The organism is Ruegeria sp. CDSB113, assembly GCF_059611045.1.
The window spans coordinates 1-57,671 of sequence record NZ_JBXWOU010000016.1 but is presented as its reverse complement, the minus strand read 5'-3'; the positions used below and the strand labels follow the sequence as shown (position 1 = coordinate 57,671).

Here is a 57,671-nt window from a genome sequence, read left to right as displayed (position 1 = left end):
GCCATGTTTACCAAGCAAAAGGTAGTTATGCACGTGGCCCTGCGTAATACGCCGGGACATGAGACCTTCGCCCGCTTTGACATGATGTACGTCGGCCGAAACTTCGGTGTCGGCAAACAAGGCCATCAGAGGAACATCCATTGCGTCCGCCAAAGCCTGCAGCGTGCCAAGAGACGGAGAGACGCTACCGTTCTCAATACGGCTGATCATCGAGGCCGAGACCTGCGATGTTGTAGCCAGCTCAGAGAGGATCAGATTGCGTTCCTGCCGCAGCCTTTGCAAGGTTTGCCCGACGTCACGCTCGATATCTCTTTGTTTGATCACGATTTTCAGTGCCGATACTGCTGTTGTTGCTTAGAAGATTGTTTGTTTTAGTTGTGTCCATTTTTAGCATTCGGTCAATTGGTCTTTGTCAGGTTATTGAAGGCCGCCCAGCAGGATGGCGATACACCATTCTGAAATTACCCAACTTGTCCCGCAGAGTGTTAACATCGCGTGTCCCGTCACCGAAGATAATCGACCGGAAACAAGATCAAGGTATGTACGGGGAAGGGTATTGTCGCAAATATCTGGGGCTCTCTGTTTGAATTGAAACCTTTGCGATTTCAGCTACCCGAGTTTCCCCTTGGGAGTGAGTGTGATGGCTTTATTCAAAGGTGCGCACATTCCAAAGGATGTTACTTTACACACGGTCTTCTTCTATCTCGGTTACGGCGTGTCATACCGGGATCTTGATGAAATCATAGCCGAGCGATGCGTGGACCTGAGTAACGCTACGCTGAACCGCTGGGTCAGCCGATGTAACGGTCTTGTGGCAGCGGCTGTCCGATACCGGATATGTGCAACAAAACCCATTCGGCGTCTGGAAGGCTGCCACCCGGACGGCTTGAAACCCGAATACCAAGATTACTCTTTCGACACGCCGTTAATGTGACAACGCTTGGAGTTCTCATGAATTGTTACAGCCTGGGATTTTGTTCAGTTGCACATACTTTTGGCGAGCATCGGATTTCCAATCATTGAGCCTGCCTATCCGGTTACCTTCTGACACCGTTTACACAAAAAATCGGTTCGGACCTGCGTGAAATCCAAGCGTTTATCTAATTTCTGGATCTCAGGGAGAACCCCTTTTAGGGGTGTGATTGGGGGCTGCAACACTTGGGGCGGCATTTTATTCTGTCAATCACGACAGGTGCACAAACCCGTCAGGTCGCGGACCTGTGGGTTGAGGCTGGAATTGGCGTTTTCTACTCATGGCCATACCGACACATGATGCGAAAGAGCGAAACAAAAAATGGAACTGATCCAGGTCAAACACCTCTTTGCGGTTTGGGACATGCGTAAGTTTGCCCACGGGGTTGAGAAGTGCCCCACACTGCCGTCTGGATCAGACAGCTGGTGGGTTGGCCAGGCGGTGAATTGTTCCAGTGTGAACGCGAACCATGTGTTGAACAGGTAATGAGTGGGAATAGGAGTGGAACATGCAATGTGTACAGATCGACTTGCAAACATTGGGTGCAGGCAATCGACGTCTTTGACTGACGTCAAAAACCAGCCAGGCACCTTTTGATGTAAGCCTCAAAGGTTTTACGGCGTATCCGAACACGCCGTCAGAGACTCATTCCCGACATACATAATCGAATACAGATTGAGACCGCGCTGATGCGTGCCCAATCTGTATTGCTTCGCAACCGTAGTGAACGCGGCACAACTCGCGCCGACGTCCTGATAAGAGCAGACATACAAACATGACTTCAAACCGCAAAGCCCGCCGCCGCTCGAATGCGCTTCTTCGACAGTCCAAAAAGCAGCGCAACAGACAGATTGCATTGGCCCTGTTGGGGTCCGCTGCTGGCGTGATGACGATGCCCCTGACTGCGGTCGCGCAGGCACAAATGGTTCCCAGCGCGCCACAATGTACGGTCGCAGGTACCACGGCCAATTGCAGTGGCGACTTGCAGGAGGGCATTGTCGTCAACGCACCTATCGACAGGTTGATTGTCAACAACGTCGATGCCCCTGGCATAGCGCCTGCAGCAGGGACCGATGGCATCTTTTTTGACGTCAATGACGGACGGGATATCACGATCATCGCAAATACCGCGGGAACGGCCGGAATTTCGACAAACGGGACGGGTGCGCGAGCGATTTCCGCGCAACGGTCCGGCGCAAGCGGCAGCGTCACAATCACGACGCTGGGCAACCTGAGGACCCAGGGCGGCAACGCCGAAGGGATCAATGTTGATGCACAGGATACTGACGGTACCGACACTGTTCGGGTCCTGTCGAACGGGCAGATCACGACGCAAGGGGACGGGTCCGACGCCATTGCGGTGACCAAATCGGGGGACGGCGCAGTCACTGTCGTTTCCACTGGGGCCATCACAACAGCAGGTGAGACCGCGCGTGGGATCAATGCCGAAGTTTCGGATGCGGGAAATGTCACGATCACCTCTGCGGCACCCATCACGACCAGTGGCGAGGAATCAAACGGTATCCGTGTCCGGGATGATGACGGCAGCGGCAATATCCTTGTAAACTCAAGCGGGGCAATCACCACTACAGGAAGGCGTGCCGAAGCGATTGAGGTCGAAAAGGGGGCCGGCGCGGGAAACATCACCGTGATCGCATCAGGCGACATTAGCACTCAGGGGCTCTCCGGAGGTATCCGAGTTCGCGCGGACGACCAAGGTACAGCGAATGATATTCTGGTCGTCTCAGAAAGCAACATTACAAACCAGGGCGATTTTTCCTCGGGAATAGAAGGTGAAAACTTTGGGGATGGAAACCTGACGGTTACGTCGTCGGGGGATATTTCCACCGAAGGTAACAGTTCTGACGGTATTGATGTCTATAACTCTTACGCTGGCAGTTCGGTTGTTAGATCCAGCGGCAACATCACTACTGAGGGGTCGTTTTCTGATGGAATTAGTGTCGATCAGTATAATAGCGATGACGATATACTGATTGTTTCCACCGGAGATATCGAGACGGATGGCAGCGCCTCAGAGGGTATCTATGCTGTGCGATACTCCGGTTCGGGCAATACCTCGATCACAGTTGAAGGCGACATCATAACCCGAGGACGCGCATCTGAAGGGATCCTCGCGACAGTAGACGAAGAAAGCACCGCAGGGAACGTGACCATCTCGGGCGATGGCTCGATCTCAACAATGGGCGAGTTTTCAGACGCAATTGGTGTCAGCCACGAAGCGGACGGCAACGTTTCGATCACAGCCGATGGCGATATTTTGACCCAAGGACGCAGTTCTGACGGTGTGTTTGTCGAAAACCTCAATGGCGGTGACGTCGAGGTTTCGGTCAGTGGCGCAATCGGAACCACGCAGGTCAATTCAAGAGGGATCAACGTCCTGAAGGATTACGGCGACGGTGATCTGAGGATTACCTCGACCGGTGATATTTCGACCCAGGGCAGCAACTCTGAAGGAATTCGGGCAGACCATAACGATGGCAATGGTGAGGTTTCGGTTAGGTCGTCCGGCAACATCAGCACTGCGGCTCAATTGTCCAACGCCATTGAAGTCGCGGCGTCGGGCGATGAATACACCACCAATGTAGAGATCGTCTCGGAAGGGGCGTTGTCGACCATCGGCAATTCTTCGGCTGGTATTGATGCAGAAAACGATACCAAAGGTTCGATCTCGGTCACATCGGAGGGAGACATCTCGACCGTGAGGGCCAACTCGCACGGTATATTCGGTGAAAACGTTGGCGGCGGTGCGACGACCATCAACGCGACCGGCGATATTGAGACCCAAGGGCAGAATTCCAATGGGATTGCCGCGCGGCAGGAAGATGGGACAGGCAGCCTTTCTATTGTGTCTGAGGGCCGAATTCAGACGGCCGGATTCCTGTCGGCGGGAATCGGAATCCGTCAAGTTGACACGACAAGCGACGTGTCTGTCACCAACGCCGGTGACATAACCACCGAAGGTTTAGGTGCCGGCGGTATTTTCGTGAACTCGCAGAATTCGGACACCGTCAATAACATTTTGATCACTTCGGAAGGGCGTATCTCGACAGCGGGCGACAGTTCCGCTGGTATTGATGTGATTGAATCTGGCGACGGTTCCATCACCGTGAACGTGACGGAAAACATCTCGACCGAAGGTCAAAATTCGCAAGGAGTTGTCGTTCGGAACCGTGACGGAGGGGATGCGACGATCAACCTGAATGCTGATATCACGACGCGTGGCATCGGATCTGACGGTATCATCGGGGCACGAACGAACGGTACCGGAGACACTCGGATCACCTCGACCGGCAATATCTCGACCTCTGGGAATGGGGCTGTGGGGATTAATACTCGGCACCTCTATAGCGGTGGTGACATCCAGATCGAGGCTTCGGGTAACATTTCGACTTTGGGCGAGGATGCACATGGGATCTCGGCCGTTGTGGACAGCGAAGGCAGTGCCGTAACAATCACCTCGAATGTGCGTATCAGCACAGAGGGCGAAGACGCGCACGGTATTGATGCATCTGCCGCACTGGACCGGACGGCCAACACCATCAACGTCACCTCGAACGAGGCGATCACAACACTTGGCCTGGGGGCCAGCGGTATCTTCGTCAACGAAGCCGGGTCTGGGGATATCAACATTACATCGACCTCTGAGGTCTCGACTGCCGGGGACATTGCGCACGGACTTTTTGCGCTGAACCGCGATGGCGGGAACACGACGCTGCGCGTCAGTGGTGATGTCACTGCACGAGGCACAAACGCGGACGGCGTTCGTGTTATCGCCCAGGACCTCAGTGGTTCGACGGTCGAAATCGCTGACGCGTCGGTTCAGGGTGGTTTGGGCGAGGGTGCCGGGATCAGCTTTGAGGCCGCAGGCGAAGGGGGCAACGTATTGAACACCGCGGGCGCGGTGACGATCTCTTCGCTTGGCGGAACTGCCATTCTTGGCACCGGTGGCACCACGATCAACAACATCGGCACGCTGAACACCGCAGAGAACGGAGCCATCCGATTGAGTGGCGGCACGAATGCATTCAACAACCGCGCTGGTGCAACGTTCAACGCCGGAGAAACGGTTGATCTGGGCGCAGGCGGTGTGCTGAGCAACGAGGGTGTGCTGTCACCCGGCGGGGAGGGCACGATTGCGACAACCTCGGTCACCGGGGGACTGGTACAGGGTGAAAACGGACGTTTTGTTGTCGACCTCGATCTTGATGCCGGGGCTGCGGATCGCCTAAATGTGTCCGAAATCGCCGATCTGGGCGGGCAGGTTCAGGTCAATGTCGTGAGCGGCACCGGGGCAACGCAACAGGTCACCATCCTTTCCGCGCAGGGCGGTGCCACAAACAGTGGCGTAACGCTTGATAATTTCACGATCAGTCCGATCCTGCAGGCAGAGCTTCTGTTCCCCAACGCAAATGACGTCGTTTTGTCTACCAATGTAGATTTTACACCCGCAGGTGCCGATCTGAACGCCAACCAATCCAACACAGCCAACGCAATCGGAACCGCGTTCCAGAACAATGACGCGACCCTGGCCCCTGTCACCGACGCGTTGCTAAATGGTGTTTCGAATGCGCAACAGCTGCAGCAGGCTTATGATCAACTCAGCGCGCAAGGCTATCTGGCCAGCAACGAGGCCACACTATTAACCGCACAGAACTTTACGGATCAGTTGTTCTCATGCCAGGTCAGCGGCGTTGAATATGCTGCAATCTCGGAAGGTAGTTGCCTGTGGCTGCGTCCGAAAACCCGACAGATCAATCGCGATGGAAACTCGGATACAGTTGGGTTTGACAGCCGGACCAGCGGGATCAGCCTTGGCGGCCAGATCGAGTTTCAGCCTGACTGGTTTGCGGGTTTTGCCCTTGGCTATCAGATGGGTGATATCACCACCGACTCTGGCGTGCGCAGCGATGTCGACAACTATTCGGTCGGGCTGAGCCTGAAGCGTACATTCGGTCGCTTCAGCCTGTCCGGTGCGATCTCGGGCGGGGTGGGGCAGTTCGACACGACCCGAGCGGTGACCATTGGCGGGTTCAACGGAACGAACCAATCCAGCTATGACCTGCGTCATCTCTCGGCCCAGATACGTGGGGCTTACCTGATCGAATACGATGCCGGCTACCTAAAGCCGCTGGTCGATGTGAATGTGACGCGCATCAAACGTGACGGTGTTACAGAAAGCGGCAGCGCGGCGACCGCTCTGACGGTTCAGGACGGCAGCGAGACCTATGTCTCGATCGCGCCTGCGCTGGAATTTGGTCGTGATCGGCAACTCAGCGACACAAGGTCACTGCGCCTTTATGGTAAAATTGGAGCGACCTTCTTTGCCAACACCGACACCACTGTGATGGCCCGGATCGGCGATGGCCCGAATTTCGACAACACCAGTGATATTGACCGGGTGTTTGGAGATATCGAGGTCGGTCTATCATTATTCGAAAAGGACAAAACGACCCTCCAACTGGGTTATCAAGGTCGCTTTTCAGGCGATACAAAGGTCAATGGTGCCTTTATCAAAGGCAGTATTCGGTTTTAATACCGCTTTCAGGCAAATCGTACCGGGGCGCGGCAGGCAGATTTTGCATCCACCTGCCGCGTCGTTGATAAGAAAAAAATGACAATGCAGGAAACCGTTGTGCAGGAAAATATACCTATCGGTCAGGGCGCTGCGTCCCAGCCTGCCGAAAGCCCCGAGGCGCGGCATGCCGCACAGTTCTCGGTTTCGGGCGGGTTTGTGCGGTTGCTGGACGCCCTCAATATTTCGGTCGGTGTGACGTCCTACCAGTCTGGGCGGCTTTATCTGCTGGGCCGCAACCCCAACGGCGGGTTGATGGTGAACGAGCAGATGTTCCAGCACGCTATGGGGCTGCATTATCGCGACGAAACACTTTATCTCGCTACTCAGGCCAATATCTATCGGATGCCTAATATTTTACGCTCCGATCAAGTCATGGACGGGCAATTTACCGAGTGTTTTGTCCCCCGCACGACGCATCTGACAGGATATCTGGATGCCCACGACATCGGTGTTCAGGCGGATGGAAACGTGGTGTTCGTCAACACGCGCTGTAACTGCATCGCCGAACTATCCGACACGCACGCATTCAAACCGGTCTGGAAACCGGGGTTCATATCCGCGATTGTGGCCGAGGATCGCTGTCATCTGAACGGTATGGCGATGCAGGACGGCAAACCACGCTATGTCACCGCTGTCAGCAAATCCGATACGATTGACGGTTGGCGTGATCGCCGGGCAGATGGCGGCGTCGTCATCGATGTTGAGCGGGACGAGATCGTGTGCGAGGGATTGTCAATGCCGCACTCTCCGCGGCTGTATCAGGGAAAACTGTGGGTTCTGAACTCGGGAACGGGCGAGCTGGGCTGGATTGACATGACCCAGCAGGACCCGCGCCAACGGTTTCAACCCTTGGCCTTCTGCCCGGGCTTTTTGCGTGGCCTGGCTTTTTATGAAAATTTCGCATTTGTGGGCCTGTCCAAGCCTCGGTACGAGCGGTTCGAAGGGCTTGCGCTGGACCAGAGGTTGAAGGACGCAGACAGCGCGCCGTGGTGTGGTGTGCAGGTGATTGATCTGAACACCGGAACCTGTGTGCAATGGTTTCGTATCGACAGCGATATCGCTGAACTCTATGACGTCGAAATCCTGCCCCAGACCTCTTGTCCCCGGTCTTATGGGTTCCTGACGAACGATGTTTTTGAGATTATTACTGGGATGTCTGTTTAGCCGTCCTTAAGCCCTCGTGTGGTTAACGGAACCGCTGAGCTCTGTTGCGCATTTAGCGATGGCACAGCGGCTTCTGACAGGGTCGACTGGCCGGGTGAGGAGCGGAGGTTGCGGCAATCGTCCAAACCCCAACCTGTTTCTGGGAGGAGATCAATTCACAAACGCGCATTGCGTCCTGTTCGTTTAAGCGGCGTCCTCCTCCGGAGGTTCTTTGGCACCGGTCATGAAAGCCACGGCGTCGGACATTGTGTAGTCCTTGGGGTCAATCGTGCAGAGCCTTTTGCCCAGTCGGTGCACATGGATGCGATCGGCGACTTCGAAGACATGCGGCATGTTGTGGCTGATTAGTATGATCGGAATGCCACGTGCCCGCACATCCTGAATAAGTTCGAGAACTTTCCGGCTCTCTTTCACCCCCAACGCAGCCGTCGGTTCATCCATGATAATGAACTTGGTAGCAAAGGCTGCGGCGCGGGCGACGGCCACGCCCTGGCGCTGTCCGCCAGACAGAGTCTCGACCGTTTGATTGATGGATTGAACGGTCATCAGGCCAAGCTCGGTCAGTTTTTCACGGGCGAATTTTTCCATCGCGGGGCGGTCAAGCTGACGTAGATACTTGCCCATGAACCCCGATTTCCGGATCTCACGCCCCATGAACATGTTGTCCGCAATCGACAGGGCAGGAGACATGGCAAGTTGCTGATAGACGATCTCGATCCCCATGTTCCGGGCGTCGATCGGTGAGGTGAAGTTCACCTTCTTCCCTTCGATCAGAATATCGCCCTCATCCGGGATCGTGGCGCCGCAGATTGCTTTGACGATGGATGATTTGCCTGCACCGTTGTCCCCGATGACCGCGAGGATTTCACCCTGACGCAATTCAAAATCGGAATGGTCTATGGCGGTCACATGCCCATAGCGTTTGACGATCCCACGGCCCTGGACGACTGGCGTAGTGTCTGACATTAGCCCGATACCTTTCTGATCCACTGGTCGACCGCGACCGCTGCGATGATGAGAAGTCCGATAAGGAGGAAGGTCCACTGCGCATCCGCGCCCAACAGCCTCAGACCTAAGGTGAACACGCCGACGATCAGTGCGCCAAACAGCGACCCCAGAATGGATCCGCGCCCGCCGAAAAGCGAGATGCCGCCGATCACGACCGCTGTGATGCTTTCGATGTTGGCCAATTGGCCAGATGTTGGTGAGACTGACCCGATGCGGCCGATCAAAGCCCAGCCGGCAAAGGCACAGATAAGACCGGATAGCATGTAAACAGACATGAGTGTTCTGTGGACGTTAACACCGGATAGCTCGGCTGCTTCCGGGTCGTCGCCGACGGCATAGACGTGTCGCCCCCAAGCTGTGTGTTTAAGCGCGTAGGCCAATACAAAGATCAGGACGAGCATGAATAGGACGCCAACAGTGAATGTTGCACCGCCGATGCTGAATTTGGTGCCGAAAAATTGCAGAAACGGGGCGTTTGCTTCGATATCCTGGCTGCGTATCGTCTCGTTTGCGGAATACAGGAAATTTGTTGCGAGAATGATCTGCCACATTCCAAGCGTGACGATGAATGGAGGAAGTTTGACGCGGCTGACAAGCCAGCCGTTGAGTGCACCGATTAGGGTTCCGACGCCAAGTCCGCACATGACTGCGATAGGTACTGGTATGCCGTATCGGAACGAGAATTGTCCCATGATAACGGAAGAAAAAACCATGATCGCGCCCACACTTAAATCAATGCCTGCAGTCAGAATGACAAGGCTCTGTGCGGCGGCCACAATACCAACGATCTGAACCTGTTGCAGGATCAGGGTCATTGCGAAGGGTGAAAAGAATTTTGACCCCAAAAGCAGGCCAAAAATCAAAATCGCTCCGACCAGAACGATCAGAGGTACGAGGGACGGGTTGACGTGAAGCAGATGCTGAAGCTTGCCCAGCACACCACGACGAGGGTCGTCAAACTCGGCAACAGTGTCGGCTCGACTGGTGGCAGTTTCAAATTCTTGGGCTCTTTGGTTCGCTTCGGACATATCTCCCCCTTTTCGTGGCTGGCTCCGTGACCACGAAATCAGCTTACAGGAAGTTTCAGTTTGCTGGTGAAAGGAATGGTAAGGCGCCCTTGCGCGCCTCACCTGATAGGTCTGCGTTTAACCCCAGCAGAGCTCCAAACCTTCTGCAACAGAAATTGACTCCACGCCGTCAACGGGTTGATCGGTGATTAGAGCAACACCGGTGTCGTAGAAGTCTTTTCCGGGTGTATTTTCCGGCTTCGTCCCTTCGTCGGCCCATTTTTTGACGGCCTCAACCCCCAATGACGCCATCAAAAGCGGGTATTGCTGGCTTGTGGCCCCGATGACTCCGGCCTGTACGTTCTGTACGCCGGGGCAGCCGCCGTCGACCGAAACGATCAGCACGTCATTTTCACGTCCGATGGATTTCAAAGCCTCGTACGCGCCCGCCGCTGCGGGTTCATTGATCGTGTGAACTACGTTGATCGCCGAATCCTTGGCCAGAAGGTTCTCCATGGCACGGCGCCCACCTTCTTCGTTGCCGTCGGTCACGTCACTGCCGACCAGACGTGCATCCGTTTCGTCGCCAATAACATTGGGATCCGCCAGTTCAACGCCAAAGCCCTCAAGGAATCCTTGATTGCGCAAAACGTCCACGGTTGGCTGGCTGACATTCAAGTCCAGCGTCGCGATCTTTGCGTCTGCGGCAGCATCGCCCATTTTAGCCTTTGCCCATTGTCCGATCAGCAACCCGGCCTTGTAGTTGTCCGTCGCAAATGTGGCATCGGCTGAATCAATCGGGCTAAGGGGCGTGTCCAGCGCGATTACCAACACACCGGCGTCTCGCGCTTGTTTAACGGCAGGCACGATTGAGCTTGTGTCGGATGCTGTAAGCAGAATTCCTTTTGCACCGTCGAGGATGCAGGTTTCAATGGCCTGAACCTGAGTTTCGTGGTCACCATCAATTTTACCGGCAAAGGCTTTCAGCGTCATGCCAAGTTCTTCGGCCTTGGCTGTCGCACCTTCTTTCATTTTTACAAAGAAGGGGTTGGTGTCGGTCTTAGTGATCAGGCAGACGGTTTCCCCGGCAGCGTGAGCAGATGCAGCACCAAACGTGAGAACGGTCGCAGATGCGGCTAGCTTGAGTAGACTTCTCATATTCTCCTCCCAGAAAATTGTTGTGGCCCCGCGCGGCGCGCCGGCAAGACTCGCCTCCATCCCTAAATGAAGGTCCTGTTCAAGAAACTGTGATTCTGGCCTGCCTGTCAATAAATAAATAAAGTTTATTTATTAATTTGCCCGAGCGTCTTTTCATAAGAAAACAAGGTGGTTATGTTCAGGGTTATGGAGAAAGAGGCGCTAAAAATACTGACCGGCGGGGTAAGCCAAAGCGGTGTTCGCGATCACAATGAACGTCTGATTTTGACGGTTTTACAACGACATGGACCGACAGCAGGTGCCGACGTCGCGCGGCTGACCGGCCTGTCCCCACAGACCGTATCAATCATTTTGCGCAAGCTCGAAAAGGATGAGATTCTCAAGCGTGGAACTCCTCTGCGTGGAAGGGTTGGTAAGCCGTCGGTTCCCATGGAGCTGAACCCGGAAGGCATCCTGTCAGTCGGAATGAAAATCGGTCGGCGCAGCGCCGATCTGCTTTTGATCGACTTCACCGGCAAGCCCCGCCATCAGATTTCAACGACCTACGATTATCCGTTGCCTGAGGCCGTGTTCGGGTTTCTGGAAACAGGTTTGGAAACGCTTCTGGCCCATGAACCCCAAAAACTTCGCGATCGCGTGTGCGGGATTGGAATTGGAACTCCATTCGAGCTTTGGAAATGGCATGATTTGTCGGGGCTGGCGGCCAAGAAATTCAGCTCTTGGAAAAATGTGAACTTCTTCTCCGAGGTAGCCAAATTCAGCGACCTACCGGTATTTGTCGTCAATGACGCAACAGCCGCTTGTCACGCCGAGCACCTCTATGGCCGCGGGGCTGAATATCGCGATTATTTCTACTTCTTCATCGGTTCGATGATCGGCGGCGGGGTTGCATTGAATGGCACTGTGTTCGAAGGCAATCAGGGCAATGCCGGGGCGTTGGGCGCGATGCGCACCACAGGGCCATTGGGCGAAAGCCAGCAATTGATCGATAGCGCTTCGCTGTTTTTGCTTGAGGGCAGGCTGATCGAAGCGGGTGTTGATCCGGGTGTTCTTTGGAAATCGCCACAGGATTGGAGCAGCATTTCCAGGTATGTCGAACCATGGATTGGAACGACTGCACAGGAATTGGCCAAGGCCGCGCTTTCAATTTGTGCTGTCATCGACTTTGAGGCCATTTTCATAGACGGTGCGTTTCCGACGAATGTGCGGGAAGAACTGGTCTCACGCGTGCGCCGCTATCTGGTTAATCAAGACAAACGCGGATTGATCCCACCGGTTGTCGAAGCCGCTGCGGTTGGAAAAAACGCCCGCGGTATTGGGGCGGCCAGCAGCCCGATTTTCCGCCAGTTTTTATTGAACACGAATGCAGGGCTTTCTGGGATGTAGCCGAAGTCCACGTGCTTATTTCGCGCACGGTCAAGGACTTGGGCGCCAAGTCTGGGATACAGTATTGGTCAGGAATCGCGGCCGCAAAACAGGACCAAAACTAAGCGAAGACTTTGGCCACGTCATCGCTAGTTTCTTTTTCACGCGTCAGCTTAAGAGCGATGCTTGTCAGTCCGAAAACAATAAATGGCAGCATCAGCAAATTTTCAAGCCTGGGGTAAACGGCGTCAATTTCTGACAAACGTTCGAACAGATGTGTGTGAAAAACCAATGCCCGAGTGGTGAGCTTTATGATGAAGATCGCTGTTACAACGACAAAAAACTGCAGAACAATATTCCAAGTTCTGACGGGTTTCCCAAAATCTGCCACGCTAAGCCGCGATGAACCAAGTACAACTGCAAAAAACCACATGACGATGGAACATTTTACCGTAATCGGTGTTGTCGGGCTATTTAGAACAAAGATTGACCCCAAGATTATTCCACTGGTGGTAAATGCAAAAACAGCAGCGAGTGCACGGGCAGAAAAATGAACTTTGCGCAGTGCGATTATATCGTCGGATACATCTTCATCAGGTATCGGCCAGAGCGCATGAAGGCTGCCGATAGTGCCCAGACAAATGTACAAGACTCCACATCCCAACGCGAGAAGCGGTGCGATGTTGGCTGGAGCCAGCCAAGCCACCAAGGGCGCGTCAAATGCTATCACCCCTGTCAAAGTGATCATGACACCGCCGAACAGGCATACTGCAACCTGAATTAAGATGTGTCGTACCTTATAGGGCGCGACGATCTTTTCGTTCAGCCCAGGTACGCTAAATAGCGCGAGGATGGCGACAAGGCCGGCAACGGTGAAATATGGAATAATGCCCAGATCGGATCTGATATTCCAATCAAGCTGTTGCACCAGATACGACACTGACAATGCGACTGTCAAAGTGGTGATCGCGATGACAATTCTCAGCAATAAATGATGAGCTATTAGTAAAAACCAATTCATAGGTGGGGCTTATTCGGGAAACTTGGCTAAACTGCGACGTGTTTGTTTCTTTGCGGCGCGACCTGAGTAACCAATCAGGTTCCTCAAGACCATTCCCAAAACCATGTTTGATGAACGTTTCTTCCTAGGTTGGCATTGAGGCCTCTGCCGTGGATGGAACACTGCGATCTTCGGTTTTCCCGGTTCCAGATTGGTGCGTAAGCGGTACTTAGTTTGATCCAGAAGGTCCTATAGGCAAATACTGAACTACGTCGCGGATTTCGATGTGTACCACTAAGGCAAATGCCTAACCTTATCACTGCATTGAATCGCTGCGCGCTGACACGTAGATCTTGTGCCAGAACCAAGCGAGATCAGTTAACAACTTAAGATTGCGTGCCGGCTGGCATTCTACTATCGATATGCACATGAGCCGTTATTTGCGATTGATTTACTTAACCAGCATTTTCTTTGTGCCGCATTTGACAGCCGCCCTAGAGGCTACCGAAAACCCCGTTGAGATCGGCGAAAGTGGCGAAGCCTATCTGAAGGCGATAAGATTAAGCCGTGTCGATGCAGATGTGGCCTACTTCGACCCGGCAAGCCCTCCGCCCCCGATGCAGACAACGCAAGAGCCGCGACCACCCTCTAGTTCAAACCAATGGTCGGTGGGCGGCGATGTGAATTTCGCGACACTGCTTATTTCCGCCGCGATCCTGATGATGATCGCTTTTGTCTTTGTCCGCTACGGCAGCGGCTTTGCCGTCACATTCGGGCGTGAGGGTGAGAATACGGAAAGCGGGCGTAACGGACAGACACCACGTGCGGGGTTAGGAACGCCGCCCACTCCCGGCAGCTTGAATGCGATCCTGCGCATGGGCGACCGGCGCGAAGCTTTGATCCGGTTGGCGCAGGCCGCCCTGGGCGCGGCGATCAAGGCCAATGGGGTGCTGCTGCAGCGCAGCTGGACCGCACGCGACGCGTTGCGCCACTTGCCAGAGGACCAACATTGTCTTGGCGCACTGCGCAATTTGGTTTTGGCAAGCGAACGGGTACATTTTGGGGGACGGGACGTAAGCGAGGAAGACTTTCAGGCCCATGTCGCGGATATCCGCCCGCTGTTGACTGAGGCACCCGAATGAACCCCACAGCCACCGAAGAAACAAGGCGCGGCCCCAGAAGTGAAACCCTGATTATTCTGGCTTTCGTGGCGTTGCTGCTGTTCACGATCTTTTACGTTATATCGCAACGCCAGCAGGTTCTGAGAAGTTCTCCGTCGGGGTTTGACGGCCTGCGGATCTGGCTAAACACGAATGAGGTAAGTGCGCAGAGCTTTCTTGGGGGCTGGCAGGTCGATCAGGAAACCGTTGGCCTGTTGGTGCTGCCGCTATTTGACACTGTGCTGGATGAGGATAGGGTTCATCCGCGCACAAAAGAAGAACTGCTGTTACAGCAGGATGAATACGATCTGCGGCTTGATGCGGTGCTGGAAAAGGCCAGTCGGGTACAGACCCTGGTGATCTTGCCCAAATGGCGCAGCGGGGTGCGGCTAACCGGTCGGGCGCATCCGGTCTTGATAAGTCGGCAGCAACAGATCGAAACACTGCTGCAACAGCTGATCGGTCAAAGGGGCGCTCGGATCGAATATGCGCGCACGCCCTTTAGGGATTTCGACTTTTTTGACGGCGCAGACGTCCGGCAATCGGCTCAGATCTATGCGGCACAACTGTTCACCGGCGCTGATTGCTCTCCGCTGATTGGAAACTCGGATGCGATGCTTCTGGCGGAATGCCCGCTGGCGGGCGGTGCGGCCGGCGCGCGGGTGTTGGTGCTGTCGGACCCCGATTTGTTGAACAATCATGGGCTGCGCTTGGGCGATAATGCCACAATCGCCGGCAATCTTCTGAGCGCACTCGCTGACGAGCGCAACGTGATGATCGACTATAGCCGCGAGGTCTGGCTCTCGGAGCCTGAAGAGACTGTGCGCTATGAACGCAGTTGGGCCGATCTGAAGCGATTTTTTGGCCCGCCATTTCTGACGCTCTGGCTGAGCGGGGTATTGGTGTTAGCTCTGTTTATCTGGCGCTCATGGCAGCGTTATGGCCCGGTGCAGGCTGAGGACGGTGTCGACACAAGCGCAAAATCGCTGGCGGTGCGAGCGCGGGCACGTCTGATGCGGCTGTCGGATCAAGACGGGGCTCTGGCTGGCGAATACGCAAAGGCCCGGATTGCGGTATCGGCGTCGGCTTTGTTTGGCCCGGCGCTTGCCCATCACTATGCCGAACCCAAGGTCTTTTTGGGCTATGTGGCGCGGCACAATCCGGATCTCTCTCGCGACCTGGAAACAGTGTTAAGGGATATCCGGAACCTTCCACATCGGATCCCACCGGCAGAAGCAATGCGTCATGTGGACGAACTTGAAGCGCTATTGGAGCAGATAACGAATGACACTTGAAACATTGCGCGCGCGCTCGGACGCGCTGCGTGCCGAGATCGGGAAGACGGTGCTGGGGCAGGAGGATGTGGTTGAGCTGCTTTTGGTCTCGCTTTTTGCGCGTGGCCATGTCTTGCTTGAGGGGCCGCCGGGCACCGCCAAGACCCTGTTGGCGCGCAGTTTTGCCGCCGCACTGGATCTGGAATTCGGGCGTATCCAGTTCACCCCCGATCTGATGCCAGGAGACGTACTGGGCACCTCGATCTTCAATTTTCAGACCAATGATTTTGTCCTGACGCGCGGCCCGGTCTTTACCCAGGTGCTTCTGGCGGATGAGATTAACCGCGCGCCTCCCAAAACGCAGGCTGCGCTCTTGCAGGCGATGAACGAACGGATGGTCAGCATTGATGGCAATGATCACTCCCTGGGCCGTGAATTCATTGTAGTCGCCACCCAAAACCCGATCGAGCAACAAGGTACGTACCCCTTACCAGAGGCGCAGTTGGACCGGTTTCTCTTTAAGCTTGAAATCGACTTCCCGCCCGAGGCAATCGAAATGGCGATCCTGCGCCAGCATGCCAATGCCCCGATCGAAAGCGGTATGGAAACGGATGTACTGTCGAAGACCCTGGATGCGGCCGCCCTGGCGGAATGCCGGGCAATGATCGACGGGATTATCCTCGATGACGATATTCTTGCCTACATCCTGCGGCTGGTCCGGGCGACACGGGAAAGCGCCGAGATTGCTTTTGGCGCGTCTACCCGCGCGGCTGATGCACTGGCAGCGGCGACGCGGGCACAGGCAGGGTTAAACGGACGGGATTTCGCAATCCCGGACGACGTAAAACGGCTTTTCGTACCTGCGTTACGCCATCGAGTAGTTCTGGGTGCCTCGGCCGAGATCGAGGGCCGAAGCTCTGCTATGGTTCTCGAAAATATCCTCAACCAGATCGAGGCTCCCCGCTGATACGTCCATCTACCAGATTGCTGAGCGCTGCCTGCGTCGCCCTTGTGTTGTCGATTCTGGGACTTGCATTTTTCGGCGGGTTGCGTGAATTGGCGCTGGCGCCGTGGGTCCTGTTGGCGCTTTTGTCAGCGGCGGATCTGCTGATGTCCTTCAACCGTCGAAAGCAATTGGTTTTCGACATGCGGCCCGAGCTTTTTGTGGGCGAAATACAGGCGCTAAAATTGCAGGTTCCGGACGCTCCGAAAGACTTGCAGGCGCGGCTAGAATGGCCAAAAGGGTTGAGCGGCGCGGCGGAGTTCGAGTTCAGGATCGGACCGGATGGGACCGGATCAGCCGAGATTGACTGTCGCGGCGTGCGGCGCGGTATCTGGGCTTTCGAACATCTCTGGCTTCACTGGTCGTCACGCCTGAAGCTTTTTGATTTCGTGCCTCGATTGAATTTCGCGCTGGAGGTTCGGGTGGTGCCCAATATCCGGATGATTCAGTCGGGTGAGATTGCCACGACGGTGCAGTCCACGCTTTATGGCGTGAAGGAAAACCGTGCCATCGGCGAAGGGTCCGAATTTCACCAGCTTCGTGATTTCGTACAGGGTATGGACGTTAAATCGATCGACTGGAAACGCTCGGCCAAACGGCGGGGGCTTGTAGCCAAAGAGTTAAGGGCCGAGCGCAATCACCACGTTATCGTAGCGCTGGATAACGGTTATCTGATGCGCGAAGATATCGCCGGTTTGCCCAAGATTGACCATGCCGTTACTGCCGCGCTGGCCGTGGCCTGGGCGGCGGCAATTGGCGGTGATCTGGTGGGGTATTACGCCTATGACGTGCGTCCGCGATCTTTTGTGGCACCACGGGCGGGGCGACAGACCTTCGCGCGCCTGCGCAGCTGGACCAGCGAGCTGGCCTATGTAGGCCACGAGACCAACCATACCCTGGCCCTGACTGAATTGAATGCCCGCACCCCAAAACGCAGTCTGATCATCATATTCACGGATTTCATCGACACGACTTCGGCCGAGCTTCTGATCGAGAACATCGCCATTCTGTCAAAGCGTCATCTGCTGATCTTCGTCACCATCCGCGACCCAGAGGTCGAGGCGCTGGTGGAATCCGCACCCAAGGATCTGGACGGGGTCGCCACGCTGGTGGCCGCGAACCAGACGATCAGCGAACGTCGTCTGGTGCTGGAAAGGTTGGCGCGTTTGGGGGTCACGGTGCTGGATGCGCGTCCCGATACGGTGACTGCCAAGCTGATCTCGACCTATCTGGAAATCAAGGCGCGGGAGTTGATCTGATGGCGGAAAGCGACCTCATCCGCTCGGCCCGGTTCCGGAAAGAGCGCGAAGCCGACTGGCGTCGTCTGGAAACTTTGGTCACCCAGGCCGAGCGTGTCGGCCTACAGCGAATGGATTTCGCGGCCGCTCGCGATCTGGCCGCGCTTTACCGAAATGCGACCACATCCCTGGCCATTGCCCGCGAAATTTCGTTGGACAAGGCGCTGTTGGACTATCTCGAAGCGCTGACCGCACGCGCCTATCTGTCAGTCTATGCCCCTCAGGAGCGTCTGGGCGGGCTTGTGCGCAAGTTTTTTGTAAGCGGCGCGCCGATTGCGATACGTCGATCCTGGTTGTTTATCCTGATTGGTTTCCTGTGTATGGGGCTGGGGGTTTTGGCGGGATATCAGCTGTTTCTGGAAAACCCAGCCTGGTATCATGTATTTATGCCGCCGGAACTGGCCGGAGGGCGCGGGCCAACATCGACGACCGAAGAGCTGCGGCAAGTGATTTATGATCAGGATCCCAGCACCTCGGGACTTGGGGCCTTTGCCACTTTCCTGTTCTCGCACAACACGCGCATCGCGATCTTTGTGTTTGGCCTTGGGGTATTCTTATGTGCGCCGGCGGTCTTGCTGACCTTCTATAACGGCCTGTCGCTGGGCGCATTTTATGCGCTGCACGTGGAACGCGGTCTGGGCAGTGATCTTGGGGGGTGGTTGTCTATCCACGGGGTGACCGAGCTGTCGGCGATCTGCATTGCATGCGGCGGTGGGGTGCAACTGGGGGCAGCGATCCTTTTTCCGGGGAAAAGAAGCCGCCGCGCTGCTTTGCGCCACGCGGGCCGGGATGCCGTGAAGCTTGCGCTAGTTGCGGCTTTTATGCTGGTGGTCGCCGCCCTTGTGGAAGGGTTCGGGCGCCAGCTTATCCAGGACAAATCTACAAGATACGTAATTGGCTGGGGGCTAGGACTATGCTGGCTGGCCTGGTTTGCCTTGGGCGGTAGGGTGCGGCAATGAAGCTGTGGCGACGCACAGACAAGGCGGCAATCCCGTCGCCGAGTGAGTTGGTCCCACCAGAAGGCGTACCCATTTACCTTGAGGTGGCCGGGCTGGGGGTTCGCCTTGCCGCGCAAATCACGGATGTTGGCATCACGCTGATCGCCGCCATCGCGGTACTGGTCCTGATCTTATCTTTGGGGGTTGGCAATCCGAGTACGCTGCTCGCTATCGGCAGTTTGCTCTTCTTTGTGATCCGGGTGCCCTATTACGTCATAGCCGAGCTGGCCTGGAACGGGCAGACTTTGGGCAAGCGGCTGATGAAGATCAAGGTTGTTTCACATGACGGCAGGTCGCTTAGTACCCATGCGCTGGTGCTAAGGAACCTGATGAAAGAGGCCGAAATATTTCTGCCCGCAACCCTGCTGTTGACCCTTGATGCCGGATCGCCAGTGGCAACTGGGTTGGCGTTGGCGTGGATCCTGGGGGGCCTGCTTGTGCCATTTTTCAATCGCCATAGACAAAGGCTGGGCGACATTATGGCGGGCACCCACGTGATCCACTTGCCGGTACCGGTGCTGTTGAAGGATCTGGCTCAGGACCCGGTCAAATCGACGGCAGCAACCAAAAGCTATGCCTTTCTAACCCATCAGCTTGATCACTACGGGGCGTTCGAGTTGCAGGCCTTGGAAAAGCTTTTGAGGGCGCAGGAGAAAGGCGGTGTGTTGGTTAGGTCAAAAAACAACAAGGCTACTATAGAAAGCGTTGTCGAAAAGATCCGTCAGAAGATCGGTTACGCAAATAAGGTGCCCGAGGCCGAGCGGCTGAAATTCCTCAGGGCGTTCTACAATGCGCAGCGTGAACATCTTGAAAAGCGCCAATTGTTCGGCGAGCGCCGCAAAGACAAAAATTACGCGGCCGAAGATAGCCCCTCGTGATCAAAACCGATGGCTGCCCTTTTTCTGACCAAAAATCGACTTGCAGAGGCCGTTTTCAAGCTCAATTACAGGTGTCATAAGGATACTGCGAACAACCTTCGGGTGATTGTTATGCAGCAGCAAAGACACAAAGGTATAGTGAGGTTAAACTATGACCAGTACGACAGAATATGGTGACAGAGAGTCTCTTGGCGTCGGAAGTATCGTGGGTGAGAGTTTTTCGATCCTCTTCAAAAATTTTATTTCCGTCATCCTGCTGGCGCTCGCACCGATGTTGCTGAGTTCAATAATTGCAGGCGCGATGGTCGGAGCGGATGTTGCTTTGGGTGCAGCAGATCCAGATTTTAGCACGTCTTCAAGCGTCACAACATGGGTGCTGACGATCGTTCTGCAGATTGTGTTCTACGCCCTTACAACAGCCCTTCTGGTGCAACTGGCCTATGATTCCAAGCTCGGACGCCCGCTGCAGTTGGGCCGTTATTTTTCGCCAGCTCTGCGAGCGGCCCTCCCGATCGCGATCCTAACGACGATCAGTAGTATTCTGGCCGGATTTGCATCACTTGCTTTGATTATTCCCGGTATTTGGGTTTACGCGGTTTTTTCGATGGTGGCGCCCGCCGTAGTGATCGAGGGGGCCGGGTTTGGCGGACTTGGACGCAGCGCGGCTCTGACCAAAGGATATCGCTGGCCGATCTTCGGCGCTTTGCTTCTGGTCGGGATCTGCGCCGGGATCGTCAATTTCCTCGCCGGTGTGTTTGCCGGTGTTTTGGCTGATGTTGGAAGCTGGGCAATGATTGTCGGGTTCTCGATTATTGCAGCACTTTCTGCGGGGTTGACCGGCATCTCGATCGCCCTGATTTACGCCCGTCTGCGCGAGATCAAGGAAGGCGTGACCGTCGATCAGATCGCATCCGTGTTTGATTGATCGCTTAAAGAAAATATGATTCATCAAAGGGTGCGATCACCCCTTGATGACCGAAGGCGCAGGCCTGCGCCTTCGGTCAGTCCCCCAAGAAAGATTTGACCAACTTGTTGGGATGTAGCGTTTCTTTGTCCTTCCGATACGCTTGGCGGATCGGCGAATTGGCGAAGATGATTAACAGCTTTTTTCAAGGTTTACAAAAGCGGCCGTTCGATTTGCTTTGGGAATTGGCTGCATTGAATGGGTGGCGTGAAAACGCGCAATTCGTGCCTGCGTTATTGGTCGAGGTTTTTGGGCTGGACAGTTTTTGACAATCTTGTTTGGGTGCGCTGCGCCACACTCATTCGTCAGGAGATTTCAATGCCCCAAGCATCCGACACCAACCGTCGCATAGTTCTTGCAGAGCGCCCCACTGGTCACCCGGACAAAAACACGCTGCGGCTTGAAATCACGGACATTCCAACACCCGACGACGGAGAGATGCTGGTGCGCACGGTGTACCTGTCTCTAGACCCTTATATGCGGGGTCGTATGAATGACGCGAAATCCTACGCTGAACCGGTTCCGATCGGTGGCGTCATGACGGCTCAGGTTGTGGGGCAGGTAGTGGAATCGAACCTCGAAGGGTACGAAGCCGGAGACTACGTTCTAAACACGAGTGGCTGGCAGGATTATGCGATCTCAACTGGTGAGCAGGTCGTCAATCTTGGCAAGACGCCGGACAATCCGTCCTGGGCGTTGGGTATCCTGGGAATGCCCGGCTACACGGCTTATGCGGGGTTGCTGAAGATCGGCGAACCAAAACCCGGTGAAACCGTTGTCGTGGCGGCTGCGGCTGGACCGGTGGGCGCAACCGTGGGCCAGATCGCCAAGCTAAAAGGGTGCCGCGTTGTAGGTATCGCGGGTGGCCCGGAAAAATGCGAACACGTGGTAAAGAACCTTGGGTTCGACGCTTGTGTAGATCACCGCGCGGCGGATCTTTCGGCGCAATTGCACGACGCGTGCCCTGATGGCATTGATGTCTACTTCGAGAACGTTGGTGGCAAGGTGCTGTATTCGGTCTTGCCGCTTTTGAATCCGTTTGCGCGCGTTCCGGTCTGCGGCGTCGTGGCCTGGTACAACTTGCCGGGTTTGCCGGACGGACCGGATATGGGCCCGGTGATCATGGGTACCTTGTTGCGGATGAAGGTCAAAATGCAGGGCTTTATCATTTTCGACAATTTCGGTCCCGAGGTTTACAGCGAGTTTGTTCGGGACATGACAGGATGGCTGAAGGACGGTTCAATTACGTATAAAGAGCATGTGGTTGAAGGTCTTGAAAATGCTCCGGCAGCATTTAACCAACTGCTGGCCGGAGAAAACTTTGGGAAAATGGTTGTAAAGGTGGATTGAGCCAGGGCAATGAAAGTTGTTCCTTCCAATCCAGGCCCCAATTCGTTCGCGAAACGCATGAGCGCCAAGTTTCACAACTTTTTAATGACCTGTCTCGGGACTCATTGTTTTTCGTTTGGTGCATGATTCATGATTGAATAAATCGAGCAGTGAACAAGCCTGACCTTTTTCGGCGGAGCGACAAGTGAATGGCTCCGTCTGGAACCTGTCTGTCCCAAGTTCCATGGCAAAGCTCGCGCCGATGCCTGCCAGGTCCTGAGCCCAGATACCATCTATACTAGAACGCAAGATCATCGGCATTTCTGTTTCAGAAAGTTGGCGGCCATAAGGCCGTCTAGGCGCTCAGTGTTTGTGATTGGGCGTGGAAATTACAATGTAGAAAGACCGCGTGGCGCTGATCGGCGACAGCGCCTCACATAGCGCACGGCGAGCCAATCCACAAATTCATCCGCGCTGAGCGCGGTCCGGTGATATGCTCAAAACGCGTATGGTGTGATTTCGCGAGGAAAACGGAAGCCTGCCGTGCATGGTATGGCCGCCAGCCTCTGTATCCGCATCCGCTTACCCCGGCGATAACGGGGTGCAATTTGGCAATGCTAACTGGGGAAGTCGCCTTTGTTTGGAACATCAAACAAAAAGATACGTTCTGAATCCTGATAAAGTTACAGAAAGTAAAAAATTCTGTCGATCTAAGGGCAAACCGGGTGTTGGGAATGGAGAATTAGCGAAAACTTCCAAAAAACGTTTGAAACCGCCGCCATTAGGTACGCTGCTGTGCAAGAAAGTAGCTGTTTGAAAAAATTATTGATTCCCCAGCGAATATTAATATACAACGGTAATCAATAACGAGCTGCGGTGATTCCAGTTTGGACGCAAGTGCATTTCTTCGCTCACCGGGACATGTGCAGCGAGAATGGTGCGCCTATTGGCGCCGTGCCGCAAACTTGGGCGAGGTTTCAGTTTATGTCGTATGACTTCATCGTTGTCGGGGCGGGTTCCGCAGGCTGTGTTCTGGCCAACCGATTGTCAGAGAACCCGAAAAACAGAGTGTTGCTGCTCGAGGCGGGTGGCAAGGACATCAACCCATGGATTCATATCCCGGTCGGGTACTTCAAAACGCTGCACAACCCCAACACAGACTGGTGCTATAAATCCGAACCTGACGAAGGACTGAACGGCCGTTCCTTGGATTGGCCGCGGGGCAAGACACTTGGGGGATCAAGTTCAATCAACGGGCTGCTTTATGTCCGCGGCCAAAAGCAGGATTACGACCATTGGGCCCAATTGGGCAACAAGGGCTGGGGCTGGGACGAGGTTCTGCCGTTGTTCAAGCGGTCCGAGCAGCATGAGGATGGTGAAACCGATCTGCATGGCGCCAGTGGCGGATTGTCGGTGTCGCGCATTCGCGCCAAAAGTGACATTGCCGAGGCGTTTATTGGTGCCGCCAATGAAATGGGCGTCCCCCGAACCGAAGACTATAATGGTCAGGATCAGGAGGGTGCGGGATATTTTCATCAGACTGCGCGTGGCGGCTTTAGATGTTCGAGCGCGCGTGCCTTTCTGAATCCGGCGAAATCACGCAGCAACCTGACCATCATAACCCATGCGCTGACCGAGGGGCTGACCTTTGACGCAGAGGATTCCAAGCGGGTTGATGGCGTCAGCTATAGCATCAAGGGGCGCCCGCAGCACGCTCAGCTCAAACCTGGCGGAGAGGTGGTGTTGAGCGCCGGCGCGATAGGTTCGCCGCAAATACTTGAGCTTTCGGGAATCGGTCGTGGTGAGGTTCTGACCCGAGCTGGCGTGGATGTGCGCCACGAGTTGCCGGGCGTTGGTGAGGCATTGCAGGATCACCTGCAAATTCGTCTGGTTTACGAAGTCAATGTGCCGACATTGAATGACGCGATTAACCGGCTGATCCCGCGCATTGGGATCGGTATGAACTATATGTTCCGCCGTAAAGGACCGATGAGCCTGGGCGCAAGCCAGGTGGCGGTGTTTGCAAAGTCGATGGAGGGGCTTGAAACCCCCGATATCCAATTCCATTTTCAGCCGCTGAGCGCCGATAAGCCTGGGATCGAAATGCACCCGTTCTCGGGTATTACCTCATCTGTCTGCCAGCTTAGGCCCGAAAGCCGTGGCCATATTCATATCACCTGCCCCAACGCGACCGATTATCCGAAGATCGTGCCCAACTACTTATCGGCCCCTGCGGATGAGCTGTGCGCGATCCGGGCTGTGAAATTTGCGCGGGCGATGACGAAAACCGATGCGTTGCGGCCCTTTGTCGTGCGCGAACATGTCCCCAACAACAACCCACAGACCGACGAAGAGCTGCTGGATACCGCGCGGAACATCAGCCAGACGATTTATCACCCCACCAGCACTTGCCGCATGGGCAATGATCCACAGGCCGTGGTCGACGACCGATTGCGCGTGCACGGGATACGCGGGCTTCGGGTGGCGGACGCCTCGATCATGCCCGCGATCGTCAGCGGCAATACCAACGCTCCGGCCATCATGATCGGTGAAAAAGCCAGCGACATGATCCTTGAGGATCACAGGTGATACCGAACCGCCGGGTCCAAATCTGACTTCAACTCTCAACAGGGAACAGTGCCATGAAAATGACGACTGAAGAAGCCTTTATCAAAGTTCTGCAGATACATGGGATCGAACATGGGTTCGGGATTATCGGGTCAGCCATGATGCCCATCTCAGACCTGTTTCCGGCGGCGGGGATAAAGTTCTGGGACTGCGCGCATGAAGTCAACGCCGGGATGAGCGCCGACGGCTACACCCGCACCACAGGCAAGATGTCCATGGCTATCGCTCAGAATGGTCCGGGCATCACCAGCCTGGTTACACCAATCATGACCGCCTACTGGAACCATACGCCTCTGTTACTGGTCACGCCCCAGGCGGCCAACAAAACCATCGGACAGGGCGGGTTTCAGGAAATGCCGCAGATGAACTTGTTCAAGGATGCCGTCTGCTATCAGGAGGAGGTGCGTGATCCAACCCGGATCGCCGAGGTTCTGAACCGGGTTATTCTGAAAGCGTTCCGCGGCTCGGCCCCGGCGCAGATCAACATCCCGCGCGACTACTGGACGCAAGTCATCGACATTGAACTGCCGCAGGTGGTCCGGATCGAACATCCGCGCGGTGATGCTGACGCGATCAGCGCGGCAGCGGACCTGCTTAGCAACGCCAAACACCCTGTAATCCTGAACGGTGCGGGCGTGATCCTGTCCGGCGGCGTTGATGCCAGCGCACGTTTGGCCGAGCGCCTTTCGGCGCCGGTTTGTTGCAACTATCAGCACAACGACGCCTTCCCCGGCTCGCATCCGCTGTCCTGTGGCCCGTTGGGTTACAATGGCTCTAAGGCCGGGATGGAGATGATCTCGAAAGCGGATGTGGTTTTATGCCTCGGCACACGGCTCAACCCGTTTTCGTCGCTGCCCGCCTATCAGAGCGAATACTGGCCCAACGACGCCAAGATCATTCAGGTCGATATCAATGCAGACCGGATCGGTCTGACCAAGAAGGTTGCAGTGGGCATTCAGGGTGACGCACGCATGGTCGCCGAGCAGATTCTTGACCAATTGGGTGAACACGCAGGCGACGCTGGTCGCAAGGAACGTGAAAACGCGATTGCCGTTGCGAAATCCACCTGGGCGCAGCAACTGGCGTCAATGGATCACGAGGAAGATGATCCGGGCATTACCTGGAATGAACGCGCCCGCGCCCGCGACCCCGAGCGGATGAGCCCCCGTATGGCATGGCGCGCGATACAGGCGGCGATGCCCGAGGATGCGATCATCAGCTCGGATATTGGCAACAATTGCGCCATTGGCAACGCCTATCCGACCTTCGAAAAAGGGCGCAAGTATCTGGCGCCGGGCCTGTTTGGACCGTGCGGTTATGGTCTGCCCTCGATATTGGGTGCAAAGATTGGCAACCCCGACACGCCGGTTATCGGGTTTGCGGGTGACGGTGCATTCGGCATCTCGATGAACGAAATGACCGCCTGTGGTCGCGACGACTGGCCGCCAATTACCATGGTGATCTTCCGCAACTATCAATGGGGTGCGGAAAAGCGGAATACGACGCTTTGGTTTGACGACAACTTTGTCGGCACCGAACTGAACCTGGACGTGAACTATGCCAAGATCGCCGAAGGTTGCGGACTGAAGGGCGTGCAGGTCACTTCGATGGACGATCTGACCGAGGCGCTGCGTACAGCCGTCAAAGAGCAGATGAACGACAACGTGACCACTTTCATCGAGGTCGTTCTGAACCAGGAATTGGGCGAGCCATTCCGTCGCGACGCGATGAAAAAACCCGTCTCGGTGGCGGGCATCAACAAGGATGATCTTATTCCCCAGCAGCCTCGGCTGTGACCACTCACCAGAGCGGGGCGGCCATGTGCCGCCCTGTCCCTGACCAAACGGGATAGACCATGTCTTTGATTGATCAGATCTTCGAAACATCACGTGCCACCAAGGACGGGCTTGCCCGTTTCGTGCTCGTCTGTTGCGCGGGAAAAATCCGTGCGGAAACCGGCAGGGCGATTGGCGAGGGGACTGAGATTTACAACCCGCGTGTCTCACCAGACCTGAACGCCTATGCCGAGGATTATTGTGCCCTGCACCAGCATCCAGGTGTTTATGCGGCCGCCGCGCGTGCGGTGATGGAAGCGGGGCAGAGCGTGTCAGTCAGCTCTGCTACGGGCGGGCCCGGGCTCAATATCACGTACGGATAATAATAAGTGAGGTGAGGCATGGACGCGCTGGGGCTTACATTTGAGATGGTCGTCGTATTGTTGCTGCTGGCAGCGACGATCGGGCTATTTATTTCCGAAATTGTCCGCGTCGATATCGCGGCAGTGCTGGTCATGGTCACCTTAGGGGTGCTGACTGCAGTGCCGGGGCTTGAAAACCTGATCGATGTGCGCAGCCTGTTTGACGGCTTCGCCAGTAACGCAGTGATTTCGATCATCGCAGTCATGATTATCGGCGCGGGGCTGGACCGAACGGGCGTGATGTCGACTGTCGCAGCCTGGATCACGCGGGTCGGAGGTGGGACAGAGAACCGATTGATCCTGATGATCTCGGGTGCGGTTGGGGTAATATCCAGCTTTATGCAGAATGTTGGCGCGGCAGCTCTGTTTTTGCCGGTGGTTAGCCGCATCTCAACCCGCACCGGGTTTCCGATGTCCCGGCTGCTGATGCCAATGGGGTTCTGTGCCATTCTGGGTGGAACAATGACCATGGTGGGTTCGTCCCCCTTGATCCTGCTGAACGATTTGATCCTGTCGATCAACGACACCCTGCCAGCTGAAGCGCAGATCTCCACCTTTTCACTGTTTTCCGTAACCCCTATCGGCCTGTGTCTTTTGGCGACCGGGTTGATGTATTTCATCATTTTTGGCCGGTTCGTTCTGCCGAGCACCAAGTCAACAGACGGGCCAGCGGGCAACTCAATGTTGGACTATGTCAACGGCACCTACGGGCTGGATGGCCAGATCCATGAGATACGGATCCCCGAAGGCAGCACGCTTGTGGGTCACAGCATCGATGAGGTTCAGCGCAAGTATCACCTGCAAATCATTGCCACACACTATCAGGGGCGCACTTATCCTGCGCCGCCGCGTGACACTGAATTGGTCGCCCCCGCCACAATCGCCGTGATCGCAGCGGAAGAGGCCGTAACCGCGTTTCTGGATGAATACGGGCTTACCGAAAGTTCGGAGCTGGATGAATTTGTCGAAACGCTGGGTGCTGGAAAGGCAGGTATCGCCGAGGTGGTGATCCCGCCCGGCTCTGGTCTGATTGGCCAAACGGGCAGGGGGCTGTGGCTGAGAAAAGTCTATGGCCTGTCACCTCTGGCGATCTACCGCGGTGGCGATACATTGTCGCGAGACCAGGAAGATCTGGGCGAGATCCCGTATCAGGCCGGTGATACACTGGTCTGCCACACTGCTTGGGAAGCACTGGCGAGGCTTGAGAAAGACCGCGATTTCGTTGTGGTCACCACCGATTTCCCCCATGAGGACCTGCGCCCGAAAAAGATCGGCTGGGCTTTGTTGTTCTTTATTATTGCGGTGTCGCTGATCCTGTTTTCCGACCTGCGTCTTTCGCTGTGTCTGCTGGTCGGCGCGATGGGCATGGTCGTCAGCCGTGTCTTGTCGATGGATGAGGCCTATAACGCCGTCAGTTGGACAACTGTTTTTCTGTTAGCCAGTCTCATTCCACTGGGCCAAGCGGTGCAATCCTCGGGGACGGCAGCCTGGATCGCTGATCAGGTGCTGGTGGTTCTGGACGGTATGCCGGTCTGGGTCATTCAGGCCAGCGTGGCGGCGCTTGCGACCTTTTTTACGCTGGTGATGTCAAATGTCGGTGCCACGGTCCTGCTGGTGCCATTGGCCATCAATATTGCACTGGGCGCCGGGGCTGATCCGGCAATTTTTGCGCTGACTGTGGCGATTGCTACCTCGAATTCGTTCCTGATCCCGACCCATCAGGTCAATGCGCTTTTGATGGGGCCGGGCGGTTACCGTGTCGTTGACTTTGTACGCGCTGGCGGCGTCATGACGATCCTGTTCCTGATCGTTTCGATCGCCGCGCTGAACCTGTTTTTCTGAGGTTCAGGCCGGTTGGTTGCTTACAGGGCATGCGTCAATGAACCGATCAGGCTTCCTGAATAGAGGAAATTCTGCAGTGCTACGCTGACGGCGGCCTCTTCCGAGGTTATTGAACTTTGCATGATGATGTCGCGGGCATTTGGCCGGCCGATTTTTCCGAGCCCGTCAACAAGGCCCTGATAGTAATCAGCCTGACGCCCCACTTCACCGGCGACGATGACACTCTCGGGATCGAATAGGGCCAGGATTGCATCAACGCCATAGGACAGCTGTGTGCCGGCATCGCGAAAGCGGGCGCGAACATTCGGGTCACCGGCGTTCGCTGCTTCTATCGCTTTTGCCAAGCGCGTCGCAACACGTTCTGAAGGTGCAAACTCGGACCCGAGTGCGTTCAGGATGGCTTTCCCCGAGGCGGCAACTTCCATGCAACCGGTACGGCCACATGTGCAAAGTTTGTCCGAATGCGATGTCGAATAGTGCGACAGATCTCCAAACCCGCGATCCGAGGTGGTCAGGAATCTACCATCGAAATAGGCGCTGTTGCCCAGGCCAAGGGCTGCGTTTATCAGATAGACGCTATTTAAGTCTTGCCCCCCAAGAAGTTCACCGCACAGGATTGCACTTGCGCGATGTTCCACCTGCACTGGCAAATTCAGCGACTGCGAAAGCGTGTCACGCACGGGGACGTCTTTCCAGCCCAAAGGTTCTGAACTAACGAGGCCGTTACCCGAGCTGCTGTCGGGACCTGCTGACATGGCAAAAGAAACCCCGACACCCAAAAGGCGATCGCGCTCCATCGCTTCGTCAAAGGCCAGCGTCTTGGCCCGGTTCCCCAGTTCAGTAAGAAAGGCCAGCGGATCATCTATAGGGATGTCGCTGCAATCCGCTGCCCGCAAAACTTCGCCATCAGCGTTGGCCAGGCTTACACTGCGTCGGTTGGCGGTCAGTGAAATGCCCAGAAAAAATGCCCCTGTGGGATTGATCGACAGGTTGTATTCCCTTCGGCCCACCCGGCCGGGTACGGCGATGGGATCTCCTTCTCTGACCAGTTTGGCGTCGATCAGTTCGCGCGTAATTCGGGAAATTGCCGCGCCAGTCAGGCCGGTCAGACCTGCGAGTGTACCACGCGTCACCGGCCCGCTGCGGGCAATGAGGCTGACCAGCCATTCCCTGTTATGTCGTCGCAAGGCCGCTGTACCCTTTTCGGGCTGACCGTGTTCTTGGGGCTTGCCATCCTGCACAGCCGCTCTCCTGCAATTCACTTCTTGAAATGTATTCTAACCGCTTTATAATTAATTAAAGACGGTAATTAAATATTGACTGCACGTAAGCGCAGAGATAATCTGTTTCGTAAGATTGACCTTTGGTCGCAATGACTTGAGGCGGCAAAAGCATCATTTTTGGTGGGGAACACAGCAAGTTACCCTGCTGATGGCTCGAATTTATTGCTGCCCGCGTACTTAATGCCCGCGAATAGTGCCGGCCTGACCCGGTGCAATTCCCGGCGATGTGCCTCCTACGAATTGGGTTGGGGCGAATTTCGGGACTGGAAGCTGAACGAGGCAAGACAATGGCGACTGAACAACCGAATATTTTGTTTATCCAAGCGGATCAGATGGCCGGACCGGCCATGCCATTTCAGGGAAACAAAACCGTAAAGGCCCCGCATATGGCGCGTCTGGCCGAAGAGGGTGTTGTTTTCGAAAACTTTTATTGCAACTTGCCCATGTGCGGACCTTCGCGTGCATCGATGCATGCGGGACGATTGCCGTTCAACATCCGCATGTATGACAATGCCAGCGAGTTCCAGTCATCGATTCCCACATTTGCGCATTACTTGCGGTCACTGGGCTATCATGTCGAGATGAGCGGCAAGATGCATTTTGTCGGCGCCGATCAGTTTCATGGCTATGAAAAGCGGCACACGACCGAGATTTACCCTGCAAACTTTGCCTGGACAGTCGACTGGACAAAGGGGCGCGAGTATCGCCCGACCAACCTGACCATGGCGCCGATCCTGGAAAGTGGCCCTGCGATCCGGACCATGCAGATGGATTACGATGACGAGGTCGCCTATAACGGCGTGCAGGCGATTTACGATCTGGCTCGCAAAGGTGACGGCAAGCCTTGGTATCTGACCGTTTCCTTTACGGAACCGCATTCTCCCTACGTCATCTCTCAGGATTATTGGGACCGTTACGATCATGATGAGATCGAATATCCGGCGGTCGACGAGATCCCGTTGGATGAGAAAGATCACCTCAGCCGGAACCTTCATTATTGTCAGGGCCGCCACGAATTCACGGTGACCCCGGAAAACCGCCGGATCGCGCGGCATGGCTATTACGGTATGATTTCATATGTCGACGACAAAGTGGCTCAGCTGCGCGAAACGATTGAGAAATGTGGGCTGGCCGATAACACGATCATCATTCTGACCGCCGATCACGGCGACATGATGGGTGAGCGTGGCATGTGGTTCAAACAGCACTTCTTTGAGTGGGCCGCAAAGATACCTTTCGTTGTTCATGCACCCAACCGTTTCAAGCCGGGGCGTGTAAAGCAGAATGCCTCGCTGATCGATCTGATGCCCACATTGCTGGATCTGGCTGCAGGAAAGCCGTTCGATGATTATGCAGGTGGCGGTATTGATGGTGAATCGTTGGTGCCTGCGCTGAATGGCGATACCTCCGGGATGGATGACATCTGTATCTCGGAATTTGCTGCCGATGGGTCGACCGGTGTCAGTCGTATGGTGAAGAAAGGGCCGCTGAAATACATGTATCTCGAAGGTGTGGACGAGCTGCTTTACGATATCGATGCCGACCCCAATGAGTTGAACAATCTGATCGACGACCCTGCCCATGCCGAAGCCCTGGCCGAGCTGCGTGAAATCGCAATGCGCAACTGGGACCCAGAGGCACTGTCCAAGGAAATCGCACTGGATCAGCAGCGCCGTCTGATGATTCATCGCGCCACCGGAGGCAGTCCGACCTGGGTTAACATCGTTCGGGCCGACGATGACAACCGTTACATCCGAAACGCGGGTGCCGCTGATACCAAAGCCAAGGCGCGGCTTCCTTATGTTCCTCCGGCAAAGCCTGATCTGGTCTGATTCTGGTTCGGCTTTGTGTCTGCGGCCCGTTTGCGCGGGCCGTCTTTTTGTCCTCAGGCAGCAGTGGCAAGCCAGATCCAGAATGGTAGCGTTGCGATTGCCGCCACCGTCTGCCACAGCAGGGCTGCGGAATAGGTTCGGATGTCCCCGCCAAACTGCAACGCCAGCACAAGGCCGTTAGGTGCGGTTGGCAGAGCGGCGAAGATCACGGCAACTAACAAGTGCAGTGGTCCCAACCCAACCATCCACCCCAATGTCAGAACCAACATCGGTAGTGTGAGCAACTTGGCTATATTAGCGGCCACAACAAAGCGCATCTGCCCTTGCATTCGCAGCCCGTCCAACGATGCCCCGATCCCCACCAGCATTGCTGGGGGTCCGATCTGGGCGATGAGGGTTAGTAGCTCGGCGGAAGCAGCAGGAAGTTCAACGCGGAATAAAAGGCACCCCAGCCCTGCGGTGCAGGCGATGACCAGCGGGTTGTACGCGGTCATGCGCGCGATGGTCAGGATTGAGGAATGCGGCGGCCGATGGCAGATCACAACCATCAGAACATTGGCGAAATTGATCAGAGGTACGGTTGCGATAATGATCGTTCCAACCGTCGCATCCGCTGATACTCCGACCAGAGTGGTAGTGAGCAGCACCCCAGCGGGCACGTTCAGACGGGTAGCCGTCTGCACCATGCTGCTATAGGCATCGGTATGTTGGCGCAGAGCGGGAATTCCCCAGTAAGACAGGGCAAGCACCGTGAACAGGATCAGATAGGCAGCAAACAGAACCAAGCCCAGCTTGAGCGATAGGGCGGCCAGCGTTCCAGCCCCGACAAGCAGGGCGAAGATGGTCAACGGCAACAGCACCAGATAGCTTATCTGGTTCAGCCAGCGCCAGAAAACCTGCGATCGTGGGATGGCCCGGCGCAGCAGGTAGCCAGCGATCAGATAGCCCCACAACGGCAAGATTGCCTGAATGATTGTGGCTGTCATTATGCGCACCCCCGAGTGAAAACTCTCCGAGAAAAAAGGCCCCCCGGCTTAACCGAGAGGCCCATTTTGTCTTCATCGGTTACCGGGTGGCGTTAGCGCACAACCATCCCCAACTTATCCGCCACTTCGCGGAATTTGTTATACTGGGCTTCGACAAAGATCTTGGTGTCCTCGGGAGACATGACCTGCGGGATTGAGCCCAGCTTTTCTGTGGATGCGATCCAGCTTTCATCAGTGGACAGGTTTTTCAGAACTGCGATCCACTTGTCCGCAGCTTCCTGCGGCATGTCTTTTGGACCCCAAACGCCAGACCAGCCTACCACCGCTTCAAGCGCCGGGTGACCGGCCTCTGCAGCGGTCGGCGTGTCGGGCAGAGATGGTACGCGTTCGGTCGTGCTGGTCAGCAGGGGGCGAAGCTGACCACTTTCGATCGGACCGATCAGACCTGAGAGGTTGTGGAAAATGAAGTCGGCATTTCCGCTGACAACACCTGTGGTTGCTGCACCGCCTCCTTTGAAGGGCACGTGGATCAACGCTTCGGGATCGACGCCCAGATCATCCAGCAGGATCAAAACAGCCATGTGCAGCAATGTTCCGACGCCAGCGGAGGAATAGGTCAGACGTTCACCGCTTTGGATCGCGTTGGCCAGATCTTCGAAGGACTGGTATTCGGAATCCGCGCCAACTGCGATCACAAAGGGGTTGGTTTCCACCAGCCCCAAAAAGGTGAACTCGTCCCACGTGTAGGGAATGGTGGTGTTCATGGCGGGCACCGTAGCCTGCGAGCCAACGCGTGACATCAGCAGAGTGTGCCCATCAGGGTTTCCCTTGGCCACCATGGTCGAGCCAGTGACGCCACCGGCGCCAGCCTGGTTAACCACAAGCACATTGCTGCCCAGGTATTCCGGGGCCTCGGCGCCGATGATGCGGGCCGCCAGATCAGCTGCGCCGCCTGGGCCGTATGGAACAACCAGCGTGACGGGCTTGGATGGATACTCCGCCACCGCCGCAGATGCGGTAAGCGCCACAGCGAATCCAGCGGCTGCAGCTATTTTATTTAAAAAAACCATAAGGTTACCTCCCTTAACTAGGTTTGTTTGGACGTGTTTTTTTTATTGCCCTTATCAAAACCATATGTTATTTACTTACCGTTGGCAACTATTTAGTGAAGCACATCATACCGTCGGAGGGTTTGGGTGAGGTGCGGTTCTGGATGTCAACGCGGAGGCGAAAGTCAAAGGTGGTGTGTCTTTGCGGACTGTGCAGATGATGGCCATCCAGGGAGGAAACGAAATGCAATTCACCAAAAGCAAAGACCTTTTGGCCGGGGTCATTTTTTGCGCGGTGGGGCTTGCGGCGATATTCTTGTTTATTCCAAAAGGCGTTGCGGTGCCGGGAAGCGTGAAGATATCGGCGTTGTCTCCGGATTTCTGGCCAAAAATAATCGCCTGGGGAGCAGTGCTCGCATCAGTGGCCCTGATTTTGGAAAGCATTTTTCTGCAACAGCCCCCGGCTGATGATGAGGAAGATGCCGAGGCAGCGGCCCAATACAAGTTGGCCACTCTCCCGGCGGTATTGCGCACACTTGTTTTGATTGTCGTCCTGTTCGGCTTTTATTTCAGCCTGACAACCCTTGGCATGGTGGTGACGTCGGTGTTTCTGATTGCCGCGATGATGCTGTTTTTTGGCGAACGCAAATACGTGATGATCGCCTGTCTGAGCGTCGGGGTGCCGGTGTTGCTGTATTTGTTCTTTCGCTATGTCGCCAACGTTCCAATTCCGCTTGGCATGTTTGGGTGAAAAGGAGTCGTAACCTATGGATATTATTCTCGAAGCCTTTTCGATTTTCTTCAGCCTTCAAAACATTCTTGTCGTAGGCATCGGTGTTGCGATTGGGACGGTGATTGGTGCAATCCCCGGAATGACCACGCCAATGGGCGTGGCGCTGGCGCTTCCCTTTACGTTCAGCATGCCTCCGGTGGCGGGTATCTTGCTGTTGCTGGGTGTATATAAGGGCGGCCTTTATGGTGGCTCTCTGACCGCGATCCTGATCAAGACGCCAGGGACACCGGCGGCATCCTGTACCGTTTTGGATGGCTATCCGCTGACACAGAAAGGGCAAGCGCGTAAGGCACTGGACATCGCCTTGTACTCGTCCTGTGTGGCAGACCTGATCTCAAACGTCGCGCTGATCTTGTTTGCTGGCGTTCTGGCCAGCTTTGCGCTGCGGTTTGGCCCGCCAGAGTTCTTCACGCTGATTGTCTTTTCTCTGACAATCATCGCCGGTGTGTCCGGTCCCAGCCTGTCAAAAGGCATCGTATCCGCGTCGCTTGGCCTGATCTTGGCGACTGTCGGTCTGGATTTGATCTACGGCACGGAACGTTTCGTCTTTGGCGACTATCGCCTGATGAGCGGCCTAAGTTTTATTCCGGTTCTGATCGGTCTCTTTGCCTTGCCCGAAATCATCGACCGCGCAACGCGACGTGCGCGTCCGCCCGGAGCGTCCAAGCAGGAATTGGGCACAGGCGCGACATTTGCCGACTTCAAGCGCGTGCTGAAATCAGTTGTGCGCGGCAGTATCTTTGGCGTCATCTTGGGTGCAATTCCCGGGATCGGCGGTGCGCCAGCAGCGTTCCTGTCCTATTCCGAGGCGCGCCGGAACTCGAAGAACCCGGAGAACTTCGGTAAGGGCGAAATCGAGGGCATTGCCGCCGCTGAGGCGGGCAACAACGGGGTTGCCGGTGCAACCATGATCCCGTTGCTTGCGCTAGGTGTTCCGGGCGATGTGATTACGGCGGTTATTCTGGGGGCGTTCATGATCCACGGCTTGCGCCCTGGTCCGCTGATGTTCGACCAGAACCTGCCGATGATTTATGCCTTGTTCATGGGCATCCTGCTCAGCTCGGCCTACCTGTTTGTGGTCGGCAAGGTCGCGATCAAGTTCTTCAGCCGGGTCGCAACGGTGCCGAACAGAATCCTGTACCCCATCGTGTTTGTATTGTGTGTCTACGGCGCCTATGCGGTGAACAACACATTGTTTGATGTTTTCATCATGCTGTCGATGGGGCTGGTCGGGTATCTGATGCTTAAGCTGGATGTTCCAGTGGCGCCCTTCCTTATTGCCTTCGTGCTGGGGCCGTTGCTTGAAGACAACTTCCGACAATCGCTTTTGATCTCTGATGGTGATCCGACGATCTTCTTCCGCAATGCGATCTGTATTGTCTTCTGGGGTCTGACTGCGCTGTCGGTATTTGTCCTGATCCGCAGCCGGATCGAGGCAGCACGCACTGGTAAGGCATCAGTCTTGACCACGGGCGGTTGAGCGATGGCCATTCCGCAAAAAACACATCACGGCGAGCGGGTTTTTTCGTTCGCCGTGATCTCCGATACACATGTCAATGTCGATGAAAACAGCTGCAATTCACCCTTCCCTGTAAACTTGCGCGCAAATCGCAGGTTCCGGCACGTGGTGTCCGACCTCAACCAACGTGACATCGACTTTGTTCTGCATCTGGGGGACCTGGTGCACCCCGTTCCCGAAGCCGGACCGATATACAGTCAGGCCGCCGAGGCGTTTCGCCGGATAGCTTCGGACCTTTCGGTGCCGATCTATTTCACACCGGGAAACCACGATATCGGGGATTCACCCGTATCAGGCGCCCCTGCCGCCCCGACCACGCCGCCGATGATCGCGGCCTGGACGCAGGAGTTCGGGCCACAATACCAAAGCATCGTCCATAAGGGCATCACATTTGTGATGTTTAATGCCCAACTGCTCAATTCGGGCCTGCCCGAGGAAGCAGAGCAGCGCCAATGGGTTGAGACCACGTTGAAACAGGCAACTGGGCGCATTGTCTTGGCCTATCATCATCCGGCCTATATCTGCACGCCAGATGAGGCTCCGCATTACGACAACACAGATCCTCCGGGCCGTGAGTGGCTGCTTGGATTGCTCAAGACACACAAAGTGGATCTGATGTTCTGCGGGCATGCCCACAACTTCTGGTATGACCGCGTGTTGGGGACTGACTATTACCTTGCCCCCGCAACCAGTTTCGTGCGGCAGGACTACAGTGAAATGCTGCGCGCTGCGCCGCCGGAAGGTAGCGAGTATGGCCGGGATGACCGGGGAAAGCTTGGCTATTTTATCGTCAACATCTACGAAAATGGGCATACGGTTCAGGTCGTCAGAACGCAGGGGGCAGAGCAGGGGGTCGAACAAGAGGCTGCACTTGCATGTCCGGCAGGACCAACCCCATTGGAAAACACGTGTCCACTCATCGGTTTCGACCTGCGGGCCAACTGGGCTGAAATCAGCGAAATCGCCCCGTCCGGCGGGTTGGATGAGTTCGACCGAAAACTGGCCCGTAATGACTATCCGCTGCTGGCCCTGATTGAGATGGGTATCCGCGATATCAGAATACCCTTGTCCGACATCCGACGCCCCGATCGCGTCGACAGGCTGCGGGCGCTGCACGGTTTGGGTATCCGCCCGACTTTGTTCAGTTTTGGTGCCCCGTCGGAGGCGGATGTTGGGTTGGTCCAATCGTTGTACGGAGTCCTTACAGGCTGGGAGATCACCATCGACTGGGATAAGTTTGAAGACTGTCTACCCGCCATTTCGGTTGCGCAGGCGTTCACAGGGCTGCCGGTCTATCTTTCCCGGATGAGGTCCAAAGACGATCTGGTAGCTGGATCAGTGTACTACCATGTGATCAATCACGGTTTTTCCGCATCTGATATCGGTATGTTGGACACATTGGCAGACCATCGGGACAAGGGAATATCGGGTGCTGTTTTCCGGCTTGGTTCTGATCAGGAAGTGCCGTCGGGCTTGGCCGAGATCAATGCAGTTACATCGGCACGCGGTCTGCAGGCCTCGGTACATTTCAAATGCGGTGCCGCGAACCCGGCCGAACCTGCGACGGACCGGAAGAACCTGCTTGGACGTATCAAACAGGTTTTGGCGTTTTCTGAACGGCCTTCATCGCTACGGGTGTATTGCGATACGCTTGCGGATGTGGATCGCGGTTACTTCGCAAGAGTTGGCGCAATTGACCACTGTGGCAATCCGACGGATGTATCCCGCCGCATTGTCGCCCATCACAAGATGCGGTCGGGTTCGGAACAATGACGGATCAGTTGAAAAGTATTTGAGCCGACCTGTTCGGGCCGTGTGCGCAAATGAGCTATCCCTTTAGATCCGTTTTGAATTCTTTGCTGTACGTCAAAGGCGCCAGAAAGTTGAATAGCCGCCAAATTTGTGCTGGGTTCATATTTGTCCGCATCTGTCGCCCTGTCGGCAAGAACAAAATGACCTGCAATTTACCTACTGATGGCGGATAGGAGGTTTCGTGTCGCTACAATCGGTTCGGATTTGCCACGGTCTTTCACTCTAGTTGCTCCAACTAGGGTATTGGTGGACAATCTAACCGGCAATTTCTGGCGGTGTACATGTCCCACCATTTAGTACCGACCCCGTGACAACCTTCTTGCTGGGGGGGCAGGACCATCCTGCTTAAGCAGGATGGACGATGCGGCGCAAATTTTTGTCCACTATTTTACGCCAGCAATAGTTCGGGCGATATTATCCGTAAGCAGTTTGAGCGCTTCACTTTGCGCCGCTGCCAGCGCGGTCACCGAGCTATCGGCCAACGGCACGGCGAACGAGAACCTCGCCGCTTTGTTCAGATAACCCAGCGAAACTGATTTCACAAAATACTGCCCCGAAAGAGTCAGCATTTGCCCCGGAACACCGGTCAGGTTTCGCACCTTCACTTCAACCTGAACCTGCGGCGGTGTATCAAACGGCCACGGTTCCGTGGCGACGCTGGCGTTCAACGCCTGATCAAGACCAGCTGCCAATGTTTCGCTTAAGGCACGCTCGGGCGAGTCGGCCCAGAAACCACTTTTGGTGGGGCGCAGGACGCCATCATCGCCCAGAATTGATATCTCGCTGTCTTCGGCATACGCTGGCAGATCCAAACGCAGTACCTCGATCGTGCGTACCCCCGAACGATAGGTCTTGGCACCGGTGATTTCAGGCAAAAGATAGCGTTCCTCATTCCCGCCACAAGCAGCCAAAGTTGCACAGAATATCAGCGGGCAGAGATTTCGAATGTATTTTTGTATCATGTCACCGCCCTACCAAAAGGGAATTGGGTTTGCGCCGTATTGCCTGGGCCAGAGCATTGATCGAATTGACCGCCTCGCGCAGGTCATCGATTGCGGCCTGAACTTCACGATGAACCGGAGAATTTGGTCCATAAGCACCGATGGTTGCCTCGGCTGTATCCGCCAGCGTGTTTAGACGCTCGGCCAGTTCAGGCAATTCTTTGACTGCGCCGGCGATACTGCTCGCTGCGTAATTGGTCGCACTCAAAGTTTGATTGAGGTTCTGGACGGCACCTCCCTCACGCAGGTCTTCCAAAGCTAGTCCTGCTTGTTCCAATGCGCTCGACAATGCGCCAGGAACATTGTCCATTTCCGGATTTTGCAGGAAGTTGCTGGCAGACTGCAATACTTCGTCCGCCGAATTGACAACGGTGTTGAGCGGCAACGCGTCCGCCTTCGCAACAAAGGCGTCGATGTCTTCCAGCAGTTTCGGAATTCCGTTGCTGGCGGTCGAAACATTCGCCGCAGCAGTCCGCACTTCCTTAAGCGACTGCACGATATTCTCGACGCCGTCGCTTTCGTCAAAGCGTCTCAGGATATCATTGACCGAATGAACCGCGCCCTGCAGGTCTGCCGGTAGGTTCTGAATACCATCGGACGCCGCAACCGCGTTCACGTTCTCAAGCAGTTCCCGCACGTCCTTGGTAATAGCCTTGGTGTTCTGGTCCGATATGATCGCGTCAACATCCCGGATCAATTTTATCGTCCGATCCATGATCTCTTCGATAGGAAGTGCTGCGACCCGGTCCAGAACACTTTCTGCCGCGATTGCAAGAGTTTCTGGCGGGGTGGGCGTCGTGGGCATAAGCGGATGAGGTTTTTGATCGCGCTTCAGTACAGCTGGTTTTGCCTCTGAATCTTCATAAAGCTCAATATGCAGCCCGCCAGAAAACAACGAGTTGGCTGCAAGTCGTGCGCGTAGACCGGATTTTTTGACCATGCCGGCCAGCAATTCCATCGTCTGGTCGGATGTTGCAACGGATTCCAGGCCAAGTCTGGTTGGCTGAACGGTATAGGTCGCAAGTATCCGAATAGAGGGGCCGCCCTGATCATCGACTATTGTGAGGGCCGATAAATTCTGGACCTGCCCGACTTTCAGACCGCGGAACAGGACATCCGAGCCTTCCTTGAGGCCATTGAGCGAGCCGTCAAACGACGATGACAGGCGCACGGTTGCCCGCAGATCGTCATCCAGTAGGCTTTCTTTGGCCTGTGTTTCGGACGGGTAGAGGTCGAACACCGCGCGGCTCTCGATTGGTTTGCCGCCCGAGATTGCAGTGTCGAATTCCATGCCGCCCTGCAATAACGATGCTAGGCTCCCGACTTGCAACTGAATTCCAGCGTCACTGAGTTCAAGTCCGATACCAGATGCGTTCCAGAAACGCGTTCCAGTATTTATGAGTTTGCCATAGGGATCGTTTATGAAAGCTGTGACAAGAACCGTATCAGTGCTTTCGTCGTAGTTTACAGCTTCGACAGAACCCATATTTACGCCCTTGTGCAAGACAGGTGCGCCAACTGATACCGAACCGCTTTCCGGTGAGCTCAGTGTAATTTCGATCCCCTTCTGCCCGGGTCGGATGACCGGCGGATCGCTCCTTGCTACAAATCGGCGCTCTTTGTCGCCTGGTTCTGCGTCCCAGTCGACATTGATGAAGGCCCCTGACAATAAAGTGCTGATGCCGGATATTCCGCTGGAGGTGACCTTCGCAGTTACCAGCCAGAACTCGGTTTCTTTATCAAGGTAAGACCTCGTTGAGGTGCCAATTGTCCGCCGGGTATGGCCGGTCCCGTCGAACCTTCGCGGCGAATTGGATACCAAAACGCGCTATCCAGCCCCGGTCCGTTTCGGAGGAGACAGTGATGCCCTGCACAGCCGACGACCGAATGCGGGAAACGGAAACCCTTGAAGCGGGATAGATCAGATTGGTTCAACATGGTATCGCGCTGCAACGGCATTTCTTCTACTGCCGCCATTGGCAAATCTTCTGACGTATTTCTTCAGCTCGGAAGAAGCTCTCTTTCTCATACGGCTTAAATGAAAAAGTCTCCCATGTTCGATTCTGGAAAACCGCTGATAGCTCCTCGACATCGAAGCAGACCGGCGCATAGGAATTTTGGTGCAGAAACTGGGCGAGTTCGATCTGGTGAGTGTCTGCGCGCCCAAGGTTTGGGACCGCGATGAAAGGAATTTTTTCCTCAAGCAAAAAGTAAACCGTACCAGCACCGCAGTGGGTGATGAGAACGGCATCGCGATGGCGGGAGAGGAAATTTCTTTCTCTTATTATCCAGGGATGATTGCGCGGCTGGTAATGCCCCGGACCGATTTGAGATAGGAATTCATACTCTTCAAACGTCTTGGCAAGCGTGTCTACATTTTCAATTAGACTGTCAAAAGCGGTGGTTCCAACCGTGGTCACAAACTTCATAACCGCCCCGAATAATCAGCATTGGGGAAAAGCTCTAAAAGAGATTTATTCTGCACATAAAACAGGTTGGCGATACGGTACATACACCTGCCTGTCGCTGATCTGCTGGAAAATCTACTCCACGTTTCCAAGTAAATCACTTTACGCCCTGTAAGCCTGAAAACTAAGGCCGGAACCACTGCAATACCCGGACCCGTTGATACAAGAACACGGCATTTGGAGCTGGCGGCCAGATACAGCAGACGAGAGAATGACTTAAACGCCAAGGAAACGGATTTTGGTAACGATGTTGCTTCCTTTTCTCTCATTGGAAGTGCCACGTACTCGGTGGAAGCAATGCCGTTGGCAAGTTCAGCACGATCTACAATCGCGGTACAATAGGCGGCATCAAACTCAAGCAACTTCACAAGGCGAGCCATTTGTTCCCTGTGTCCACCTTCGCCAAATACCAACAATACTTGACTGCCTTGAGCATCTTGCTTCTTTGAAAAAATTGTTCTCACCGCCCTCAAAACTCCGACCTTTGTTCAACCCTAATCTGAGTCACATGTCTTTATCTAAGGCAAATAGCAGTGTCTATGCCGGGATCTGTTGCAGAGTTTTGGCCATTGGCGCTCGTAGATGTAGTGAGTGATTGGCTCTGTGATTAGTTGGTCCGAAAGTCAGCTCATGATCCCGATAAGAGGCGGGCAATTTCCCAAGGAGGTGATCTTGCTCGCAGTGATCTTTTTAGTCCGGTACGGCTTTCTGGCCGATGGTTATGTCCGCCTGAGCAGCCTGACACGGAACAGTTCCGAGTTTACCTATGCTATTCTGCGCCCCGGTGACACGTTTGGTGAGTTGGGTGTATTCCAAAAAAGCCAATATGCGGGCACCGCAACTGCGCTGAATTCTGTCACTGTCTATCGTATTCGCAGAGATGTTTTGAACATGCTCAGCCGCTCGAACATGTCGACTTGCCAGGCTCTGAGCGATCTGGTTGCGGAAAGGTTCCGAACATTCGTTGACGCTACGCGCTGTCTGACGATGAACAGCCTGTCGGCGCGCCTTGCAGAAGCTTTGTTGCGCGTTGCCAGTCAGATCGGCGAGCCGATCTCGATCGACGGACGGCAGGCGATCAGGATCGGTGCGTTTGTGACGCAATCCGATATCGGAAGCATGGTCCGCAGTACCCGCAGCAACGTGAATCGATGCCTGAAAGAGTGGGAGCGCGCCGACGTAATCCGAATTCAGGATCGCTCGATCATTATTCTGAATGCATCCTTCCTCGAGCGGCTTCACGAAATGGAGTACGGTGCCGTTTTAAGACCTTGAGTTTCGGGATGCTATCTATGGATTTCTGAGGCTGCCTATAATGCACCGCTCAGATCCCGCGCGGGTTCTCTTGCAAGGTCAGGCACTTTTGGGCGATCCTGCGCCAAATGCAGATCCGGCGATAGGAAATGGGCTTTTGTGCTCAGGTTTTGCGGTATGAGAAGTACGCCCATAAGCGCCCAGAGAAAATAAAGAAATGGAATTGTGTATACCACATTTCCAGCGATCATGATGAAATAGAGATAGGCGATCAGGAGAATGAACAAGTGACGCTCGCCCAGGCGTTTGACGGCGTTTAAAACGCAAAGATACATGATCAATACACATCCGACCCAGATTGGCATAAATAGTGCACCGCCCTCGACCACGACTGCCACCCAGTCGCTATGTGCAGTCGCATCTTCGTTGTAAAAGGCGCGTACGCCCGCCATGTTTCTGGCTTGCCCGATGCCGGAGCCGGTGAAGAAATGGTTTTGCAGCCAATCCGAAACCAGCAGTTCCCAATGCCGATAGCGCCACAACAGTGAATCGGTTGCCTCGACTGTCGAGGAAAAGGACGGGATCCACCCCAAGTAATTGAACAGGGTTCGGAATGAATCAAGCGCCCGCACCACGATACGTTCCGACATTAGGATCAACGGGCTGGCCAGTATCACAACTGTTACGAACAGGATGATACGCGGGACGATCTCGCGCTTGGACGAAAGCACGTAGTAGGCGCTGAGAATGGCCGCCAGAACCACGATGTTCTTCAATGTCCCAGCCACCACCATCCCCGTGGCAATTAATGTCCCAGTTACCAGTAATTTTCGCCTGCTGACCGAGTTGGGGACCATCTGGTTCCACAAAGCGAACCAACAAATTAAGCCAAACCCTAGCAGATTTGACAGCACGTTGGGCGTCAGCACGCCGGACGCGCGGTCCTGCCCGTGAATATTAGCGGCCAGCCCAAGATAAGACTGCGCAATGGCAATTGTCGCATGCAGAGCCGAGACAATGACAAAACCGGACAACAGAAATGGGACATCCCGCTGACCCATGGAATAGGCCATCAAAAAAATGACGAAGGAACCGGTAAATCGCAAAGCAGACTGCACTGAATCCCCAGAATGATATTCTGTCAGCCCGCCTGAGAACGTTGATATCCAGATTGCAGCGATCCAGACCAGAGCTGCAAAAAAAGCCGTGAGCGACGTGTAGTTGAAACGGAGGCTGCCACTGAAGACCTTGGTAAAACTGACGACGAGGGCAGGCAGTAGCAGCAGGGCACCCACTGCCAATGGCAGCAGTCCTGTCGAACCTGAAAAGGCAATGATCCCTATCAGACCTGCCCTATTGAGACTCATATCTGAACTGGCTCCGATACGTTTTGGTAAATCTTCAAAATACGCTCAGCCGCATCCGCCGGGCCATTGGCGTGCGCCAGGTATTGTGCACGCCGCAGCGCCCGATCTGCTTTCCGGTTGCGTGCGATGTCCGCGATATGCGCGCAAAAGACATCAACGTCAAACGGATCCACGACGTAGCTGTCCTTCACCCACTGGGTCTGCGTGGGTACGTCACCAACGCGAGTTGAAACCACTGGCAAGCCAACCGCCAGGGCTTCTTTCACCGCATTGGGTGAGCCTTCGTGCTCCGAGGTGATCACCAACGCATCGGCGGCGTTGAAAAAGTAGGGCACCCGGTCTCGGGGCTCATTGCTCAGATAAAGCGGTTCGCAATGGATGCCATGTTCGGGAAGCTTGCAAACGATGTCTTGAAACCGGTCAAGGCGCTTTGCTGGTCGGTGAAGGTTGTTGGCCGAAACGAAAAGAAGTCGAAAGGCCGACCCCTCAAGATCCAGGACCTGGCGCGCGCACGCCGTGTCGATGATCTGAAACTGATCGGGGTCAACTGCGTTTGCAATCGTGACATCTTGCGGCCGGCGGATGTCGGTGAAGCTGTCGTTTTTGAAGATGTTCACCGCAGTGCGTCTGGCGAGAAAACGCTCGAGTGCTTTCGAAAGGCCGGTGGGGATGCGCAGGATGTTTGTGCCGCGCCCATTCAGGAACGAGGTGACATGCTTGTCGCGTCCAACGCCTGCAGAGACTGCAATCAGCCCGGTCAATACGTGGTGCGTATGAATGATGTCATACCGCCCTCTGAGCGAACGCAGATGTGAAACTGCCTTGAGATAAGCAGCCTTTCCGGCTGCCCCATCAATGACTTCCACATCGATATCGGCCCCATAGCTACGTAGTGCTTCGATCTGTTCGCGAATAAAAATCCCTTTGATCGGGCTGTTTTCATTGGGCCACGCATTGGTGACATGCAATATCTTCATGATGGCCTCTCTGCAGCAAGGGCAAGCTTTTCCCGCGAGGGAACGGCCGCGCGGATAGCGGAAAAAAACCTGTTTCTGATCATTTTTCTCAAACGTCCTACCAATCCCCGGAGTCCAAGCTTTTTCTAAATTTCCAAAACCAAATCACTGTGATCGTGATGGCGTAGTGTAATGCCAACCCCCAGGCAAAAATTTCAACCGTCTCCAGGATATCCATCCCAATCAGAGCACCACCTGCCAACAAGCCTGAACTGATCAGGGCGCGTTGCAAATGGACCTTCAGAAAGGCCTCCTGGCCGCCTGCGAAATTCAGGATGACCATTGCGGGGTAGGTAATGAATTGGAAAAACAGGAAGACCGAAAGCGCCGATGAAAGTTGCCCGGCTAGGCGCCATTCCTCACCGAATGCTAATACGAAAGCAGACTCGGCAAAGAACCACAAAAATATTGCACATGGCGCGCCTGCGGCGGCTGCGCGCAGAAGGACAAATTTAATCGCCATGACGGCTTCTTCAGGGCCACGGCGATCATGCCGAATTGAGGCCAACTCGGCATAGAGCGCCCGATTCAGGCTTTGCCCAATCATGTTGACCGGCAGAGCAAGGCTCATGATCGCTAGGGATACCTGTCCGGCAGCTGCGGGTGTGTAAAGCGCCGAAACAATCAGCACCGGTGCCTGCACCCCGTATGATGCCAGCAGTTGCGCAGGTGTTCGGTAGACAAGATGTGATCGGTAGCGCTTCATGGTTTTCCTGAGGCGTACCGGCGAGCGAAGCGCGTCGCGCAGATTTCTTCCCGCCCCGGTCAGGCGCCCAAGATACCAAAGGCCCGCACCGTAACCCAAAAGTTGGCCCAGGATCAGCCCCGGACCGCTTGCGGCCATAAATCCCAACGATATTTTTGTGCCTTCTCCAACCCCTGCCTTGGCAATCTGAGAGGTGGCGATCGAGCGGTAGTCCTTGTGACGAAGCGCAAGCATCGTCAGAACTTCAGTACATACAACGGCCGTCACCAGGCTGCCCGCTGCCAACGCCTCAAACCGCAGCGATGCGTTCGAATTTCCGAAAAACAGGAAAAAACCCAGCAGGCACAGACTGACGGTAGCCACCGTTGAGACAAGCGAAACGGCCGCCAGTTCGAATGCGTGTTTCTCGGCTCGTGGGATTGGGATAGCCAAATAAAAGCCCAAACCGGCTGCGGGCGCCGCCGTCAGACCAATCGCCATGCACAACGCCAGAATCCCATAATCCTCGGGCGTGTAAAACCGCGTTAGAATGGGCAGGCTGAGCAAGCCAAGGACGCGCGCGCCCATCGCGCCCGACGACATGCGGAGAATACCGTGTCCCAGTGCGCTAACTTTTTCAGTGGCCTGCCGTTTTGGCGGGTTATTGCTGTTCATTGTTCCGAAAACTGCGGGTTCATCATATGTTCGAGAGCCGGAGATGCGTCAGCCGGGACAGCGTTGGTCAACAACCGGGTCACCACGTCAAAATCGCTGCTTGCAGCCGCCAGCGTGTCGTTGCTTGCCAGCAGTTTGGTGCGGTGCGCAACCGCCATTTCGGCGCTAACCTCAGGTGACCGAACAAGGGCTTCTTCAAGGCCAATCTTGCGGTAGAAGCGAGCCGTTTTGATATGTGAGGGGATCGACAAAACTGGAACCCTCATTGCAGAGGCGCAAATGCCAACGTGCAGTTTTGTGGTCATCACAAGACCACATTCCTTGATATTGTTCAAAAACGTGTCGGGGTTATCTTTAAAAACAGTGGTTTCGAAATCCGAACCGATGATATCTTTGATGATCGGAATGCTCGCGCGTGCCTTATCAATGTCGCAGTCGATGAATATCCGATACCGCCAATTGTTGCGTTTTTTTAGATCTTTCAGAGTTTTAAGAAACAGCTCCTGACACTCGGGGTCATCGACCGCGTCACCCATATGCACACCGATCAGGTTGTCATCGGGTGTAATGTGTTCGCGTTGCTTGGGGTTTGCAGAAAGATAGGAAAAGGCAAGGTCATCGCAGGTGGTGGCCTGTGGCGTCTGGCAGTAACCCTTGAAGAAACCCAGGGATTCCGTGTCGCGCAGCAAGGCTAGTGATACGTTCTGTGCCGGAATGGCCCGCACCGCGCGGCCCATCATGCCAAATCCTAATGGCCCAAAGCCGACGCCCAGAAAAACGACATTCTTGGTTTTCGCCGCGGCCTTCAATGCGCGGCGGTGCCGTTTGAAGTAGTTTCTAATGTGCCACTTGAACGTGCCCGAGGCGGGGGGGCAGAAATAGCCGCCGCCGGCAAAGATTGTCAGGTCCGGAATCTCACCTGACGCGAGGGGGCGTGTCTCATTTTCCGGGTCGTAAACGCTCTGCATTTCCGGAGGAAGGTTGGCCTGCATCACGTCGCTTGTCGGAAAAGAGTTTTTCACGAGATTCAAGGTTATGCGCCACAGCAATACATCGCCAAAATTTGGAGCGAAATAAGAAGCATGCAAAAGAATTTTTTTTCGCTCTGTCACGACGAAATCCCACAAAAAGAGTAGTTTGTTTGCGCGTGACATATATGCTTTCGCGTGCCTTGGACAGACACCTAAACAACAAACTTTTGGGTGCCATGTGACCTCTAAAATCAGGCATATTTCTCAGGTTTTTCTGCTTAAATCTGGGCGTCGCACCATGCTACCCGCCTTTAATCTATGGGAAAGTACAGAGGCGCATAAATCGAAGAAATCACGGTTCAGCAAAGATCAGATTATTGCGATTCCAAAGCTTCAGGCAAAGATGAACGCTCTCGGGACATGCAGCCCCGAGAGCGCGGTAATGGTCACTGGTTCCAAGCGCTCGCATCGAGCGTTCTGGTTACGGGAATGCGTGTTAGGCCGAGGTCAGCGACCTGGTCTCTAGCAAACGCTGCAACTTGACCGTTTTCAACGTGGACAACACGCTGTCAATGATGCCGAAGGTGTAAAGACGCGCTCCGCCTGGCAACACTCTTTCTCCGGCTGCGATGGTCTGGCCAGCCAGGACCGAGGCCCCATTCTCATCAGCCCAAAACTTGACGGCGTCCACTTTGGTGTCGGGCAAATCAAGGATCAACCGATCGTGCCCCTGATCATCAGACAGATACCAGAGCGTCCGCTCACCGGTTTCGGTGATGTCATGACGATTGCTGCGGTTTTGGTATGGCGTTGCCGTGGCACCGATTTCAAGTTGCGCCTGTGCAATCAGGACGCCTTTTGTTCCATCGCCCACAACATCGACCCCCGTTGCCTGACGGGGCCGAAGGTGGAGAGTTTTTTCACCCGAGCCGGTGTAATCCAGTTGCGTAGACACCCTGTACAAGCCGTCGCCAAGGTCCTGGACATTCGGCACACCAGAAAGAATGGTACCAGTCGTTAAGTCGACCTCAAACGATCCACGAGATGCAGCAAAACCATTGCCACCGGTGAAGTACAGGATTGGATACTCAGCCGCGGACGCGGTAATCGAGAATGTGGCGGTTTGCGCTGCCTGCACCGAGGACGGTAATGTAGTAGATGTCCGACCGTTTTGCCCCGCCCGTGCGGTCAGTTTGACCATCTGTGATTGCTGGGCGGTCCCAGCATTGGAAGACAGAATTGCAGCATCCTCGTTCCATCCAACAAAGGACTCAGAGTTGTCAATCAGGTTTCTGATCCCGCTCTCTGGGTGGCGCGCAAGCGTAGGCCGGTGATCTTCGTTGACGGTTTGAACAGCGTGGTATCCGGCAATCTCACGGACCGACAAATCGGTAATGGTCACGTCCGCCGGACCCGAGCGCCGCTTGATGCTGAAATAATCAACAGTCGTTTTTATAATGACGCTGTGTCGGCCCGGGGTGACTGGCAGAGACGGGTTACCCGGAACACCGCTGATACTCAGGCCACCGAATCCGTGGGCTGTAACATTGTATTCCACAAGGTACCACTTGCCGATCGTCAGGATGCCTATCTGCACAACATTCGCGTAAGAGCCATCTGGTGAAAAAATACGCGCCTTGCCATCAATCATTGAAACGGAACCGTTCGAGTTCCAATGTGTCTCGCCCTCGCTAAAGTCCCCGTCTGTTATGACATCCCGGCCACTGGCAAGACCGTTCGATTTATCCAACATTAACCCCACTGGCTGCCCCGGGCTCGTCACAGGTTTTGAACCTGCACCATCCTGAAACAGCGTATGCAAATCTGAAGGATCGAACCAGACCAACGGGTTCAGACTTCCAATCCCACGATGGGCATTGCGAACTGCTAGGGACGGGATGGAAAGACTGAAACTAATCATTGTAACTGCCCATTTTATTTCACCTTATTGATGTCGAGTATTGTCGATTGAAGCTAGTCGAGCCGGACCAGCGTTTTCTGTACGGAACCTATTTTTGGTCTTTAACGTGTTGAACATCGTGATTGCATTCCAGTCCTTTCCACCCTTCCCCATGGGCACTTGGAGCTGTGCGATCAGAGGTTTGGATCACAAATTTACGCACTTTACCTTGATGCCACCCCGTGGCCGTTCGTGGCTGGGTTGAGCTTTTCTCACTTGGAATAATTTTAGGAAATCGTTGAAGCCGCACTAACTGATCGTACGCTTTGATCAGGAAAACATGCTCAACTCCTCGTGGGGACCGACGTTCTGTCGACCGCTGTGAGGCGAATTAGACAGTATGTCTGAATAGTATGTCGAAAGCTGTTAATGCTGCGGCTGAAATAACGATGGGTATTTGGGATTTTAGACTTAATATAAAACAATCCCCGGTAGACGATGCGTAGATCAAATCCAGCCGGTTACCAGTGAGTGACCTATCCAATGACGACCTGATTGAGATGGGTGCTATGCCGGGCAAGTTTTGGCGTGAAAGGTGGATCATCGCAGTGTCCACTTTGTTGGTGATTGTGACCCGTCCTGTCCTTTGAGACAGGCAGCAGTTTTGCTCATTGAGTTTCTTACGCTCAGCGTACTTCTTAAGGTGATAAAAGATGAGAACGAAGACCGGGCCATGTGGTCCGGTTGATAGGCGTGTGACAAAGATCAAGCACGAGACGCGCCATCTGCGCATCCGTTAGACAAAAAAAGATATGGCTTATTCGGCGCCCATTTTTGAGCTGTGAATCATGCGGTCAATCGGAAATCAGTGGGTCCTGAGAATACGCATTCGACGTGGATAAGACACGCAGACAAACATCGGCTTGATCCGACTGGACATTGCTGAACGGGTTATCTTTAGATGAATCTGCAGGACCTCAGCGACATCACAGCACGCGCGACAAGAACGCCTTGGTGCGCGGTTCGCTTGGTTGGGAAAAAAGTACCTCGGGCGGACCCTGTTCCAGGATGCGTCCGGCATCAAGGAAACACACTTTGTCTGCCAGCTCACGTGCAAAACCCATTTCGTGGGTGGCAAGTACCATGGTCATACCCTGCTTTCGCAGGTCCCTCAGCACGTCCAACACCTCGCCTACCAGCTCGGGATCCAGCGCGCTTGTAATCTCGTCAAACAGCATGATCTGGGGCTCCATCGCCAGCGCACGGATGATAGCCACCCGCTGCTGCTGGCCGCCCGATAGCTGGTCTGGATAGTGTTCCATCCGGTCACCCAGCCCAAAGCGCGTGAAAAGCTGGGTCACCCGTGGGCGCAGGTCGTCTCTGCTCAGTCCTCGTACACGACGTGGCGCGAGCATCACATTTTCTGCCGCTGTCATGTGGGGAAAGAGGTTGTAGCTCTGGAACACAATGCCGATCTGTTGGCGCACGGGCTGTGGGTCAAGCCCCGGTTCCGAGATGTCCTTCCCGTCCAGCCAGATCTCGCCGTCATCGATGGGTTCAAGCAGGTTCATGCAGCGCAAGAGCGTGGATTTGCCAGAGCCTGAGGCGCCAATCAGGCACACCATCTCGCCCTCAGCCACATCCAGGTCAATGCCCTTGCATACCTCGTGATCATCGAACCGTTTCCGCACCCCTCGCAAGGATAACTTTGCTGTCATGTACGGGCCCTGTTCTGCTTGTTCATAAGGTAGTCCGCATACCGCGTGGCTGGTATGGTCAGCGCAAGAAAGATAAGCGCTGCACCCACATAAGGCGTAAAATTGGCATAGAGCGATTTGTAAACACCAGCCTGTCGGAAAATCTCAACCGGGCCGATAAAGGACAGTAGCGCCACGTCCTTCTGCAAAGCGATGAACAGGTTCATATTGGCAGGAACGACGTTTCGTATGGCTTGTGGCAAGACCACATAGCGCATGGTGTCCTGATCGCTTAGCCCCAACGAGGCCGCGGCGGATCGCTGCGACTGATGGATCGAGTCAATGCCCGAGCGGATCACCTCGGCCACATAGGCCGAATAGACCAAAACCAGCGCCAGCGTGCCCCAAATGTAGGGGCTGTTCCAAGGCCTCGGCAGGCCCAACCCGGGCACGCCAAAGCCAATAATGTAGATAACAAGAACCACCGGCAGGCCACGGAAGATGTCCGTATATGCAATGCCGAACAGCCGCAGCGGAAAAAGCGCAGGTGCGCGCGTGTCCCGACACAGCGCGATAACCAGACCTGTGATCGCAATAAGCGGTGCAGACCACGCAAAAATCATCACGTTCATCAGAAAGGCTTCGAGCAATCCGGGAAACGTCTCGGCGAAGACCCGGCCGTTAAAAAACGAGCGTTGTACGGCCTCCCAACCGGGGGCGAGCGGGACGAGGGCGACGATGGCAAGAGCCACGCTGACCACTGAAATCAGCGCGATGCGATTTGAGCGACGCCGTACCTCAGCTTCATAAACCTCGCGACGCGTGGGCGTCGCGGCAGGGCGCTCAACCGAGTCTTTTTGCAATGACGTTTCTTCCATCTATTCGATGACCGGTACACCTGTAGCCTCGGACAGCCATTGGGTTTCAATCGCGGCAAGCTCGCCGCTTTCGGTCAGTTCTGTGATGGCCGTGTTGACGCAGTCCTTCAACGCATTGCCCTCTTCCATCAAAACGCCGAACTGATCAGGACTTTCGGATTGCCCCGCAGGGAACTGACCAAGCAAAGCACCGTTTTCGACCACGACAGCCGACAGATAGAGTGCCGTAGGCAGGTCATAAATTGCGGCATCGATCTGGCCGGCCATGATGGCCGCATTCACATCAGCATTGTCGTTGTAAAGCAGCGGTTCACTAGACGGCTGGATCACGTCGTTCAGCATCGGGATCGCTGTCGTCGTGGCCACAGCGCCCCACTTCAAATCCTTGAGGCCGTCCAACGTCGCTTCTGCGCCGGAATCGACAACGTTCTGGGTGGTCAGAACCGCCATGGCTGAGGTGTAATAGGGCAGGCTGAAATCAACCATTTCTTCCCGTTCGGGCGTGATCGAGTACTGCTGCATGTTGAAGTCAAAGTTCTTAGCGCCGGGCTGAATCGCCTCGTCAAAACTTGTACGAACCCAGGTAACATTGTCCTGGTCGTAGCCCATTTTTTCGGCAATCGCATACGCAACGGCGGCTTCGAATCCTTCGCCACTTTCGGGCGCGTCATTCATAACCCAGGGATAGTAGGCCGGATTACCTGTTGCGATTGTCAGGGTGCCCTCTGTAAGGGTCTTGCCCTTTGCGCAGGTCCCATCGCCCGCGGCAAACACCGAGGTCGTCGAGAAAAATAAGGCCAGAGCTGGGCCAGCAATCAGTTTCATCAATCTTCTCCCTGTTTTTGTTTGGTCACAGGTTCTTATGCACAGGGGGATTTGTCTAGGTGTTTGATCCCGCAGTGTGATGGCGGGTTCTCTTCTTTCGTCAAGACCTTTGCAATAGAACCAACACAAATATGTCGCAGTTGTGGAAAGTGTGAAGCAACCAATATAGGAGTATGCTGCATCGCAGCGATTTGCCGAAGGAGCGTCTACCATGTTCCGTCTTGAAGGTTTGAACGCGCTTCTCGGCTTGGCCAAAGATAAATCAATAGCGTCGGAGTTGCGCGCGATCCCGATCTGACCGCGTTGATCTTTGCTGGGATCTAGCCGTTTGGTGGGGAATTTCAACGCCACCGGTGGCGAGTACGGCAATTGTCGAATGACAGGAGTTTCTCATGACATCGAATGTTCAGGCGGACACCTTGGGGACCAGCCGGACGCTGGCTGATGATACGGGCTATTTGCAGGACCGGACGGCAATAGCTGTGGCGCGGGCTCTGGACCGGTCCGGGTTACAATGGGAAATGCTGTCCCAAGCGGCATCGCTGAACGCGCGTCGGATCGCAGAAAACCACACACAGCGCACCCACCGTCTGATACAGGGGTTTGCCGATCTGGCCACGCAGATGACACCGGCGACGGTGGCGCGGAATTGGTCGGAATACCTCAGGGATGCGGGACAGCGGGTGGTTCTGACGCTGGACGCACTGCGCGAACGCGGCGATGTATTTCTAGAACATGAGGCTGCCGGTTGCCCGCCTGTGCTTGCCTATGAATACGAAGTAGTAGCCGATGGTGCAGATCTAGAGCGGCCCTGCAATTACCAGCTGTTGCGCATCATCCCGCCCGAAGGTGTCGCGGTTGACGATCAGAGCCGCCCTTATGTGATCATTGATCCGCGCGCCGGACATGGCGGCGGCATTGGCGGGTTCAAACCCGATAGTCAGGTCGGCGTGGCGCTGGCCAATGGGCATCCGGTCTACTTCGTCAACTTCCGGCGCGATCCGGTGCCGGGACAAACATTGGCGGATGTGATGCATGCCGAGGCCGGGTTCGTTCGCGCCGTTCGCGCCCGTCACCCCGATAGCCCGCAGCCGGTTGTGACTGGCAACTGTCAGGGTGGCTGGGCGACCTTGCTGATGGCCGCCTGCAATCCCGACCTGACCGGTCCTCTGGTTCTGAACGGCGCGCCGGTTTCGCCGTGGTCGGGCGAGGTCGGCGAAAATCCGATGCGTTACAATGGCGGGGTGCTTGGCGGCACCTGGCAGCCAATGTTTTGGTCCGATCTGGGGGCGGGGCAATTCGACGGGGCCAATCTGGTGATGAATTTCGAACAGCTGAACCCCAGCCGGAATTATTTTGGCAAGTATTTCGACCTCTATCGCGACCCCGAAGGCGGGCGCGAACGGTTCATTGATTTTGAACGCTGGTGGGGCGGTTTCTTTATACTGAACGAGAAAGAAATTCACTGGATCGTCGAACAGCTATTTGTCGGCAACCGGCTGGTCCGGAACACCGCTCAGCTAGAGCCCGGCGTGCCGCTGGACATCAAGGCGGTTCGCGGTCCGATCTTTGTCTTTGCCAGTCACGGCGACAATATCACTCCGCCTCAGCAGGCGCTGAACTGGATCGCCGACACCTATACTGAAGAAGAAGAGATCCGCCTGCGCGGCCAGCGCATCATTTACATGCTGCATGAAGAGGTCGGGCATTTGGGCATCTTCGTGTCTTCGAAAGTCGCTCGAAAAGAACATTCCGGACTGACTTCGACGCTGGAAACCGTCGAGGCAATGGCCCCCGGTCTTTACGAGATGCAGATCGAAAATATCGAGGGTGAGGGGGCCGAAAAACGGTTCGAGATCCGGTTTGTGGAACGTCGGCTGACCGATGTTGCGGCGCTGGATGACGGGCGGCGGGACGAAACCGGCTTTGCCGCAGTGGCTGAGGTGTCCGTGTTGCAGGCTGGCCTCTACGAAACCTTTGCCCGCCCGGCGGTGCAGGCACTCACCACGCCGAGCACCGCGAAGGCGCTGCGCGACCTTCACCCGCTGAGGGTTCAACGGGCGGTTCAATCGTCGCATTCGCCTGCCGCTTTCGGGATTCAGCAACTGGCGCAGGCGGCCCGTGCCCAACGCGCACCTGCCGCACCCGACAACCCGTTCCTGACGGTCGAAAAGCTGACGGCGGACTGGGTTGAGCAGGCGATGGATCTGGGCCGGGACCTGCGTGACGCCTGGTACGAGATGACGTTCCATGCGCTCTGGAACGGCCCGCTGGCAGCTACGTTCGGACAGCAGCAGGCAGAGCGGCGCACATTGCCCGATCTTGAAAGCCTGCACGCGCTGCCCGAAGTTAAATCGGCCCTGGCACATATGGGGCAGGGCGGCGTGGCCGAAGCGGTGGTCCGGATATTGATCCTGCTTGGGGGTAGCAACCGCAGCTATCGCTCCGAGATGCTGGATCGGTGGTCAGATATCTTCACTCGGGAAGAGCCCTTTGCCGACCTATCGGTAGAACACCGCCAGCATCTGCTGCATGAACAATCGATTATAGCAACGCTCGACCCCGATGGCGCAGTGGAGACCCTGCCGGATCTTTTATCGCAACCTGAAGACCGGGCGCTGGCGGTGGCGCTGATCGATCGGATCATCGGTGAGGTCAAGGCCCCAACCCCAGAGCTGAAGGCAATGGCGCGCGATTTGTGCCATGCGCTGAACCTGAAAACCCCGAAGGGGTTTGCCGAAACCCCCACGAAACGGAAAGCTACGGGCGTGCGAAAGGGTCGCAAGATCTGAAAACTCTGGACACCGAACCGGTATTTCCAAGTTTTTTGACATCGCTTGCAAAGAGTGTCGGACGGTGCAGCCAGGTGATCATCGTTAGGGCATGACCTTTCCAGAGATCAGGCGCGTCCGCTGGTACTGCGGCGACCCCATTTGGCTCACGGCAACATTCAAGATGGTACCCGTCCCTGAGCAGCTTGAATTCCAAGCATCATGATTGCAATTGTCTCCGGCGTTTAACGTAACAATATCATTGGTCAAAAAACAACTTGCGCTGGTCCGGAATCAACTTAAACAGAAATTATGAAATTCCACCAAAATCCCACCCTGCTTGAACTAGGAAACAGCCCTGTTATCGCAAAGGGAAACAGGCAATTCGTATATGAACACCCATTTGACAAAGGGCTATTGTTAAAGGTTCCGCAACCTCACACGATGGATGCAGGTTCGAGGCTTGTAACCGACAAGTGGTATGACCGACTGTTTCGCAGAGCTACCGCTTTTAAGGGTTTCATGCGTGAGTTTGACGAAGCGTTTTTTCTGATGGTTCGCCATCAGGAAAGTCCGGACGTGATGCCCGTTTGTAGGGTGTTTGGCACCGCACCGACAGACAAAGGTCTGGCGTTGGTCTATGAACGCATTTCTGATCCGGATGGACAGCTTTCCCCAAGTCTGGGTCAGTTGATTGCCGAAAGTCGCCTCACCCCTCAGCATTTGAGCGATCTCAATAGACACTTCGACCAATTGTCAGAAGAACGTGTCGTCATAAGCAACAAGAACACTGGCAATCTTGTCTATCAAACATGGCCCGACGGATCCGGGCGATGGGTTTGGATTGACAGCTTTGGGTCTAAACAAGTCATTCCTCTGCGAAGATGGGTTCGCAGTTACAATGACCGCAAGCTCGGCCAAGTTCGAAAAAAGTTCTTTGAATTGATAGACGCCGCAAAGGGCCAATCGTCTGACTAGCCCAGTTGATTGGATTCAACAGGTCCTTGTTTGGTTCGACTGTTGGCTTATGAAGCGAAGCCAAATCGACGCCATTTGATTGCCCTAGAGTGGGTTCTATCAGCCCAGACCAAATGCTTGGCCCATGCGCGTCCGGCGGCGCTCGATGGATTTGCGGAATGCTAAGTCAGAAACCAGCGTCAGCGGAAACAACACTCTTTCGCCCAAGCCATCGATGACGACCAGTTTTCCATTGCGCTCTTGCGCCCGTACAATGTTTTCAAAACCCAGGTCGCCCACGATAATCCGGCCACGTTCAAGGTCGTCCATGAGTTCCATGAATTCACCGTACAGCTGCTTGCGCTCTGACATGTCATCACCCAATGCGGCCCGTTCCGACTCCAGCGTTGGCGCCAAATCGCCATCAGGACCGGTCATCTTTTCGACCACCAGCGCGGGTCCTTGAGATGTCGCCGCATACCCCATAAAATCCGCAAGGCGTTCAATCTCGGGGCAGCCTCGTGTCAGCGCGGCTAAGTATTCGTTTGCTTCCCGGTTCCACTGACGGAGGTTGCCATAGCGTCTCTCAGCATAACGAGGAATCACGTGGTTGCGCACCGGTTCATCCACCCGGACTTTCAACAGCGCGCGCTCAATAAACGGATGCTGATAAATTTCGTAGTTGCGGCTTCTTCGCAATGGCCGAATTTTACTTAAGTCTATCATGTTGTTTTGCCGATCCTAATAAAGAAGATCACCGATTACAGCCATCCTCTCAAACCAAGGTCTCCAATTAGTCCTTTTCATGTTTGAGGACAACCAGATGCCGAAACAAGACATTTAGTACCGGCATCTTGCGGTACGTATCGATAGTGAAGCGGTACGGTTCTTAAGCCCAGATTGTGCAGATGTATGACGCGCCTCCGTACCCCATCATTCTGCCCTAAAAGCCCGAGCATCAGCATTCGTTGATAAGGGTGAAGCCAATATGACAACACCATGTCCACTGTTAGTTCACTGCTGCGTTTATTGGTGTTGTTATGAGTGATGGAGTGATTTGTGAGATTGTTCTGCCCCATTTTGTGACGGG

The 57,671-nt window shown here is 55.1% G+C and carries 44 protein-coding genes and 1 pseudogene (1 of these 45 running past the window's edge); 23 read left to right on the top strand and 22 right to left on the bottom strand.

What is annotated here, in order from left to right; all coding sequences use genetic code 11:
- Window positions 1–324, bottom strand: the 5' portion of a protein-coding gene (locus AC2FIS_RS20750; RefSeq protein ID WP_496775200.1) for a helix-turn-helix domain-containing protein. 255 nt of this gene lie to the left of the window's left edge; the window shows 324 of its 579 coding nt (coding positions 1–324); it begins with the start codon at window positions 322–324; its stop codon lies off the left edge, out of view.
- A 313-nt stretch (window positions 325–637) separates the two neighbouring features.
- On the opposite strand from AC2FIS_RS20750, the pseudogene AC2FIS_RS20745 reads away from it, so the two are divergent.
- The 3 genes and pseudogenes from AC2FIS_RS20745 to AC2FIS_RS20735 all read left to right on the top strand — a co-directional run.
- Window positions 638–835 (top strand): annotated as a pseudogene (locus AC2FIS_RS20745) (IS6 family transposase); the annotation flags it as partial.
- A 1,024-nt stretch (window positions 836–1,859) separates the two neighbouring features.
- Entirely contained in the window at window positions 1,860–6,527 is a 4,668-nt protein-coding gene (locus tag AC2FIS_RS20740) for an autotransporter domain-containing protein (RefSeq protein ID WP_496775199.1), read from the top strand.
- Window positions 6,528–6,605: 78 nt separating this feature from the next.
- A complete protein-coding gene (locus AC2FIS_RS20735) occupies window positions 6,606–7,733 on the top strand; it encodes a TIGR03032 family protein (protein WP_496775198.1) in 1,128 nt (375 codons plus the stop codon).
- Window positions 7,734–7,916: 183 nt separating this feature from the next.
- On the opposite strand, the gene AC2FIS_RS20730 is transcribed toward AC2FIS_RS20735, so the two are convergent.
- The 3 genes from AC2FIS_RS20730 to AC2FIS_RS20720 form a co-directional block, all read right to left on the bottom strand.
- The gene (locus AC2FIS_RS20730) at window positions 7,917–8,699 is read right to left on the bottom strand and encodes an ATP-binding cassette domain-containing protein (RefSeq protein ID WP_282119243.1); all 783 of its coding nucleotides are present in this window, start codon (window positions 8,697–8,699) and stop codon (window positions 7,917–7,919) included.
- Complete coding sequence (locus tag AC2FIS_RS20725) at window positions 8,699–9,769, bottom strand: ABC transporter permease (protein ID WP_496775197.1); 1,071 nt, start codon at window positions 9,767–9,769, stop codon at window positions 8,699–8,701. The genes AC2FIS_RS20730 and AC2FIS_RS20725 overlap by 1 nt, the downstream gene beginning before the upstream one ends.
- Window positions 9,770–9,886: 117 nt before the next feature.
- Window positions 9,887–10,906, bottom strand: a complete 1,020-nt coding sequence (locus tag AC2FIS_RS20720) for a sugar ABC transporter substrate-binding protein (RefSeq protein ID WP_109311180.1) — start codon at window positions 10,904–10,906, stop codon at window positions 9,887–9,889.
- 186 nt (window positions 10,907–11,092) lie between these two features.
- Here AC2FIS_RS20720 and AC2FIS_RS20715 point away from each other — a divergent pair, with 186 nt between their 5' ends.
- Entirely contained in the window at window positions 11,093–12,292 is a 1,200-nt protein-coding gene (locus AC2FIS_RS20715) for an ROK family transcriptional regulator (protein WP_496775233.1), read from the top strand.
- A gap of 100 nt (window positions 12,293–12,392) precedes the next feature.
- Here the strand turns inward: AC2FIS_RS20715 and AC2FIS_RS20710 are convergent, their stop codons facing one another.
- Complete coding sequence (locus tag AC2FIS_RS20710) at window positions 12,393–13,292, bottom strand: hypothetical protein (protein WP_496775196.1); 900 nt, start codon at window positions 13,290–13,292, stop codon at window positions 12,393–12,395.
- A 407-nt stretch (window positions 13,293–13,699) separates the two neighbouring features.
- Here AC2FIS_RS20710 and AC2FIS_RS20705 point away from each other — a divergent pair, with 407 nt between their 5' ends.
- The 12 genes from AC2FIS_RS20705 (at window position 13,700) to AC2FIS_RS20650 (ending at window position 28,842) form a co-directional block, all read left to right on the top strand.
- Window positions 13,700–14,413 (top strand): DUF4129 domain-containing protein, encoded by a 714-nt coding sequence (locus tag AC2FIS_RS20705; protein WP_496775195.1) that lies wholly within the window; start codon window positions 13,700–13,702, stop codon window positions 14,411–14,413.
- Window positions 14,410–15,726, top strand: a complete 1,317-nt coding sequence (locus AC2FIS_RS20700) for a hypothetical protein (protein ID WP_496775194.1) — start codon at window positions 14,410–14,412, stop codon at window positions 15,724–15,726. Before AC2FIS_RS20705 ends, AC2FIS_RS20700 begins: the two co-directional genes overlap by 4 nt.
- Window positions 15,716–16,672 (top strand): AAA family ATPase, encoded by a 957-nt coding sequence (locus tag AC2FIS_RS20695; protein WP_496775193.1) that lies wholly within the window; start codon window positions 15,716–15,718, stop codon window positions 16,670–16,672. The genes AC2FIS_RS20700 and AC2FIS_RS20695 overlap by 11 nt, the downstream gene beginning before the upstream one ends.
- Before the next feature lie 44 nt (window positions 16,673–16,716).
- The gene (locus tag AC2FIS_RS20690; protein ID WP_496775232.1) at window positions 16,717–17,967 is read left to right on the top strand and encodes a DUF58 domain-containing protein; all 1,251 of its coding nucleotides are present in this window, start codon (window positions 16,717–16,719) and stop codon (window positions 17,965–17,967) included.
- Window positions 17,967–18,965: a stage II sporulation protein M gene (locus AC2FIS_RS20685; RefSeq protein WP_496775192.1), complete on the top strand. Its 999-nt coding sequence runs from the start codon at window positions 17,967–17,969 to the stop codon at window positions 18,963–18,965. Before AC2FIS_RS20690 ends, AC2FIS_RS20685 begins: the two co-directional genes overlap by 1 nt.
- Window positions 18,962–19,882 carry an RDD family protein gene (locus tag AC2FIS_RS20680; RefSeq protein ID WP_496775191.1) on the top strand — a complete coding sequence of 307 codons (921 nt, stop codon included), beginning with the start codon at window positions 18,962–18,964 and terminating at the stop codon, window positions 19,880–19,882. The genes AC2FIS_RS20685 and AC2FIS_RS20680 overlap by 4 nt, the downstream gene beginning before the upstream one ends.
- Before the next feature lie 151 nt (window positions 19,883–20,033).
- On the top strand, window positions 20,034–20,807 hold the full coding sequence (locus AC2FIS_RS20675) for a DUF7847 domain-containing protein (RefSeq protein ID WP_496775190.1): 774 nt from the start codon (window positions 20,034–20,036) through the stop codon (window positions 20,805–20,807).
- A 357-nt stretch (window positions 20,808–21,164) separates the two neighbouring features.
- Window positions 21,165–22,196 carry an NADPH-dependent curcumin/dihydrocurcumin reductase gene (curA, locus tag AC2FIS_RS20670; RefSeq protein ID WP_496775189.1) on the top strand — a complete coding sequence of 344 codons (1,032 nt, stop codon included), beginning with the start codon at window positions 21,165–21,167 and terminating at the stop codon, window positions 22,194–22,196.
- A 963-nt stretch (window positions 22,197–23,159) separates the two neighbouring features.
- Complete coding sequence (locus tag AC2FIS_RS20665; protein ID WP_496775188.1) at window positions 23,160–24,764, top strand: GMC family oxidoreductase; 1,605 nt, start codon at window positions 23,160–23,162, stop codon at window positions 24,762–24,764.
- Window positions 24,765–24,817: 53 nt separating this feature from the next.
- On the top strand, window positions 24,818–26,599 hold the full coding sequence (gene xsc, locus AC2FIS_RS20660; protein ID WP_496775187.1) for a sulfoacetaldehyde acetyltransferase: 1,782 nt from the start codon (window positions 24,818–24,820) through the stop codon (window positions 26,597–26,599).
- Between the two features lie 59 nt (window positions 26,600–26,658).
- Window positions 26,659–26,961, top strand: a complete 303-nt coding sequence (locus tag AC2FIS_RS20655; RefSeq protein ID WP_496775186.1) for a phosphate acyltransferase — start codon at window positions 26,659–26,661, stop codon at window positions 26,959–26,961.
- Window positions 26,962–26,979: 18 nt separating this feature from the next.
- Window positions 26,980–28,842, top strand: a complete 1,863-nt coding sequence (locus tag AC2FIS_RS20650) for an SLC13 family permease (RefSeq protein ID WP_496775185.1) — start codon at window positions 26,980–26,982, stop codon at window positions 28,840–28,842.
- A 20-nt stretch (window positions 28,843–28,862) separates the two neighbouring features.
- On the opposite strand, the gene AC2FIS_RS20645 is transcribed toward AC2FIS_RS20650, so the two are convergent.
- On the bottom strand, window positions 28,863–30,083 hold the full coding sequence (locus tag AC2FIS_RS20645; RefSeq protein ID WP_496775184.1) for an ROK family protein: 1,221 nt from the start codon (window positions 30,081–30,083) through the stop codon (window positions 28,863–28,865).
- A gap of 329 nt (window positions 30,084–30,412) precedes the next feature.
- On the opposite strand from AC2FIS_RS20645, the gene betC reads away from it, so the two are divergent.
- On the top strand, window positions 30,413–31,957 hold the full coding sequence (gene betC, locus AC2FIS_RS20640; protein ID WP_496775183.1) for a choline-sulfatase: 1,545 nt from the start codon (window positions 30,413–30,415) through the stop codon (window positions 31,955–31,957).
- 53 nt (window positions 31,958–32,010) lie between these two features.
- On the opposite strand, the gene AC2FIS_RS20635 is transcribed toward betC, so the two are convergent.
- Both AC2FIS_RS20635 and AC2FIS_RS20630 read right to left on the bottom strand, forming a co-directional pair.
- Window positions 32,011–32,943, bottom strand: a complete 933-nt coding sequence (locus tag AC2FIS_RS20635) for an AEC family transporter (protein ID WP_496775182.1) — start codon at window positions 32,941–32,943, stop codon at window positions 32,011–32,013.
- A 92-nt stretch (window positions 32,944–33,035) separates the two neighbouring features.
- Window positions 33,036–34,013 (bottom strand): Bug family tripartite tricarboxylate transporter substrate binding protein, encoded by a 978-nt coding sequence (locus tag AC2FIS_RS20630; protein ID WP_496775181.1) that lies wholly within the window; start codon window positions 34,011–34,013, stop codon window positions 33,036–33,038.
- A 223-nt stretch (window positions 34,014–34,236) separates the two neighbouring features.
- Here AC2FIS_RS20630 and AC2FIS_RS20625 point away from each other — a divergent pair, with 223 nt between their 5' ends.
- The 3 genes from AC2FIS_RS20625 to AC2FIS_RS20615 are packed head-to-tail and all read left to right on the top strand — an operon-like array spanning window position 34,237 to window position 38,077.
- Window positions 34,237–34,743 (top strand): tripartite tricarboxylate transporter TctB family protein, encoded by a 507-nt coding sequence (locus AC2FIS_RS20625; RefSeq protein WP_496775180.1) that lies wholly within the window; start codon window positions 34,237–34,239, stop codon window positions 34,741–34,743.
- A 16-nt stretch (window positions 34,744–34,759) separates the two neighbouring features.
- A complete protein-coding gene (locus AC2FIS_RS20620; protein ID WP_282152155.1) occupies window positions 34,760–36,265 on the top strand; it encodes a tripartite tricarboxylate transporter permease in 1,506 nt (501 codons plus the stop codon).
- Window positions 36,266–36,268: 3 nt separating this feature from the next.
- Window positions 36,269–38,077, top strand: coding sequence for a metallophosphoesterase family protein (locus AC2FIS_RS20615; RefSeq protein WP_496775179.1), 1,809 nt, complete (start codon window positions 36,269–36,271; stop codon window positions 38,075–38,077).
- Between the two features lie 422 nt (window positions 38,078–38,499).
- Here the strand turns inward: AC2FIS_RS20615 and AC2FIS_RS20610 are convergent, their stop codons facing one another.
- The 4 genes from AC2FIS_RS20610 to pssD form a co-directional block, all read right to left on the bottom strand.
- The gene (locus AC2FIS_RS20610; protein WP_496775178.1) at window positions 38,500–39,078 is read right to left on the bottom strand and encodes a PqiC family protein; all 579 of its coding nucleotides are present in this window, start codon (window positions 39,076–39,078) and stop codon (window positions 38,500–38,502) included.
- Between the two features lies 1 nt (window position 39,079).
- The gene (locus AC2FIS_RS20605; protein WP_496775231.1) at window positions 39,080–40,786 is read right to left on the bottom strand and encodes an MlaD family protein; all 1,707 of its coding nucleotides are present in this window, start codon (window positions 40,784–40,786) and stop codon (window positions 39,080–39,082) included.
- Between the two features lie 295 nt (window positions 40,787–41,081).
- On the bottom strand, window positions 41,082–41,546 hold the full coding sequence (pssE, locus tag AC2FIS_RS20600) for a PssE/Cps14G family polysaccharide biosynthesis glycosyltransferase (protein WP_496775177.1): 465 nt from the start codon (window positions 41,544–41,546) through the stop codon (window positions 41,082–41,084).
- Window positions 41,543–42,049 carry a PssD/Cps14F family polysaccharide biosynthesis glycosyltransferase gene (gene pssD, locus AC2FIS_RS20595; protein WP_496775176.1) on the bottom strand — a complete coding sequence of 169 codons (507 nt, stop codon included), beginning with the start codon at window positions 42,047–42,049 and terminating at the stop codon, window positions 41,543–41,545. Before pssD ends, pssE begins: the two co-directional genes overlap by 4 nt.
- Before the next feature lie 166 nt (window positions 42,050–42,215).
- On the opposite strand from pssD, the gene AC2FIS_RS20590 reads away from it, so the two are divergent.
- Window positions 42,216–42,860, top strand: a complete 645-nt coding sequence (locus AC2FIS_RS20590; RefSeq protein ID WP_496775175.1) for a Crp/Fnr family transcriptional regulator — start codon at window positions 42,216–42,218, stop codon at window positions 42,858–42,860.
- Window positions 42,861–42,895: 35 nt separating this feature from the next.
- Here the strand turns inward: AC2FIS_RS20590 and AC2FIS_RS20585 are convergent, their stop codons facing one another.
- The 8 genes from AC2FIS_RS20585 to AC2FIS_RS20550 form a co-directional block, all read right to left on the bottom strand.
- Window positions 42,896–44,206 carry an O-antigen ligase family protein gene (locus AC2FIS_RS20585; RefSeq protein ID WP_496775174.1) on the bottom strand — a complete coding sequence of 437 codons (1,311 nt, stop codon included), beginning with the start codon at window positions 44,204–44,206 and terminating at the stop codon, window positions 42,896–42,898.
- A complete protein-coding gene (locus tag AC2FIS_RS20580) occupies window positions 44,203–45,183 on the bottom strand; it encodes a glycosyltransferase (RefSeq protein ID WP_496775173.1) in 981 nt (326 codons plus the stop codon). Before AC2FIS_RS20580 ends, AC2FIS_RS20585 begins: the two co-directional genes overlap by 4 nt.
- A gap of 97 nt (window positions 45,184–45,280) precedes the next feature.
- Window positions 45,281–46,582, bottom strand: coding sequence for an oligosaccharide flippase family protein (locus AC2FIS_RS20575; RefSeq protein WP_496775172.1), 1,302 nt, complete (start codon window positions 46,580–46,582; stop codon window positions 45,281–45,283).
- Window positions 46,579–47,736, bottom strand: coding sequence for a polysaccharide pyruvyl transferase family protein (locus AC2FIS_RS20570; RefSeq protein WP_496775171.1), 1,158 nt, complete (start codon window positions 47,734–47,736; stop codon window positions 46,579–46,581). The genes AC2FIS_RS20575 and AC2FIS_RS20570 overlap by 4 nt, the downstream gene beginning before the upstream one ends.
- 313 nt (window positions 47,737–48,049) lie before the next feature.
- On the bottom strand, window positions 48,050–49,306 hold the full coding sequence (locus tag AC2FIS_RS20565; RefSeq protein ID WP_496775170.1) for a phage head spike fiber domain-containing protein: 1,257 nt from the start codon (window positions 49,304–49,306) through the stop codon (window positions 48,050–48,052).
- Window positions 49,307–50,439: 1,133 nt separating this feature from the next.
- The gene (locus tag AC2FIS_RS20560; protein WP_496775169.1) at window positions 50,440–51,171 is read right to left on the bottom strand and encodes an amino acid ABC transporter ATP-binding protein; all 732 of its coding nucleotides are present in this window, start codon (window positions 51,169–51,171) and stop codon (window positions 50,440–50,442) included.
- Entirely contained in the window at window positions 51,168–52,028 is an 861-nt protein-coding gene (locus AC2FIS_RS20555) for an amino acid ABC transporter permease (RefSeq protein WP_496775168.1), read from the bottom strand. Before AC2FIS_RS20555 ends, AC2FIS_RS20560 begins: the two co-directional genes overlap by 4 nt.
- Complete coding sequence (locus tag AC2FIS_RS20550) at window positions 52,029–52,853, bottom strand: ABC transporter substrate-binding protein (RefSeq protein ID WP_496775167.1); 825 nt, start codon at window positions 52,851–52,853, stop codon at window positions 52,029–52,031.
- A 392-nt stretch (window positions 52,854–53,245) separates the two neighbouring features.
- On the opposite strand from AC2FIS_RS20550, the gene AC2FIS_RS20545 reads away from it, so the two are divergent.
- Both AC2FIS_RS20545 and AC2FIS_RS20540 read left to right on the top strand, forming a co-directional pair.
- Complete coding sequence (locus AC2FIS_RS20545) at window positions 53,246–55,645, top strand: DUF3141 domain-containing protein (protein WP_496775166.1); 2,400 nt, start codon at window positions 53,246–53,248, stop codon at window positions 55,643–55,645.
- A gap of 291 nt (window positions 55,646–55,936) precedes the next feature.
- The gene (locus AC2FIS_RS20540) at window positions 55,937–56,602 is read left to right on the top strand and encodes a YrbL family protein (RefSeq protein ID WP_496775165.1); all 666 of its coding nucleotides are present in this window, start codon (window positions 55,937–55,939) and stop codon (window positions 56,600–56,602) included.
- Between the two features lie 99 nt (window positions 56,603–56,701).
- On the opposite strand, the gene AC2FIS_RS20535 is transcribed toward AC2FIS_RS20540, so the two are convergent.
- Window positions 56,702–57,307, bottom strand: coding sequence for a YrbL family protein (locus AC2FIS_RS20535; protein ID WP_496775164.1), 606 nt, complete (start codon window positions 57,305–57,307; stop codon window positions 56,702–56,704).
- Window positions 57,308–57,384: 77 nt separating this feature from the next.
- A partial coding sequence (locus tag AC2FIS_RS20530) for a hypothetical protein (RefSeq protein ID WP_496775163.1) occupies window positions 57,385–57,671 on the bottom strand: 287 nt, incomplete at its 5' end.

Excerpts from the sequence above, each read along its gene's own strand:
- AC2FIS_RS20665 (WP_496775188.1), top strand. The coding sequence starts at position 23,160 with ATGTCGTATGACTTCATCGTTGTCGGGGCGGGTTCCGCAGGCTGTGTT.
- AC2FIS_RS20675 (WP_496775190.1), top strand. The coding sequence starts at position 20,034 with ATGACCAGTACGACAGAATATGGTGACAGAGAGTCTCTTGGCGTCGGA.
- AC2FIS_RS20590 (WP_496775175.1), top strand. The coding sequence starts at position 42,216 with ATGATCCCGATAAGAGGCGGGCAATTTCCCAAGGAGGTGATCTTGCTC.
- AC2FIS_RS20730 (WP_282119243.1), bottom strand. The coding sequence starts at position 8,699 with ATGTCAGACACTACGCCAGTCGTCCAGGGCCGTGGGATCGTCAAACGC.
- AC2FIS_RS20735 (WP_496775198.1), top strand. The coding sequence starts at position 6,606 with ATGACAATGCAGGAAACCGTTGTGCAGGAAAATATACCTATCGGTCAG.
- pssE (WP_496775177.1), bottom strand. The coding sequence starts at position 41,546 with ATGAAGTTTGTGACCACGGTTGGAACCACCGCTTTTGACAGTCTAATT.
- xsc (WP_496775187.1), top strand. The coding sequence starts at position 24,818 with ATGAAAATGACGACTGAAGAAGCCTTTATCAAAGTTCTGCAGATACAT.
- betC (WP_496775183.1), top strand. The coding sequence starts at position 30,413 with ATGGCGACTGAACAACCGAATATTTTGTTTATCCAAGCGGATCAGATG.
- AC2FIS_RS20700 (WP_496775194.1), top strand. The coding sequence starts at position 14,410 with ATGAACCCCACAGCCACCGAAGAAACAAGGCGCGGCCCCAGAAGTGAA.
- AC2FIS_RS20585 (WP_496775174.1), bottom strand. The coding sequence starts at position 44,206 with ATGAGTCTCAATAGGGCAGGTCTGATAGGGATCATTGCCTTTTCAGGT.
- AC2FIS_RS20535 (WP_496775164.1), bottom strand. The coding sequence starts at position 57,307 with ATGATAGACTTAAGTAAAATTCGGCCATTGCGAAGAAGCCGCAACTAC.
- AC2FIS_RS20570 (WP_496775171.1), bottom strand. The coding sequence starts at position 47,736 with ATGTCACGCGCAAACAAACTACTCTTTTTGTGGGATTTCGTCGTGACA.
- AC2FIS_RS20575 (WP_496775172.1), bottom strand. The coding sequence starts at position 46,582 with ATGAACAGCAATAACCCGCCAAAACGGCAGGCCACTGAAAAAGTTAGC.
- AC2FIS_RS20560 (WP_496775169.1), bottom strand. The coding sequence starts at position 51,171 with ATGACAGCAAAGTTATCCTTGCGAGGGGTGCGGAAACGGTTCGATGAT.
- AC2FIS_RS20720 (WP_109311180.1), bottom strand. The coding sequence starts at position 10,906 with ATGAGAAGTCTACTCAAGCTAGCCGCATCTGCGACCGTTCTCACGTTT.
- AC2FIS_RS20550 (WP_496775167.1), bottom strand. The coding sequence starts at position 52,853 with ATGAAACTGATTGCTGGCCCAGCTCTGGCCTTATTTTTCTCGACGACC.
- AC2FIS_RS20630 (WP_496775181.1), bottom strand. The coding sequence starts at position 34,013 with ATGGTTTTTTTAAATAAAATAGCTGCAGCCGCTGGATTCGCTGTGGCG.
- AC2FIS_RS20555 (WP_496775168.1), bottom strand. The coding sequence starts at position 52,028 with ATGGAAGAAACGTCATTGCAAAAAGACTCGGTTGAGCGCCCTGCCGCG.
- AC2FIS_RS20610 (WP_496775178.1), bottom strand. The coding sequence starts at position 39,078 with ATGATACAAAAATACATTCGAAATCTCTGCCCGCTGATATTCTGTGCA.
- AC2FIS_RS20740 (WP_496775199.1), top strand. The coding sequence starts at position 1,860 with ATGACGATGCCCCTGACTGCGGTCGCGCAGGCACAAATGGTTCCCAGC.
- AC2FIS_RS20615 (WP_496775179.1), top strand. The coding sequence starts at position 36,269 with ATGGCCATTCCGCAAAAAACACATCACGGCGAGCGGGTTTTTTCGTTC.
- AC2FIS_RS20655 (WP_496775186.1), top strand. The coding sequence starts at position 26,659 with ATGTCTTTGATTGATCAGATCTTCGAAACATCACGTGCCACCAAGGAC.
- AC2FIS_RS20705 (WP_496775195.1), top strand. The coding sequence starts at position 13,700 with ATGAGCCGTTATTTGCGATTGATTTACTTAACCAGCATTTTCTTTGTG.
- AC2FIS_RS20625 (WP_496775180.1), top strand. The coding sequence starts at position 34,237 with ATGCAATTCACCAAAAGCAAAGACCTTTTGGCCGGGGTCATTTTTTGC.
- AC2FIS_RS20620 (WP_282152155.1), top strand. The coding sequence starts at position 34,760 with ATGGATATTATTCTCGAAGCCTTTTCGATTTTCTTCAGCCTTCAAAAC.
- AC2FIS_RS20685 (WP_496775192.1), top strand. The coding sequence starts at position 17,967 with ATGGCGGAAAGCGACCTCATCCGCTCGGCCCGGTTCCGGAAAGAGCGC.
- AC2FIS_RS20695 (WP_496775193.1), top strand. The coding sequence starts at position 15,716 with ATGACACTTGAAACATTGCGCGCGCGCTCGGACGCGCTGCGTGCCGAG.
- AC2FIS_RS20545 (WP_496775166.1), top strand. The coding sequence starts at position 53,246 with ATGACATCGAATGTTCAGGCGGACACCTTGGGGACCAGCCGGACGCTG.
- AC2FIS_RS20580 (WP_496775173.1), bottom strand. The coding sequence starts at position 45,183 with ATGAAGATATTGCATGTCACCAATGCGTGGCCCAATGAAAACAGCCCG.
- AC2FIS_RS20715 (WP_496775233.1), top strand. The coding sequence starts at position 11,093 with ATGGAGAAAGAGGCGCTAAAAATACTGACCGGCGGGGTAAGCCAAAGC.
- AC2FIS_RS20680 (WP_496775191.1), top strand. The coding sequence starts at position 18,962 with ATGAAGCTGTGGCGACGCACAGACAAGGCGGCAATCCCGTCGCCGAGT.
- AC2FIS_RS20710 (WP_496775196.1), bottom strand. The coding sequence starts at position 13,292 with ATGAATTGGTTTTTACTAATAGCTCATCATTTATTGCTGAGAATTGTC.
- AC2FIS_RS20650 (WP_496775185.1), top strand. The coding sequence starts at position 26,980 with ATGGACGCGCTGGGGCTTACATTTGAGATGGTCGTCGTATTGTTGCTG.
- curA (WP_496775189.1), top strand. The coding sequence starts at position 21,165 with ATGCCCCAAGCATCCGACACCAACCGTCGCATAGTTCTTGCAGAGCGC.
- AC2FIS_RS20635 (WP_496775182.1), bottom strand. The coding sequence starts at position 32,943 with ATGACAGCCACAATCATTCAGGCAATCTTGCCGTTGTGGGGCTATCTG.
- AC2FIS_RS20565 (WP_496775170.1), bottom strand. The coding sequence starts at position 49,306 with ATGTTGGATAAATCGAACGGTCTTGCCAGTGGCCGGGATGTCATAACA.
- AC2FIS_RS20725 (WP_496775197.1), bottom strand. The coding sequence starts at position 9,769 with ATGTCCGAAGCGAACCAAAGAGCCCAAGAATTTGAAACTGCCACCAGT.
- AC2FIS_RS20540 (WP_496775165.1), top strand. The coding sequence starts at position 55,937 with ATGAAATTCCACCAAAATCCCACCCTGCTTGAACTAGGAAACAGCCCT.